The organism is Arthrobacter sp. TmT3-37, assembly GCF_054510835.1.
Genome location: NZ_JBTNDU010000004.1, coordinates 1 through 54,034, shown reverse-complemented (window position 1 = coordinate 54,034; position 54,034 = coordinate 1). Strand labels below are relative to the sequence as shown.

Below are 54,034 nucleotides of genomic sequence, written 5' to 3'. Positions count from 1 at the left end.
GGATGCGACGCCTGGTACTCGGTCATCGGCGGGACCCTGCCGGTCATCGCCCGGACGATCACCCGGGCAGCCCAGGAGGGCCGGATGTCCGATGCCGCCACCGAATCCCGGCGGCTCACGCCCTTGTGGGATCTGTTCGCCGAGTGCGGGGGAAGCATCAGGGTCGTCGCCGCTATCGCTGAGCAGCTCGGGCTAGCGCCCGCCGCAAGCCTGCCGTTGCCTCTTCAGGGCCTGACCAAGGAGCAGCGTCACCGGGTCACCGAGGTCATCGATGAGCTCGGCCTCGACGAGTAGACACCCAGAAGTGCCACGCCGGGTACCGCGCGGGACAGGCCGACGACACCGTGCGCTGATTCGGTACGTGGTCGCCGCGACGCTGGTGCGCAGCGCCGACGGCGGCGCCGTCGTCGCCATCGTGCTCCTGGCGCATGATCTCGGGATGCCCGGCTGGATCGCGGGGCTCCTCGGGGCGTCGATCACCGCGCCTCACCTCCTCGGACCTTTCATTGCCCGCCGCCTGGACACCGCCCGTGACGGGCGTGCGGTGATCGCGGTGTCCGCGGTCCTCCACGGCGTACTGCTGGGCGCCGCTGCGCTGCTCATGCCGGTCACCTGGGCACTCTGGCCCGCTGTCCTGCTCCTCGTCTCCGGGATGTTCGGGCCGATGCTCACCGGTGGCATCAGTAGCCGCCTGCCGTCCATCGCCGGGGCTGACCAGCACGCCCAGCGCAGGGCGCAAAGCTGGGATGTGGCGACCTATGGTTTCAGCGGCACACTCGGACCGGCCGCAGTGGCGTGGATCGCGGCGGCATCGCACCCCCTGACGGCAACCCTGGTCCTCGCCGCAGCAGCCGTCCTCGGCGCAGGAGCAGTGCTGGCGCTTCCCCGGCAGACCCCGCCGGACCCGGCGGTCGATGTCCCCTCACCTCTACGGACCCTGGCGGGTATCGTGCGATACGGTCCGCTCCGGCGCACCCTGGGCCTGACCGCCACCGTCGCTTTCTCGGTCGCAGCACTTCCGATCCACGCTGTCGCGATCGCCCCGGGGATGGGCGGCGCATCCACGGCCGGTGGACTGGTCGCCGGATACGGCGTGGGAAACCTGCTCGGATCAATAGGCCTGATGCTCCGACCGCTGCGCGGGGACGCCGACCGGCTGATGACCCTGCTGTCCGTCCTCGTCGCCGTCACCTTGGTACTCGTCGCTCTCGGGCAGGACCTCCCGACGTCACTTCTCGCTTTCGGTCTGGCCGGGATCGCCAACGCGCTGTTCTTCGCGGCGACACTCGCCGCGCGCAGCGAATATGCGCCCCGCGCGGCACGCGGGCAGGTTTTTGTCTGGGTCGGCGCCCTCAAGATCGCGGCAGGATCCGCCGGCACGGCCGCCGCCGGTACGATCACAGGTTCCGCCGGCTGGGCACCGCTCGTCCTGGCGGCAGCGCTTACCCTCCTGGCCGCCGGGTTCAGCACGCGAGGACGAACGCGGGCACTCCCCCGATGATCCGGTTGGTTCGTCCCCGTACCGTCGCGGCACGAGCAGTCTTGATCACACTCGAGGAAGGCACCGGCGGGAGCTCCCTCCACCCCTGCCCCACGACGACCCATCGGCGCATCCGTGTAGCCGATCAGCCATCGCCAGCACCGAGCAGGTGGTCCATCCGCCCCAGGACCGGGCGGGTGGAGATCAGCTACTTCTCGGCCCGCAGTTCGTCCTTCTCGATGCCGAGGAGGAGTAGCTTCCCGCTTCGGCGATCGGCCAGGTAGTCGCGCATCTCCCGCTTGATGACGGGGAGCAGGAAGTACACGCCGAGCAGGTTCACGAAGGCGCAGACGAACAGCGCGGCGTCGGCGAAGCTGATGACCTGGCTGAAGGTCAGCACGCACCCGGCCACCGTGAAGAACAGGAAGATGACCTTGTAGGTCAGCTCCGCCACCTTGCCACGACCGAAGAGGTACTCCCAGGCCTTGAGTCCGTAGTAGGACCACGTGATGAGAGTCGAGTAGGCGAACAGGACGACGGCGACGGCCAGGACGATGGGGAACCATGGCAGGACCGTCGCGAATGCGTCCGACGTGAGGATGACGCCATCGGGCGTGTCCCCGCCACCCTGGACCTGATCGATGCCCGCCTGCAGGCTCGGGGCACCGGCGATCACGATCGCGAGGGCGGTCATGGTGCAGATCAGCACGGTGTCCACGAGCGGCTCGTAGAGGGCCACGAAGCCCTCGCTGACCGGACGGCGGGTCTTGACCGCGGAGTGGGCGATGGCTGCCGAGCCGACGCCGGCCTCGTTGGAGAAGGACGCACGCTGGAAGCCGACGATCAGGACGCCGAGGATGCCGCCCGCGATGCCCTGCGGGTTGAATGCGCCGCCGATGATGGCACCGAACGCAGCGGGCACCTGCTCGATGTTCACGATGATGACGAAGAGGCAGGCCAGGACGTAGATGCCACCCATGGCCGGGACGAGCCGGGACGTCGTGGCGCCGATCGACTTGATGCCGCCGAGGATGACGATCGCCACGAAGAACGCGAGCACGACACCGAAGATGAGGGCGGCACCGGCGCTCCCGAGGAACCCGTCCTCGCCACCGGTGACGTTCTGCACCTGGGCGAAGGTCTGGTTGGCCTGGAACATGTTGCCGCCTGCCAGACCGAAGATGAGGATGGCGACGGCGAAGACGCCGGTCAGGATCTTCGCCGGGATGCGGCCCAGCTTCCGGAACGCGATGGGCAGGTACTTGAAGGGACCACCGCTGACGCTGCCGTCCTCGTGGACCTCCCGGTACTTCACGCCGAGCGTGCACTCGGCGAACTTCGTGGCCATGCCGATCAGCCCCGCGCAGATCATCCAGAACGTGGCTCCCGGGCCGCCGAGGGCCATCGCTGCGCCGACACCTGCGATATTGCCGAGGCCGACGGTTCCGGAGAGTGCCGAGGTGAGCGCCTGGAAGTGCGGGACCTCGCCCGGATCGTCCTTGGAGGAGTAGCGTCCGCGAACCACTTCGTAGCCGACCTTCAGGCCGCGGAACTGGGGGACCCCGAAATAGATGGTGCAGACGATGCCGGCAAGGATGAGCCAGGCGACGACGGCGGGGAAGCTGACATCCCCGATGGAGATCGGGAAGAACACGATGCCCGAGAAGATCTCGGTGGGCTTCGCGAAGGCGTTGTTGATCGCCTCGTCGACGGCCGCCAGCCATCCGACGTCTTCGGTCACTGCCCTGGGAAACCCTGCATCGAATGTCATCCGTCAACGAAACCCTGCCTGAAGCGGGAGCGCAATGACAATCGGTCCTGAACCGGAAAATATTCCGATCGTGACGTCCGTGAGTGCGATGAGGCGGAGGAAACCGATTCTCCTCCTCACCCCGGCAGGTGGCCGGCCGCCCGCGCACAGCCCGCACCTGTCCCGACGACGAGCCCCTTTACAGGTAACCGAGAACTTACCTATTATGCTCGCGTGACGGAGATCTATCGGGCGCTGGCCGACGAGACGCGGCGGGCGCTCCTGGATGAACTCCTGGGCCGGGAGAAGCAGACCCTGTTCGAGCTGTGTTCGAAGCTCGCCATGAACCACGGCATCACCCCGTCACGCCAGGCGGTGGCACAACACCTCGACATCCTGGAGGCGGCCGGGCTCGTGCACTCCGAACGCAGTGGCCGCTACCGGTTCCACACCATCGACACCTCGCCACTGGCCGGGATCCTCGACCGCTGGCCGCCCCGGAAGGCAGAATCATGAAACTCGAAGCAGTGAGCATCTTCGTCGACGACCAGCAGCGGGCCCTCGACTTCTACACCCAGCACCTCGGCTTCGCCGTGTCCGCGGACATCCCCATGGGCGAGCACCGCTGGCTCACCGTGATCGATCCCGATCGCCCCGACGGCACGCAGATCTCCCTCGAGCCCAAAGGCCACCCTGCCGCAGGGCCTTTCACCGACGCGCTGGCCGCCGACGGCATCCCGTTCTGCGTCCTCGGGGTCGCGGACGTGCACGCCGAGTACGACAGGCTGACGGCCCTCGGTGTCACCTTCACGCAGCCGCCGACCGTGATGGGCCCTGTCATCGTGGCAGTCCTCGACGACACCGTCGGCAACCTGCTGCAGCTCGCACAACCCACCGGCTGACACGGCAGCCAGGAAGGGCGAGGCACGTGCGCCGCTACTGCTTCCCGTACTTCCGGTGCACGGCCTGCTTGCTCACCCCGAGGCACTGCGCGATCGCCTCCCAGGACAAGCCGGCCTGACGTGCACCACGCACGAGCCCGGCCTCGGCCCGGCCCACCTCGCGGTGCAGTTCGGCAATCGCCTGCAGGGATTCTGCCGGCCCTTTCCCATCCATCGAGCCAACGAGTGTCTTCATCCGCTCCACCTCCATGCGTCAACATTAGTTGACGCATGGAGCTCACTGCAAGAGCTCTCCGATCTGCAGCGCCGGGCGCTACCAGGAATGCGGCGCAGGCCTGCGGGTGCTCGGGAGCGCGTTGTTGAGTCGCCATTCGTGGATCCACTCGGGCAGCACCAGGTCCTCGGGCGGCGCACCGAACGCGGTGACGATCTCCTCGTTGCTCACCGGCCCGGACCCGGAGACCAGGCGTGTGGCGATGAAGGCCCGGGCGTAGATCTCGCCGTCGGCCACTGCCCGCTGCTCGAAGTAGATGGCTCGCTCATCGAGTCCGATGATGCGCGTCTCGATCGCGTAGCGCTGGCCGAGCTGAAGGGACTTACGGAAGCTGATGGTCTCGCCGGCGGCAACCGGGCTCCACCTCCTGCGGCGCATCTGCGCCCACACGCCGCTGCGCACCATGAGATCGAAGCGCCCGAGGTCGAAGACGGAGAAGTACATGCCGTTGTTCATGTGCATCGCGATGTCGATGTCCGTCGGAAGTACGCGCAGGGTCACGCTGCTGGAATCCCAGATGCCGAGGGCAGGCCGCCTGCGCGACAGGAGCAGTTGCAGCATCGTGCGGAAGATCAGGTGCATGACAGCAATATTACTCACCAGTAACATGGGCGACCTCCAGTCGCTCCCCCCTAGACTCGGTGGATGGAGCAGCCCTCACCGCACGCCCTTCCGTTCGGCCGGTACAGGGAACTGCTGGACCAGGAGTACCGCACCCTCTCGAACCTCGTCGGGCCCGCGCTCGACCGCCCGGTGCCGGCCTGCCCAGGCTGGACGGGCGAGGACCTGGTACGCCACACCGCGATCGTCTTCCTGCAGAAGGCGGAGACGATCCGGACGGGCGTGAGGCCGAGCCACGGCTGGCCACCCGTCAGTGTGGGTAGCTTCCCTCCGCAGGCACTCCTCGCCCACTGCTACGCCAGCCTGATCGAGCAGTTCGATGCGCATGAGCCCGGCGACCGCGCCGAGACCTGGGTCCCGGAGGACCAGACGGTCGGCTTCTGGATCCGGCGCCTCACCCATGAGACCGCGATCCACCGCTTCGACCTCGAGGACACGGTCGCGGGCGGCACCACGCCCCTGGACGCCGAGCTGGTACTGGACGGCATCGACGAGGTCCTGACGGTCATGCTGGGGCGCGGACACCCCGATCCGTCGGCCTCGGGGGCGGTGGTACGACTCGAGGCGGGAGGCCACTCCTGGGACATCCGACTCGACCGGCGGCGGGCCGTCGTCGAGCGTGACATCGCCGCGGACGGCCAGGCGACCCTCCGGAGTACGGCGGAACCGCTCCTCCTCTGGCTGTGGGGACGTGCACCCGGGCCAGGACCCGCAGCCATCGAGGGACCCGCGGCCGAACTTCGGGCCCGACTGGCCGCCGCCCTGTAACCGCAATAATTCCTCCGGATAATCGCTTGTCGCCTGCAGGAAGCAACCAGCACAAGGAGCACCATGGCCATCAGCACACAGATCCAGCTCGTCCGGCGCCCGGTCGGCAGTCCTACCGAGGAGGACTTCGCCACCGTGACGGCGGAACTGCCCGCACTCGGCGCGGGTGAGGTCCGGGTCCGCAACGACTACGTGTCCGTCGATCCCTACATGCGCGGGCGCATGAACGACTCCCGGTCGTATGTCCCGCCCTTCGGACTCGGCGAGACGATGACCGGTGGCGCGGTGGGCAGGGTGGTCGAATCCGACTCCGACGCGATGCCCGTGGGCACCGCCGTGCTCCACAGCTACGGCTGGCGCGACCTCGCACAGGGCCCCGCGGCCCACTTCTCGCCCCTGCCGGAGACGGACCTGCCCCTGTCGGTCTTCCTCGGTGCGGCCGGCATGACGGGTCTCACCGCCTACGCCGGACTCAAGCGCGTCGCAGGGCTCGGGGAGGGCGACGTCGTCTTCATCTCCGGAGCGGCCGGCGCCGTCGGCTCGATCGCAGGGCAGGTGGCACGGAAGCTCGGCGCATCGCGCGTCATCGGCTCGGCGGGGTCCGCCGAGAAGGTGGCCCTGCTCAAGAGCCGGTACGGATATGACGAGGCATTCAACTACAAGGACGCGCCGGTGCGGCAGCAGCTGCGCCAGGTCACACCCGACGGCATCGACGTGTACTTCGACAACGTCGGCGGCGACCACCTCGAGGCGGCGCTGGACCGCCTGAACACCGGTGGGCGCGCCGCGCTGTGCGGCGCGATCTCGCAGTACAACGCCACGGAGCGGACGCCGGGACCGGACAACATGGCGAACCTCGTCACGCGGTCCCTCAAGCTCGAGGGCTTCATCGTCGGCCGCCACCAGGACCTGCAGGCCGAGTTCGTCCAGCAGATGACCGGATGGCTGTCGGACGGCAGCGTGGTCTTCGACGAGACCGTGGTGGACGGCATCGGGAACTCCGTGCAGGCTTTTCTCGACATGATGAACGGCGCCAACACCGGCAAGATGCTCGTCCGCGTCTGACAGCACGGGCCTCGCAGCACTCGGACGGCGGGACGGCGGTGGGACGGACCAGGTGACTGCGGCTCGGTCGGCGCGATGGTGGAGCGCGTACTGCTCCGCCCATCCGCGCGGTACCCCGTCGCAGCCCACGGCCGCTTCCCGCCGGTCGAGCCGGCAACGTGCGGGCTAGGCGGTGCCGCCGTCCCGCAGGCTCGCTTCGAGCCTGCGGCGCTGGTCCGCGGGCAGCAGCGCCCGGTACTGGGGGAACTCGGTGAGGAACGCGCGGACCCGCGGGCAGTAGGGGACGACGGCGATGCGCCGCTTGTGCGCGTTCAGCAGGACCTCCCGGACGAGTGCCGGCTCCACGTCGACGGCGTCGAAACGCGGGTCGACGACGGCCTGGATCAGCACCGCGTGTGAGCCCTTCATCTCGTACTTCACGTGGCCCACCATGGTCCCGTCGCTGAAGAGCTCGAACCGCGAGAACAGCGCGTTGTCACGGAAGCCGCTGCGCGCCCTGACCGGGGCGGTGCGGGCCTCGGCCTGCACCTCCCGCCGCTCGATCTCCTCGACCAGCAGCTCGTACCGGTGCAGGGCTTCCATGGGCGGGAAATCGCGGTCGAGCAGGCGGTAGGCCTGGTTGCACAGGACCCGCAGCTGCCGGGTGGACACGACCGTGAGATCGTCGGGAAACTCCGACTCCTCGACCCGGGGAGTCGGACTGGGGGAAATCCTCGGGAACGCACCCCACGCGGACTGCTCCGGCTCGGCAGCCTGGACGGACTGCGGATGGGGATCGACAAAAAGGGAAGTTTCCATGATCAGCTCCACGATGGTGGTTCGATGGCCCGCTGCTAGGCCCTGCCAGAGACTATAGGCCCATTCTTTCGGGATGTGAAATTAAGTACCCTTACTACTTCTCCCCGGAACAGGTCGCCGCCGCACGGCCGGCCTTGAACCGATCTTGAGGATTCCTCCGGCCTACCTTGATCCTTTCGAGACCGAAACGAAATCGTCCCCCTGCCCTCCGAGGTCGGGGACCGCGTGTTGACGACGCCGAGGCCGTCGGTGGAGGCTGGACCGACACCACCCCTCGAGCAGGAGCTCCACCATGGCACTCGCCCCCACCGTCCAGCTGCGCGGCGGCGCGCACCTCCCCCTCCTCGGACTCGGCACCTGGCCGCTCGACGACGACGAGGCGGCGGAGACCGTCAGCCTCGCGATCGACACCGGATACCGGCTCATCGACACGGCGGAGAACTACCGCAACGAGAAGGGCGTGGGTGAGGGCATCCGCCGCTCGGGCGTCGCCCGCGACGAGCTGTTCATCACCACCAAGTTCAACCGCGAGCACCACAGCAAGGACGGCGTCCGACGGGCGCTCGAGGCGAGCGCGGCACTGCTGGGCCTCGACTACGTGGACCTGCTGCTCGTCCACTGGCCCAACCCCGACCAGGGTCGCCATGTCGAGGCAGTGCAGGGCATCGCGGCGCTGATGGAGCAGGGACTCGTACGGGCCGTCGGGACGTCCAACTACAAGCCGGCACACCTGCAGCAGGTTCTCGACGCCGGGATCGTGCCCGACGTGAACCAGATCCAGCTCGACCCCCAGCGGCCCCGCATCGAGGAACGCGCGTTCCACAACGAGCACGGCATCGTGACGGAGTCCTGGAGCCCGCTCGGCCCGGGCAGCGGACTGCTGGACGACGCCGGCGTCGTCGCGATCGCGGAGGCGCACGGCAGGACCCCCGCACAGGTGGTGCTGCGCTGGCACGTCCAGCAGGGCATGGTCGCCATCCCGAAATCGTCCAACCCGGAACGGCTCGCGCAGAACCTCGCCGTCTTCGACTTCGAACTGTCGGGAGAGGAATTGGCCCGCATCTACAGGCTCGACACCGGCGAGGCCGAGATCGTCGATTCGGACACCTTCGGCCACTGAGCCGGGGTCGCCCGTTCTCCTTGACACCGGCCCCGGTCGCCGGGAAAGTGATAAGCACGCTTAGTTCTTCGTGCCGACCGGACCTGCCGATCTGCGCGGGAGCATCGACCGGAAGGAAGATCAGCATGGCGGACGAACCCGGGAATCAGACCCCGAACACCCCCGAGGTCAGTGAGACCGAACTACGCGGGATGACGGTGGACGAGCTCCGCAAGGAGGCCAGGGAGGAGGGACTGCCGGGCACCTCGGGGATGCGGAAGGACGAACTCGTCGATGCGGTGGCCTCGGCCCGGCAGGACTCCACGGACGGCCCGTCCGGGGCCGGCGGCGACCGGTCCCGTTCCGAGGAGGAGGACACCTCCGCGGAGGTGGGTGCCGGCCCGGACGGCGGCCGGATCCGCACAGGATCCGAGACCTCGAAATCGCTGAAGTACTCGCAGGAGATCACCTCGCCCGACGAGGACCCCGAGCGGGAGGGCCGCAGCCTGGCGACGACACACCACGAGGTCATCAAGCAGTGGGCCGAGTCGCGGGACGCCCGTCCAGCGACCGTCGACGGGACGGAACACGGTGACCACCTCGGCGTCCTCCGCTTCGATTTCAACGAGGACACCGACAAGCTGCGCCACGTGAGCTGGGAGGAGTGGTTCCGGACATTCGACGAGCGCCGGCTGAACTTCATCTACCAGGAGCAGCGCAAGGACGGGAAGCAGTCGAACTTCTTCATCCTCGAGAGTCCCGACCGCGAGGACGCCTGACGCACCATCCGGTCCGGGTCGGTCCGCAGGGAAGGGTGACCAGGCATATCCTTGGCCTGGTCACCCTTCCCGCCGCGCATCCCGATGCCCTGAATCGGCGGACACCTCCCACCACCGAGAGGACCCCGCTTGCTCGAGATCGCCGTGATCCTGGCCGCCGGCTTCTGGGCCGGAATGATCAACGTCGTCGTCGGCTCCGGCACCCTGGTCACCTTTCCCACCCTCCTGCTCTTCGGCTACCCGCCGATCGTCGCGAACATCTCCAACAACATCGGCCTGGTGGGCGGCGGTCTGTCCGGATCGTGGGGCTACCGCCGCGAGATCGCCGCGAACAAGCGCCTGCTCCTGCGGCTCCTGCCCCTCTCGGTCCTCGGCGGGCTCGGCGGGGCGCTCCTGCTGCTCGTCCTGCCGGCACAGGCCTTCCAGGCGATCGTGCCCGCCCTCATCATCATCGGACTGGTCATGGTGGCGCTGGCCCCCCGGGTGCAGCGCGCCGCCGCGGCCAAGGCCGCCGAGAGTGCGCCGGACGCGGCGCCGTCCCGCCGTCGTTCCCTGCTCCTCCTCGCGGGGATCGGTGTCCTCGGCCTGTACGGCGGCTATTTCGGTGCGGCGCAGGGCATCCTGATCGTCGGCCTGATGAGCATGGTGACCATCGAGAGCCTGCAGCGCATCAACGCCATCAAGAACGTCCTGACCACCGCCGTCAACAGCGTGGCCGCCGTGACGTTCATGGCCTTCGCCTGGGAGTCGATCAACTGTTCGCTGGTGCTCCTCATCGCCGTCGGCGCCACCCTCGGCGGCTTCCTCGGCGCCCGCGTGGGCCGCAGGCTCTCCCCGCTCGCACTGCGGGCGACCATCCTCGTTCTCGGGACCGCCGCCCTGATCCGCATCGTCTTCTTCGGCTGACACGCCATCGCCCACGAATCCCAGGACCCTCCATGCAACGTTTCGCCTGTGCCGTCTGCTCGGCGCCCCTCTTCTTCGAGAACTCCCGCTGCCTCGCCTGCCGCACGCAGCTCGGCTTCCACCGCGGCGAGCGGGCCATCGCACCGCTCGACGACGACGGCGCCTACCGCGACCTCGAGGGCCAGGTACTCCGTCGCTGCGTCAACCTGAAGCTGTCGGGGTGCACCTGGCTGGTGCGGGAGGAGGGCGACGAATGCTTCAGCTGCAACCTCACGCGGACGCGCCCCGACGACCACGACACCACCGGACTGGCGCAGTTCCTCGACGCCGAGCGGTCCAAGCGCCACCTCATCTACGAGCTCGACGGGCTCGGCCTGCCGATCCGGGACCGGACCGAGGACCCGGACCGCGGCCTCGCCTTCGACCTGCTCTCGAGCGTCGAGGAGAAGGTGGTCATCGGACACCAGAACGGCCTGATCACCATCGACCTCGCGGAGACCGTCGACTCCCACCGCGAGAAGATGCGGGCCAGGCTCGAGGAGCCCTACCGCACCATGCTCGGGCACTTCCGGCACGAGACCGGACACTACTTCGAGGGCACGCTCGTGTTCTCGGATGCCGAGCTGACGGGGAGGGCGCGCGACCTGTTCGGTGACGACCGTGCGAGCTACCAGGACGCCATCAAGCGCCACTACGACGAAGGCGCACCCGAGGGCTGGGAGAACGACCACATCTCGATGTACGCGACCATGCACCCGTACGAGGACTTCGCCGAGACGTTCGCCCACTACCTGCACATCTGCGACACGGTGGACACGGCCCGCAACCATGGACTCGCCTCGGGCCCGGGACCGGACACGACCGAGGACTTCGGGACGGTGGTCCGCGAGACCTGGATCCCGCTCGCCGTGGCCCTCAACCAGGTCAACCGCAGCATGGGCGCCAATGACCTGTACCCGTTCGTCCTACCGCCCGCCGTCGTCGACAAGCTCGACTTCGTGCACAAGCTCCGCGTGCGGGTCGGAGGGACCCCGGTCGGATCGGGGACCGTCCCCGCATAGACGCAGTCGTGCCGGGGGTGGCCGTCGTCCGGAGACGGACTACGGCCAGAGCATGGTCCTGCGCCAGCCCTCCCCGAAGCGGGTGTAGAGCAGCCGCGTATGCCTGCGCTCCTGGTCGGCCTGCCAGAACTCGACGGCGTCGGCGGCGACCGTGTAGACGGTCCAGGTGGTCGAGGCCAGGCCGCCGGCGGCGTCGATCTTCCGCACCTGGTCCTCCACCGCCGCGTCCAGGTCCTCGCGGCCGCCCATCACCGCGCTCTGGCTCCCCGCCAAGACGAGCGCACGCGCCACCGGGTGGCGGCGCTGGAAGTCGGCGTCGTTCTCGTCCGTGCTGCCGACGGAGACGGAACCGCGGATCCTCACCTGCCGCCCGGCGGCCGGCCAGAAGAAGGTCAGCGCCGCCGCGGGATGCGCCGCCAGCTGCCGACCCTTGGGACTGTCGCTGCTGGATGCGACCTGCCAGCCGGCAGCCGTCACGTCCTTCACGATCACGACGCGGGCATCCGGGGTGCCGTCCTCGCCCACCGTCGACAGGGTGACCGCGTGCGGCGCGGCGATACCGTCCTGCACCGCGCGCTCCAGCCACTCCACGAAGAGGTCCACGGGCGAGGAGGGCGCCGCCGAGGGGTCGAAGGGCGGCATCACGTCGGGGAACACGGGTACGCCGCGGACTACGTCGCGGATCCTTCCGGGGTCGGTCATGGCGCCAGCCTAGTTGCACAGCGCCCGCAAGCGCAGGAACACAGCAGGCCGGGGGCAGGACCGCCAGTGCCGGCGGCGGAACCCACGGGGAATGCCGGGCACGGCACGACCGGCATAGAGTCGGAGGATGCCCTCCCACCAGGACCAGTACGTAGGACCCCGCGATCTCACGCGATGGACGACCCCGGTCGGCCGCCTGCTCGTGCGGTGCGTCCGGCCCCTCGCCCGGTGGCTGGGACCGCATGCGGCACTGCTGCTCATCATCGCGATCGGGGGCGGTGTCGCCGCGGCCCTCACCGCGGCATCGGCCGAGGTGTACGAGTCGGTGGTGGAGGCCGACGGCGTCGCAGCCCTCGACCAACCCGCCCTCGACCTCGCCGTGTCGCTGCGGCAGGACTGGCTCAACGCCGCCATCACGGGCTACACGCACATCGGCGGCCCCATCGGCATGCCCATTCTGGCGGTCGCGATCCTGGTGCTGCTCGCCGTGCGCCGCAGGTCCTGGACGCCGATGATCCTGCTACCGGCCGCGGCCTTCGGCTCGCTGCTGATGACCGTCGCCGGCAAGGACGCGATCGGCCGCCTGCGCCCGCCGATCGAACTCGCCGTCCCACCCTACGAGACCTCGCCGTCGTTCCCCAGTGGGCACTCGCTGAACGCCCTGGTGATCGCGGGCATCGTGGCCTACCTGCTCGTCCTGCGGCAGCACCGCAAGCGCACCAGGGCACTGACCATCACCCTCGCCGTCGTGTTCGCTGCGACCATGGGACTCAGCCGCGTGTTCCTCGGCCATCACTGGCTCACCGATGTCCTCGTGGCATGGACCCTCGGCATCGCCTGGCTCGCCGTCGTCATCACTGCGCACCGGCTCCTCCTCACGTTCCGGCTCCACCGGGCGGCGGCGCGTGGCACACCCGCCTGAACCACCCGAGGCGGTTTCCGCCGTCGTCCGGCCCCTTCGGCGGGACGCGCAACGCAACCGCGAAGTGGTCCTCGCGGCGGCGCGACGGATGTTCGCCGAGCACGGGGCCGAGTGCGCATTCGAGGACATCGCCCGGGAGGCCGGGGTGGGAGTGGGCACGGTCTACCGCCGCTTCCCGGACCGCCGGACGCTCATCGAGGCGATCCTCGAACAGCGTGTGGCCGACGTCGCCTCGGTCGGCGCGGATGCCCTCGCCACGGCCGAGCCCTGGGCCGCGGCACGGCTGTTCATCGGATCCACCGCACGCATGCAGCTCGAGGACCGGGGCCTGCGGGAACTGCTGCAGGACTCCGGCTTCGTGTCCGCGGGCCTCGCGATGCTCCGCGAGCGCATCGCACCCGTCGCGGCGGAGCTTGCCCGACGGCTCCGGGACGGCGGCGGCGCCCGACAGGACGTCACGGGACAGGACCTGCTGGTCATGATCCGCATGCTCGCCTCCCTCACCCCCGAGGCGGCAGGCCGGCCCGCAACTGCAGCTACCGGCGTCGAGCGGTACCTCGACCTCGTCCTCGGCGGACTCCACCCGCCGCCGGAAGAAACACGTAAGGAGGAATGAACCTTTCCGTTCAGGTACGCCCACTTCCGCTGATGGGTCGCCCGCCCCATACTTGGCTGGTGCGGAAATGCCACCCCTCCTAGGAACGGACGATGATGTCGAACAGCTCAGGCGTACAGGGCACGCAGTCGATCCTGCGGCGTAAACCCATCGACAACGTCGAGGACGAGACGGGCCGCACCGGCCTCTTCAAGAGCCTCGGCCTGTGGCAGCTGACGGCCATCGGCGTCGGCGGCATCATCGGCGTGGGCATCTTCACGCTGGCAGGGCTCGTCGCCAACGGTGGCGAGGACGGCGCGCCGGTGGGGCCGGCCGTCCTGATCTCCTTCCTGATCGCAGGGCTGGCCAGTGCGGCGGCCGCGCTGTCCTACGCCGAATTCGCCGGCATGATCCCCAGGGCCGGTTCCGCCTACACCTACGGGTACGTCGCCCTCGGTGAGATCATCGGCTGGTTCATCGGGTGGGATCTCCTGCTCGAATACATCGCGATCGTGGCCGTGGTCGCCATCGGCATCTCCGGCTACTTCACCGAGTTCATGTCCGGGATCGGGGTCACCGTGCCCACCTGGATGCAGGGGACGCCGGACACCATCGAGGGTGGCGTGGTCAACGTGCCCGCGATCGTGGTGTGCCTGCTCATCACCTTCATCCTGAGCCGCGGCACCAAGACGTTCGGCCGGTTCGAGCTCATCGCCGTCGGGCTCAAGATCCTGCTCATCCTCGGCATCGTGGGCCTCGGCTTCTTCTACGTGAACGCCGACAACTACTCTCCGTTCCTTCCCTCCGGCTTCGGCGCCGTCTTCACCGGGGCCGCCACCGTCTTCTTCGCGGTCTTCGGGTACGACGCCATGAGCACCGCGGCGGAGGAGGCCACCGACGGCAAGAAGCACATGCCGAAGGCCATCCTGCTGTCGCTCCTGATCGCGATGGTGCTGTACGTCCTCGCGACCCTCGTCCTCACCGGCATGCAGAACTACACGGACATCAGCCCGACGGCGGGCTTCGCCTCCGCCTTCCAGTCCGTGGGCCTGCCGGTCGTCGCGACGATCATCTCGGCCTTCGCCGTGATCTCCATCCTCACCGTCATGCTCACATTCCTGCTCGGCGTCACCCGCGTGTGGTTCTCGATGAGCCGCGACGGCCTCCTCCCCGCCTGGTTCTCGACGACGGACCGGAACGGCACGCCGCAGCGCGTCACCTGGATCGCCGGCACCGCCGCGGCGCTCCTCGCCGGGGTCTTCCCCATCCGCGCCGTCGCCGACCTCACCAACATCGGCATCCTCGCCGCGTTCATCGTGGTGTGCATCGCCGTGATCGTGCTGCGCCGCACGCGCCCCGAGGTACCCCGCACCTTCCGGTTGCCGCTGATGCCGATCGTGCCCGCCTTCGGCGTCCTCGCGTCGCTGTTCCTGATCCTGCAGCTCCACTGGGAGACCTGGCTGCGCTTCGGCGTGTGGCTCCTGATCGGGCTGGCCCTCTACTTCCTCTACGGCAGGAAGCATTCGCTCATGAACCCGGACAGTCCCCGCCACGCCCTCCTCAAGCGCGACGCATAGCCTCTTCCGGCACCGGAGGGAACGGGCCCGCCGCATCGTCACCAAGATGCGGCGGGCCCGTTCGTTTCCTATCCTCGACAAGGGCCTGCCGCGTTCCCGCGGCCGGCCTCCACACCGAACAGATGAAGGATCAGCACACCCATGGACCTCTTCCGGACCAAGTCCATCGAGCAGTCGATCAGGGACTCCGACGAAAAGGGACACGGCCTCAAGCGGTCCCTCAACACCTGGGACCTCATGATCATGGGCGTCGCGGTCGCCGTCGGCGCCGGCATCTTCTCGGTGGGTGCGCAGGCGGCGGCGTTCAACGCCGGTCCGGCCGTGACCATCTCCTTCGTGCTGGCGGCGATCACATGCGCCCTCGCGATCATGTGCTACGCCGAGTTCGCGACGGCGCTGCCCGTCGCGGGCAGCGCCTACGTCTTCACCTACGCGACGATGGGCGAGCTGCTGGCCTGGATCATCGGCTGGAACCTGATCCTCGAACTGCTCATGGCAGCGGCCGTGATCGCCAAGTTCTGGGGGGTCTACCTCTCGGATCTCTTCAGCGTCCTCGACCTCGACATCCCCGCGGAGATCAGCCTCCTGGGGCTCGACCTCACCTGGGGGCCGCTGCTGATCGTGGCGATCTTCACGGCCGTGCTCATCTACGGGACCAAGCTCTCCGCCCGGGTCAACAGCGTGTTCACCGTCATCAAGATCGGCATCGTGCTGTTCGTGATCGTCGTCGGCTTCTTCTACGTCAGCCCCGAGAACTACGCGCCGTTCGTGCCCGCCTCCGAGCCTGCCGCCGAGACCGGTTCCGACTGGGCGAACCAGCCCTTCCTCTCCTTCCTGAGCGGCGCCTCCCCGGCGGCCTTCGGTTTCACGGGCATCATCTCGGGTGCCGCCCTCGTCTTCTTCGCCTTCATCGGGTTCGACGTCGTCGCCACATCGGCGGAGGAAGTGAAGAACCCCAGCCGCACGCTGCCGCGCGGCATCTTCGCGGGCCTCGCGGTGGTCAGCGTCCTCTACATCCTGGTGACCCTCGTGGTCACCGGCATGGTCTCCTACAAGGAGCTCGGCGCCTCGGGTGCGCCGTCGCTCGCCACCGCCTTCCAGCTCGTGGGCGCCGACTGGGCCGCGGGCATCATCTCGCTCGGCAGCCTGATCGGTCTGACCACCGTGATCATGGTGCTGCTCATGGGACTCGCCCGCGTGATCTTCGCGCTCAGCCGCGACGGCCTCCTGCCGCGCGGGCTCAGCCGCACCTCCGACAAGCACGCGACGCCGGCACGCACCCAGATCCTGTGCGGCGTCGTCGTCGCCCTGCTCGCCGGGTTCACGCAGGTGGAGGTGCTGGCGGAGATGATCAACATCGGCACGCTGTCCGCCTTCATCACGGTCAGCCTGGGGATCATCGTGCTGCGCCGGAAGCGCCCCGACCTCCGGCCCGCGTTCCGGGTCCCGTTCGGCAAGGTCATCCCGATCGCCTCGGCCGCCCTGTGCCTGTACCTCATGTTCAACCTGGCCACCATCACCTGGCTGTTCTTCGCCGGCTGGCTCGTGGTCGGCTTCGTCATCTACTTCGCCTACGGCAACCGCCACTCCCGTCTGCGGTCCGCGCAGCGCGTGGACGCCTAGCAGCAGGGGTCCGGGCCCGGGCCCGGTCCCGGGAACCCGGCGGTGCGGGGTATGCGCCGGCGGGTCGGACGCGACATGATGGTGCCCCGGCAGCAACAGCTCCGGGGCACCCGCGCACCAGCAGAGCAGAGGAACCCGCCATGTCCCAGGACCCCTACCCCAGCGAGCTCCCCTACTCAGGCCGCCATTCGAGCCCGTACGACGGCGGTGCGTACGGCAGCCAGGGCGGCGCTCCCTACCCGCCCACCCAGCCCTACCAGGGGGGCTACCAGCCGGGACCGTACCAGTCGTCCTACCAGTCGATCGAGGGCGAGAAGGCGGCACAGCTCTCCCTGATCCTCGGCATCGTGGGCCTGTTCGTGGCCGGGATCGTCCTGGGGCCGCTGGCCATCTGGCAGGCGAGGAAGGCCGAACGCCTCGGCGTGCCCGCGACGGCGGGGAAGGTGCTCGGCTGGATCAACGTCGTGCTCTACGGCCTCGCCATCCTGTTCGGGATCCTCCTGGTGGTCCTCATGTTCGCCGGATTCGCGGCCACCTCCAGCTACAGCACCTGAGCCGCTAGAGCGTCGGGAAGCGGCGGGTGGACTGCTCGCCGGCCTCGACCAGGTGCGAGTTCGGCCCGGTCCCCACGATCAGGGGATCCGGTGTGCCGACAACGTCGACATCCTTCTCGTCGTAGTCGAGGACCGACAGGACGTAGCGGAGTGCCTCGATCCTCGCCCGCTTCTTGTCGTTGCTCTTGATGACGGTCCACGGCGCGTCCGCGGTGTTCGTGTAGAAGAACATCGCCTCCTTCGCCTCGGTGTAGTCGTCCCACTTGTCGAGCGACTGCAGGTCCATGGGGCTCAGCTTCCAGCGGCGCACCGGGTCCGAGTGGCGCTGGGCGAAACGCCGCCGCTGTTCCTCTCGGGACACGGAGAACCAGAACTTGATGAGGAACGTGTCGCTGCGCACGAGCATGCGTTCCACCTCCGGGGCCTGCCGCATGAACTCGAGGTACTCGGTCGGCGTGCAGAACCCCATGACCCGCTCCACACCGGCGCGGTTGTACCAGGACCTGTCGAACAGGACGATCTCGCCGCCCGAGGGCAGCACGGAGACGTAGCGCTGGAAGTACCACTGCGTCTGTTCCTTCTCGCTGGGCTTGTCCAGCGCCACCACGCGCGCCCCGCGGGGATTGAGATTCTCCGTGAACCGTTTGATCGTGCCGCCCTTGCCGGCGGCGTCGCGCCCTTCGAACAGGATCGCGACCTTGGCCCGGTTCGCCCTGACCCACCCCTGCATCTTGAGCAGTTCGATCTGCAGCGCCCGCTTGGTCTTCTGGTACTCGCGCTCCGTCATCCGGGTGTCGTACGGGTAGTCCTCGCGCCAGGTGGGCAGGTCCGGATGCGGCAGGAGCACGTGGTCGTCGCCGTCGCCGTTCCCGCCGGGAGTCGGCACGGGGACGGGCGGCGGCTCGTCGGCGCCCTCGCTCCCGGCGGAGACCGCAGCGCGGTCGGCGGGAGCATCGGTCGGCTCGTCGGTCAGTTCGTCCGTGGGTTCGTCCGTGGGTTCTTCCTCGGGCTCGTTCGCAGCCCCGGCCGCCGTTCCTGGTCCATCGGTCATTCTCTTCTCTCCTGCCCGTCGACGGTCCATCGTCGCAGACGGACCTGGGGACGGGACGGGAGGAGGCAGGACCGGAGGCCCGGTGGACGGATCGACGGCCTGCCGGTATGCGGCTCGCCCGCGGAGCGGGAATCCCGCTGGACGTGGACGCCGTGGGACATGGATACCGTGGACCGGGGACGCCGCGGACCGGGAATGCCGCGGGCACCGCCCGGGTTCTAGGCGGTGCGGACAGAGCAGTGCAGGAACACCCGAGCAGGAGGACAGGATGAGCACCACCACCCGGACGGCCGAGGAACGCTGGGCGCGTTTCCGGGAGGCGCGCAACGCGGCGCTCGCTGAGGAGCACGGCTGGCTCTCGCTGACGTCCTTCCAGTGGCTCGGCCCCGAACCCGCGGAAGTGGAGCAGGTCCCGGGGCTGTGGTCCGCGACGGATGACGGAGCAAGCCTCACGGCCTCCGCCGCCGACGGGCTGATCGGGCTGCCGGGCGGGCACCGGGTGGACGGCACGATCACCGCTGTCCTCGACGACGAGGAGTCACTCCTGTGGGTCTCGCACGGCGGGTCCACGGGACACCGGATCGTGGTGGAACTCGCCCGCCGTGCCGGCCGCTACGCCATCCGGACCAGGGATGCGGAATCACCGACGGCGACCGGCTTCGAGGAGGTCCCGGTGTTCGGCTACCGCCCGGACCTGGTGGTGGAGGCCCGCTTCGAGCCGTACGACGAGCCGCGCGAGGAACACATCAGGACCGCGCATGACGAGGTCCCCGGCGCCACCACGCTCGTGGGCGACGTCGTGTTCTCGCTGCCGGGTGACGCCCGGGAGTTCCGGCTCGGCGCCTCCCAGGAGGAGGCCGGGGGCCTCTCCATCACGTTCCACGACAGCACCAACGGATCGGCGACGGCCGACTGGCGGAAGGTCGCGACGCGCCGCCCGCGCCCGGACGGCACGGTGATCGTCGATTTCAACAGGGCGATCAACTATCCCAGTGCCTTCACGCCCTACGGCACCTGCCCCATGCCCGTCGATGCCAACAGGCTGGAGGCGGCCATCGAGGCGGGGGAGAAGAACCCGCTCTCCTGAGGAGCAGGACGCCGCCGGCGCCGGCACGGCGTAGAGGACCGTCCGGGAGCCAGGGGCCCGCACACCGCACGTGCGGACCGGCATCTGTAAGGTGGCGGCATGGTGATCGAGATCCGGCCGGCGACGGTGTTCGAGGACATCTCCACGATGGTCGGTCCCAAGCGGCCCGACGCCACTGTGTGCTGGTGCCTGAGCTACCGGATCCCGTCGACGCTGAATCTTGCACTCCGCGGCCCCGAACGCGGAGCTCTCGTCAGGGAACTCGCAGCACAGGACCCTGCACCGGGAGTGCTCGCATACGACGGTGACGACGTCGTGGGATGGGCAGCCGTGCACCCCCGTGCCGCCACGAGCTTCGCCCGGAACCGCAGGATCCCTCGCGTGGACGACAGTGATGTGTGGTCGATCTGGTGCATCAGGGTCCGCCCGGGACACCGCGGACAAGGCATCTCGCACCACCTGCTCAGCGGCGCCGTACAGTTCGCCCTCGATCACGGAGCCCCAGCGATCGAGGGATACCCGGTCGACAACCAGGGCCGGAAAGTAGACCTCACGATGGCCTACGTAGGAACCCGCGCACTGTTCGAACGAGCCGGCTTCACCGAGTCCGCCGTCACGAGCTCGGTCATCAACGGGTTTCCGCGCCTCCTCATGCGATACGAGCCGGATCAAGCCGGCGAACACTGAGCGCTCGACCTGGACTACCGGACCTGGACCGGGACCTCGACCTCGACCCGCCGGCATCCCGGACAGGGAGTCCTTCGGAGCCGTCGGTCGTACGGCCGCGGCCCGTGGCCTCGTGCGAACCTCGTCACTGCCGAGGGCAGCTTGTCTTCAAGTACTTGAAGTTCCTATCGTTGATGGAGTGAGCGCACCGACGGTCCGAAAGACGTACACGATCAAGGAGACGGCGGCCCTGACGGGGCTGCCGGCGAGCACGCTGCGCTATTACGAGTCCATCGGCGTGATCACTCCGATCTCCCGCGGCGCGAGCAGCAAGCACCGGATCTACACGCCGGAGGACCTCGATCTTCTGACCTGGGTCTCCTGCCTGAGCGCAACGGGGATGTCCGTCAGCGACATGCGCCGCTACATCGGGAACGGAGCACTCGGGGCTGCTGCTGCCCCGGAGCAGATCGAGTTGTTGAAGGCCCAGCAGGAACACCTGGCCGTCGAAGCGAGATCCATCGCCCTGCGCGAACGCTACGTCGCACTGAAGATCGACTACTGGCAGGCCGTCCAGGACGGGGACGATTCCAGGGCCGCGCACCTGGCGGACGAAGCCCGCTCCCTGGCCGACGATCTCAAGAAGACCAGGAAGCAGTAGGCACGGCGCCACCGCCGAAGGGCTTCACGGCCACAACGCCCTTATGCAAGCGGACGAACACGGCCGGCCAGCCGCAACCAGCAACCGAACACCCCACAAGGAGAAACCCATGCCCACCACAGTTCACGCCTACGCCTCGCCCTCCGCTGACGGCGACCTCGCCCCTACCACCATCGAACGCCGCGACGTCGGTCCCCACGATGTCCTGATCGAGATCAAGTACGCCGGCATCTGCCACTCCGACATCCACACCGTGCAGGGCGACTGGGGTCCCCAGCCCTACCCTCTGGTACCCGGGCACGAGATCGCGGGCATCGTCGCCGAGGTCGGCTCCGAGGTGACCCGGCACGCCGTCGGCGATCGCGTCGGCGTCGGCTGCATGGTCAACTCCTGCGGGGAGTGCAAGAACTGCACGGCGGGCGACGAGCAGTACTGCGTCAACGGGATGGTCGGCACCTACGGTGCCACCGACCGCGACGGGACCGTCACCCAGGGTGGCTACTCCACCCACGTCGTCGTCACCGAGGACTTCGTGCTCAGGATCCCCGAGGGCATCGAGCTCGACGCCGCCGCCCCCCTGCTCTGCGCCGGCATCACCACCTACTCACCCCTGCACCGCTGGGGCGCCGGCCCGGGGAAGAACGTCGCCGTGATCGGCCTCGGCGGCCTCGGTCACATGGCCGTCAAGATCGCGCACGCCATGGGCGCCGAAGTCACCGTCCTCTCACAATCCCTCAAGAAGCAGGAAGACGGCCTCCGTCTGGGCGCCGACCACTACTACGCCACCAGCGACGAGACCACGTTCACCGATCTGGCCGGCTCGTTCGATCTCATCATCAACACCGTCAGCGCCAGCATCGACATCAGCGCCTTCCTGGGACTCCTGACGGTCGACGGCGCTCTGGTCAACGTCGGCGCGCCCGCCGAGCCGCTGCCGGTGAACGCCATGGCGCTCATCGGAGGTCGCCGTTCGTTCGCCGGCTCCATGATCGGCGGCATCGCCGAAACACAGGAGATGCTCGACTTCTGCGCCCGGAACGGCATCGGCGCCGAGATCGAGGTCATCCCCGCCGAGAAGATCAACGACGCCTACGAGCGTGTGCTCGCCTCGGACGTCCGCTACCGCTTCGTCATCGACGCCGCCACCTTCGCCTGACCACAACCCGCCCGCGCAGTCCAGGAGACCACCGGCACCGTCCAGCAGGCAGGTCGCCGGCCCACCATCCTCGATGGAGGACGCCGACAGTCGTCGGAACTCAGCAGCCCATTCCTGCTCAGGGAGTGGGCTGCTGTTCCGGGTTCCAGGGTGGTGCAGACGATCGGCTCGCGACCGGCACTTCAGGGACGCCTCCGCGTCGTCCGCCGGTGACCTTCCTGCGCTTCGTCCTCCGCCGTCCTTCCGGGTGAGCGCGGAAGTCGGCAGGGCGGCGGTTCCGCCGCACAATGGTGGTGTGACCGATCCGATGGACGCCCTGATCCCCCGGCCCCGGCAGGAGCCCGCTCCCGGGGCTGTGCACGTCCCCGGCTGGCTCGACCTCGATCGCCAGCGGGAACTCGTCGGGCTCTGCCGCACATGGGCCAGCGGACCGGTCCCGATGCGGAGGGTGACGATGCCCACCGGCGGGGTCATGTCCGTGCGGAGCGTGAGCCTGGGCTGGCACTGGCTGCCGTACCGCTACAGCCGCACCGCGGACGACGCCGGTGGCGGGGCCGTCGCGCCGTTTCCCGAGGTGCTGCGCACGCTGGGACGGGACGCCGTGGACGCCGCGTACGGCGACGGGTCCGGCGCGTCCTACGAACCGGATGCCGCGCTGGTCAACTACTACGACGACGCCGCGAAGATGGGCATGCACCAGGACCGCGAGGAGCGCGTGAACGCGCCCGTGGTGTCCCTCAGTCTGGGCACCACGTGCGTCTTCCGCTTCGGGAACACGGAGAACCGGAACCGTCCGTGGCAGGACGTGCACCTGGCGTCCGGAGATCTCTTCGTGTTCGGTGGCCCGTCACGGTTCGCCTACCACGGGGTCCTCAAGACGCTGCCCGGGAGCGCCCCTGCCGGCATCGGGTTCGAGGGCCGGCTCAACATCACGCTGCGGCAGACCGGGCTCGGCTAGCTCCCGGAGAGGATGATGCCCCGCGCATAGGCCGCCTGCCCCGCGTGCTGCACGGCATCGTCCACCACACTCACGAGCCGCACGAGCAGCGTGACCGGTGGGTCCCACTGCTCGTCGACGATCCTTCGCAGGTCCTCGTCGGTGAGGCCCGCGACGAGGCGCCGGGAGCGCTCGTGGACGGCATCGAAGTAGTCCAGCAGCTGTTGCGCCGACCCGACCCGCACGGCGTCGACCTGATCGGTGGAGTGACCGTAGCCGGTGTCCTCGCGATCGAGATGCAGTGCCCACCGATCGGCGTAGCCGTCGGACAGCCACGCCTGCTCGTGCCCGAAGGCCTCGGCGAAGTGACTGTCCTCGACGCGCGTGAGGTGCCAGACCAGCCAGGCGATCGAATTGGCCGAGCCGCCCGGGCGGAGGGACAGCTGCTCGGCGTCGAGGCCCTCCACAGCGCCGCGCACCAGGTCGGGCAAGCGCCCGAAAGCCTCCGAGAGGACCTCGACCGGCGTCACGGACGCTCCTGCCCGGCCACGGCGGCCCGCGATGCCAGCAGCAGCCTGAACCGTCGACGCTGCCTGGCCGGGATGAGGGAGAGGAACTGCGGGTGGGAGGCCAGGAACTCCTGCGCCTCCGGGCAATAGGGCATGACGGCCAGGCGGCGACGATGCGCGTTGAGCAGCACGGCCTGCATCAGCACCGGCTCGAGGCCCGTGCGGCGGAACCTGGGGTCCACCACGGAGTGCAGCAGCAGGACGTCCCCACCCCGCATCTCGTACTGCACGTAGCCGGCGAGAACGCCGTTGCGGTACAGCTCGAACCGGGAGAACAGCGCGTTGTCACGGAACTTCTCCCGGGAATCGTCCGCTGCCCCGTGCCGCTCGGCCTGGCGTTCACGCCGCTCCAGCTCCTCGACGAGGAGGTCGTAGCGTTCCCGCATCGGAAGGGACGGGTGGTCGGTGTCCAGGGCCTGGTACGTGCGGTTGCACAGCATGCGCAGCTGGCGCGTCGACACCTCGGCGAGGTCCTGCGGGAAGTCCGCGTCCGAGTCCTGCGGAACAGCGGTGAGATGCGCTCGCCGGAGGCCCCAGGACGGCGTCTTCCCGTCCTGTCGTGCGGTGGGATGCTCGAGTACGTGCGGAAGGTGTTCCATCGTCAGCTCCACGTCCGGTGGGTCCACGGCCTCCTGCTCGACCAGTTCCAGAATTCTAGGTGACCTGCGCCCTATTGCAAAGCACAGCAGACTGTCAATGGCCCTACCTCTCGCTGTGGATACCCGACTCCCGGTAGAAGCCTTCGATATGATCCTGCACCAGCTCCGCGGCGTGCTCCCCACGCCCCTCGAGCACCGCGTCGAGGATCGCCCGGTGCTCCCGGCGCAACCGCTGGGACGTCGCGCCCCACTCGGGCAGTCGCGCGGTCAGCCGCTGCGTGTAGTCCTCGATCGATCCCCGGAGGGATCCCATCATCGCGCCCACCAGGACGTTGCCGGCGGCCTCCGCGAGCGCCACGTGGAAGAGCGCGTCCCGCTGCAGGAAGCCGGCGGGACCGTCGTCGTAGCGGTCCATCTCGTCGAGCAGCCGTGCCGCGCGTTCGAGGGACGGTGATCCCGGCGACGCATGGGCCGCCGCCCAGGTCTCCAGCAGGAGCCGCGTCTCCACGATGTCCTTGACCGGCAGGTGGGCGCTCGCCACATGGAGCCGGAGGGCGGAATCGAGGGCGAGCGACGGGTTGCCCGTGATCACGGTGCCGGCCTGCGGCCCGGACCCCACTCCGGCGCGGACGACGCCGAGCGCCTCGAGGACGCGCGTCCCCTCTCGGACGGACGCACGGGAGATCCCCAGCCGCTCCGCCATGGTGCGCTCGCCGGGCAGCCGCGAGCCGATGGCCAGGCGGCCGGCCGCGAGTTCCTGCTCGAGCCATGCCGAGACCACCTGGTGCGTGCGCATGGCGCCAGCATAGCTTGTGTGGTCTGACCACAGCCCGTAGGATCTGCGATCAGACCGTCCGGCCCGACGACGAGCAGAGGCAGACCATGCAGACCCCTTCCCGCGCATCCGTCCCTCCCGCGCTCAGGCGCCGGATCCCCAGAGTCGCGGATCTCGCCCCACTGATGCAGTTCAAGAAGCCGGAGTTCGGCGCCGCGGCCCGACTCCAGCGGGCCAACACCGTCTGGGACCTCCGCGACATGGCCAAGCGCCGCACGCCGACGGCTCCCTTCGACTACACGGACGGTGCCGCCGAAGCCGAGATCTCCCTCGGCAGGGCCCGCGAGGCGTTCCTCGACCTGGAATTCCGTCCCGGCATCCTCCGTGACGTCCGGACCGTCAGCACCGTGACGCCGATCCTCGGCAAGGACTCGGCCCTGCCGTTCGGTATCGCCCCCACGGGCTTCACGCGCATGATGCAGTCGGAGGGCGAGTACGCCGGATCGCAGTCCGCAGAAGCCGCAGGCATCCCGTACACGCTCTCCACCATGGGAACGGCGTCCATCGAGGACGTCGCACAGGCAGCCCCGAACGGGCGCAACTGGTTCCAGCTCTACCTGTGGACGGACCGCGACCGCTCCATGGAACTCATCGCACGTGCGGCCGCCGCCGGGAACGACACCCTGATGGTCACGGTGGACACCGCCGTCGCCGGCGCCCGGCTCCGCGACGTCCGCAACGGCATGACCATCCCGCCGGCGCTGACGCTGAAGACCGTCGTCGACGCGTCGTACCGCCCCGCCTGGTGGTTCAACTTCCTGACGCACGAGCCGCTCTCGTTCGCCTCGCTCTCCCGCTATTCCGGCACCGTCGCCGACCTCATCAACTCGATGTTCGACCCCACCCTCACGTTCGAGGACCTCGACTGGCTGCGCAGCGTCTGGAAGGGCAACCTCGTGGTCAAGGGGATCCAGACCCTCGACGACGCCAGAAAGGCCGTCGACCACGGAGCGGACGGCATCATCCTGTCCAACCACGGCGGCCGGCAGCTCGACCGCGCGCCGGTCCCCCTGCACCTCCTGCCGCGCGTCGCCGCCGAGCTCAAGGGCAAGACGGAGATCATCCTCGACACCGGCATCATGAGCGGCGGTGACATCGTCGCGGCGCTGGCCCTCGGCGCCGACTTCACCCTGATCGGGCGGGCCTACCTCTACGGGCTCATGGCGGGCGGGCGCAAGGGCGTGGACCGCACCATCGAGATCCTCGGTACACAGACCGCCCGCACCATGCAGCTCCTCGGCGTCAACCGCATCGAGGACCTGACCCCCGACCACGTCCGGCTGCTCGGCGACGCGACGGCCGACGTGAAGCTGCCCGACGCCGCCATGACCCTCTGACGGCCGGACGGGTCCGTCACCGGGTGCCCCTTCCGCGGGCCTCCGCCTGCTGTTCCCGGCCGAGTTCCACGAGGCGGTCGTCGTCCGTCCGGTTGCCCTTCAACTCGATCGCGACACCCTCGACCTCCTCGGCGATGGCGCGGACGGCGTCCACCGGAGCCAGGGAGGAGTGCACCTCCGGCAACTCCGGCAGAACGGCGATGCCCGCGCCGCGAACACTCCCGCCGTCGGTCCCTGGCGCGTGTGCTGATCCAGCGAGTGGCCGCTCCGCCTCGAGGGTGCCGCTCGCGTGGCGCACGCAGAGATCCGCGACCTCCCTCGCATGCGCGTGCATGACGGAGTGCGCCGCACCTTCGATCTCCACGACCGGAGCCCCGCCGAAGGCCCGGCCCAGCCTCGTCACCCAGGCCGGCGGGCACACGGCGTCGTGCTGGCCGCGGATGATGAGCGTCGACGAGCGGACCCGGGTGGCCGTGGTCTCGATCGGGTACGACATCATGCGCGGGAGGATCTTGAAGAACCAGCCGAACCCGCACGTCAGGTAGGCGACGACGGCAAGCAGTTTCACGCGGGCCGGCTCATGGAGGCTCGCCCGCAGGAACCGGAAGGCCTGGACGGCCGTGGCGCGCGCCGCATCGTCCACGACGGGGCTGATGAGGACGAGGGTCGAGAGCCGGGGCCGGGACGCGGCGAGATGGGTGCAGATCTGCGTGCCCATGGAGTGACCGATGACGACGGGATCCTCCAGCCCGAGATCGTCGATGGCCTTGCCGACGAGCTCCGCGAACTGTCCGATCGACATGGCCCTGCGTGCATGCGGGACGCCGCCGAAACCGGGCAGATCGAGGGCGAAGACAGGCCCGAACTGCATCAGGTGCGGCGCGAGCTGCTCGAAGTAGTGCGATGACACACCGAGGCCGGAGACCAGCACGAAGGCGCGCTCACCGGCCTCACCGACGGAGCTGACGCGGGCCCACACGCCGCTCCCCTGGATCCTCCGGACCGTGATGTCCGGGCCCTGCTCCGTTCCTCGTGAAATCGCCACGCCTCATTCTGTTGTCGGAGGCGGGGAAAGCCTCGGTCGCGGTCTATTATTCATCCTGTGGTCCTGCCTGGGGCGGGTCCGGAAAACATAAGTCTGGGGAGACGAATATGAAGCGTGGGCGGATGCACTATCCGTTGCGTTACAGGCGCGCGCGGTCACTGCTCTACGCGATCGGCCTGTTCTGGCTGTGGCTCTGGTTCGGCAGCGCTGCATCGCTGGAGGTGCTCTACGGTTCGCCCGTGCATGCGGCCCTCGCGATGTACGGTCTCGCCGTCGTCATCCTGGTGTCGATTCCCGCCGCCCTGCTCGCGGTCATCCGGATGGTCCTGACGCGTCCCCGCCGGGACGCCGTCGTCGTCGAGCTCCCTGTCGCGTCGCGGTCGCGCCGACCGCTCGAAGCCACGCACTGGTGGTACGACGAGAAGGCTTCCTGAGCATCCCCCAACTCCGTTCCGCATGACGGCGCCTCCCGCGGGAAACGCCGCCGTCGTCCCGGGGCCGCGGGTCAGCCCTCGCAGTCGCTGCAGTACTGCCGGCCGTCCTTCTCGAGGGCGATCTGGCTGCGGTGCCGGACGAGGAAGCAGGACGCACAGGTGAACTCGTCCTCCTGCGGCGGGATCACCTGAATGAGGAGTTCCTCACCGGAGAGGTCGGCGCCCGGCAGGTCGATGCCCTCGGCGGTGTCGCCGTCCTCGATGTCGACCGACGACGACTGGGTGTTGCTTCCCCGATTCGCCTGGAGCGCCTCGAGCGACTCCGCTTCCTTGTCCTCGTCGTTGTTGCGGGGTGCGTCGTAGTCCGTTGCCATGCCGATGCCGTTCTTCGTGGGGTTCGTTGTGCCGCGGGGCGCGTGCAGCAATCGAGTCTAGTGGGAAATATCGGGCGTACTGCCGGTTCCGGGCCTCCTCACCGTGATGCTTGTCATAGCGTCGGGATCATGCCGTCGCCCCTGGTCCCGCCTCGTGCTGGAGGGGTACAGACCGCGCCCGCGCCGCCCGCCGCGGGGACGCGAAAGTGCTGGACGCGTCCGGGGCGGCGCTGGCACGCTGGGAGCTGTCCGCTTCCCCCGACGACGGGTGCCGCCATCGCTTCGTCCGCCATCCCGCCCGTCCCCGCCGCACGGGACGCCGAGGGCCTCCAGCGCCGGAACGTCCTGGTGGGCGTCCTGTTCGGCTGCGGCCTCATCGCCTTCGTCGACGAGGCCGTCTTCCATCAGCTCCTGCACTGGCACCACTTCTACGACCGGTCCACGCCGGCGGCCGGCCTCGTCTCCGACGGCGTGTTCCACGCGTTCAGCTGGTTCGCGACCGTGGCCTCCCTGTTCCTCTTCGCCGACCTCAGGCGCCGCGGAGCCCTGCGGGCCCGGCGCTGGGTGGGCGGTGTCCTCGTGGGCATCGGCGCGTTCCAGCTGTTCGACGGCCTGGTGCAGCACAAGCTGCTCGACCTGCACGAGGTGCGGTACGGGGTCGACCTGCTCCCCTACGACCTCCTGTGGAACGGTGTAGCCCTCGCCTTTTTGGCCGCCGGGATCCTGGTGCTCCTCGGCACCCGCCGCCGGACGGGCCCGGACGCCGTTCCCCGCCATGGGTGACGATCCGCACCACCTCGGCGAGGCCGTGTCCGGGCACCTTCCGGGAGGGCTCGTCGGGCTGGTCCTCGGCACCGCCGTCGTGCTCGTATGGCTCGGGGCGGCCGCGGCGTACCTGCTCGCCGGCCGCGCCGCCGTCCTGCGCGGACGGACCGGATGGCCTCCCCGCCGGTCCATGGCCTGGCTGGCCGGCACGGTGCTGGGGCTGGCCGTCACGGTGGGCCCGCTGGCGCAGGCCGCCGGCCGCAGCTTCACGGCGCACACGGCAGTCCATCTGGCCCTCGGCATGCTCGTCCCCCTGCTGCTCGTCCTCGGCGCTCCGGTGAGCCTGTTCCTCCGCGCCGTCCCCGTGTCCGTCGGGCGGCGCTTCAGCCGTCTCGCCGCCTCGGTTCCCGTGCGGCTGGGCACCCATCCGGCGGTCGGCACCCTCCTCGCCACCGTCCCGATGGCACTCCTGTATCGGGACGGGGGCGCCCTCGACCTGCTCCACCACCCGGTGCTCGGGCCGCTGCTGCACGTCCATTTCGTGATCGCCGGGTGCATCTTCACCTACGCCGTCGTCGGAACGGACCCGAACCCGCACCGGGCGCCGGCGTGGCAGCGCGGCGCGGCGATCGTCACGGCGATCGCGGTCCATGGCATGGTGGCGAAGCACCTGTACGCCGTCGGCGGCGAGGCCGGCCCGCCGGAGGTGGAGCAGGCGGCCCAGCTCATGTACTACGGCGGCGATGCCGTCCACGCGCTCCTCCTCGTGGTCTTCTGCGCACAGGTCTACCGGGCCGGCGGACGGCGCCTGGACCGGCGCACGGCTTCCCCGGCATCCCCGGCATCCTGTGTAGCCTTGCCGGAGCGGGCGGGTAGCCCGGCGCCCACCGAAGGATGACCATGCAACGCTTTCCACCCCTCGCGGGACTGTCCCTGGCCGCCCTGCTCGCGGTGGCCGGCTGTTCGTCACCCTCACCGTCACCGTCGCCATCACCGTCCGCGGAGGCGGACGGGACGACGACGGACGGGACGACAACGGCGGACGACGGATCCCGCACGTACTCCTCGGAGGAACTCGCGGCGATCCTGGACACGGTCACCGAGGCGGACGGCGCCGCCCTGCAGGTCCTCCCTACGAACCAGATCGACCAGGGCATGGACCAGGCGCGCCGGTTCCTCGAGTCGGTCGTGATCACGCCGGAGGAGTGCGCGGTGTTCGCGTTCAACACCCTCGAGGTGCCCGAGGACGCCGGCTACGCCACGGGGGTCTCCGGCGCCGGTGGCGACGCCGTCCAGACCATCGTCTCGGCGTCGTCGTCCGCGGATGCCGCGTTCTTCCCCGGTCGCATCGACGCATCGTCCGCCGCACTGCGGGCATGCTCGTCCTTCACCGTCGAGGCACAGGGCGTGGTGATCGACCAGACGGTCCAGGACGTCGACGCGGCGACGGACGCCGACCGGAGCTTCGGGAACCTGACGCTGCAGTCCTCACCGGACGGCGCCCGGCAGGAGACGATGACCGTCATCGGGACGCGGGGGAGCCTGGCCGTGACAGCTGTGCGCACCGCCAGAGACGCCCTACCCCAGGGAACGCAGGACGAACTCCAGGACCTGATCGACGAGACGCTCGCCGCCGCCGCCGCTGGGTAGCGTCGCCCGGTCCGGGACTCGGACTGCGCAGGGACCGGCAGCAGCACACCTCCGAAACGGACACCTCGCGGTGGTGTGGAGCAATCCGAAGTGGACAGGGCTATGTCAGTCCGCATATAACTAGTTTGTCGAACTAGTTGACAGTGGGGTTCGTATTCTTCATGAAAGGGCGAGCATGACGCAGACAATCAGTGACACCCTGGGCGCAGGAGACACCGCCGTCGGGGCACCCCTCCACTGCGGGGAGCCCATGACCCTGCGCGAGACCTCCTACACCGGCTCCTCCTACGGCATGATCCCGCAGGCTCCGGCCGGGTTCGACGTCGAACTCGTGTGGGCCTGCTCGTGCGGTTTCCAGCTCTCCCACGAGGAGCCGGCCGAGCTCGCACACCCGCTGCCTCCCGCCCTGCGCCGTGTCGCGGCGGCCGCCGCCGACCTCGAGTCGATGCAGTGGCAGCTCGACCAGCTCGCGGGGGAACTCGAGTGCGCCGTGCTGCAGGCCGCCGACGCGGGCGCACCCATCGTCGACATCGCCGACGCCGCGCACCTCGAGCCGGGCGAGGTGCAGCAGCTCGCCTCGGGCGGTCACCTCCTCGTGGACGCGAGCTAGCCGGCCTCCCCGGGCCGGCAGCCGCCCTGCTCCACCCGATCGCCGTACCGAAGGGCAGGACCGCATGAAGGAACCCGACTGGGTCCGGCACGTGATCTGGTGGCACGTGTACCCGCTCGGTTTCGTCGGTGCGGAGAAGACCGCGACGACCGATCCGGCAGCCGCCCATCGCCTGCTGGACCTGGTGCCCTGGCTCGACTACGCGCTGGAGCTCGGCGCGTCCGGGCTGGCGCTCGGGCCCGTGTTCGCCTCGGAGACCCACGGCTACGACACCACCGACTACTTCCGGATCGATCCGCGGCTCGGCACGTCGGAGGACTTCGACACCCTCGTCGCCGAAGCGCACCGCCGCGGTCTGCGGATCCTGCTCGACGGAGTCTTCAACCACACCGGGCGCTCCTTCGCCGCGTTTCAGGACGTCCTCGCCGACGGCCCGGGAGCAGCGACCGCCCCATGGTTCCTCCTCGACTGGCCCGACGGTGCCGGGGCCGGCACCGAGCCGGGGTACCGCGACTTCGAGGGCCACCACCACCTCGTGGCGCTGAACCACGACGAACCGACCGTGGTGGACTTCGTCGCCGGGGTCATGGAGTACTGGCTCGGTCGCGGGGCGGACGGCTGGCGGCTCGATGCCGCCTACGCCGTCCCGGCCCGGTTCTGGGCCGAGGTCACCACGCGCGTCCGGTCGTCCCACCCCGAGGCATGGTTCGTCGGTGAATACATCCACGGCGACTACGGGTCGGAGATCCGGGCCGGCGGGCTCGACTCCGCCACGCAGTACGAGCTGTGGAAAGCCGTCTGGAGCTCGCTCAACGACGCGAACCTCTTCGAACTCGCCGCGGCACTGGAGCGCCACAACGCGCTGCTCGGGAGTTTCGCCCCGCTCACCTTCATCGGGAACCACGACGTCACGCGGATCGCCAGCAAGCTCGTCGACCCCGCCCTGCTCCCCCACGCCGTCGTCGTCCTCCTCACGGCCGGCGGCACCCCGTCCATCTACTACGGGGACGAGCAGGGCTACCGTGGGATCAAGGAGGACAGGGCAGGGGGCGACGACGACATCCGGCCGCTCTTCCCACCCTCCCCGGGTGACCTCTCCCCCGTCGGCAGGCCCACCTACGAGGTCCACCAGGAGCTCATCGGCATCCGCCGCCGGCATCCGTGGCTCCACCGTGCGACGACGCAGGTGCTGCAGCTGTCCAACGAACTGCTGGTCTACCGCGTCGCGGCCGACGGCGACGCGCCACTCGTGGTCGCGCTCAACCTCGCGCCGGACACCCGGTCGGCAGAGACCGGCGGCGCCGTCGCCGTCCTCGCCGGACGGGCGACGGTCGAGTCCGGCACGCAGCGGATCCTCCTGCCGCCCCGCGCCTGGGCCGTCCTCGGCTGACCCGGTCCCTCGCAACGGGACGGCTGGTCCGCGGAGGGCGGCCAGGCCTGCCACGAGTGGATAATGGGACGACACATCCGCTGCAGAGGAGGTCGCATGGGTCCGGAGGACGCGCCGAGGGACATCGACACGACCGATTTCACCCCGTGGCCGCGACCGGTCCCGGCGCACGTCCTCAACGGCGTGAAGAAGCTGCTGCTCGTCGCCGCGATCCTCGTGGGCGTCCAGCAACTGCTGCCGTCCACGAGCATCGGATCCTCGCTGAGCAGCACCTTCACGCTGCTCGTGGTGATGTCGTGGCTGGGACCGCTCGCCCGGATCCTGGCGGCACGACCGTGGGCGCGGAAGGCTCCCGAGGAGTAGGTCACCGGAGCCGGCCATCTCCGCCACGACGAGAGAAGCGGGGCTCCCAGGAACAGAACCCCCGCTTCGTGTTCCGGACCGTGGAGCTTAGGGGAATCGAACCCCTGACCTTTTCATTGCGAACGAAACGCTCTACCAACTGAGCTAAAGCCCCGGACACCACTTCCGAACACCAACACTCTACCCAAGAGAAGGGCCGAGGCCCAAAGTCACGCCGGGACGGCCTCCGCTCCGGAGTGTCGGCACGCGGGCGTAGTCTTCTTCCCATGTCCAGCAACCCTCCGGCGGAGGCTCCTGCCCCGCTCCAGAACGACGACGTCAGGCCCTGGCCGGCCCTGTGGTCGCTCGTCATCGGCTTCTTCATGATCCTGGTCGATTCGACGATCGTCTCCGTCGCCACCCCCGCCATCATGGAGGGACTGGGAGCCGGCATCGACAGCGTCATCTGGGTGACGAGCGCCTACCTGCTGGCCTACGCCGTCCCGCTGCTCGTGACCGGCAGGCTCGGCGACCGGTTCGGGCCGAAACGCATCTACCTCGTGGGCCTCGTGGTCTTCACCCTCTCGAGTGCCTGGTGCGGTTTCTCCGGCACGGTCGAGGCGCTCATCATCGCGCGCGTCCTGCAGGGCCTCGGCGCCGCCCTGATGACCCCGCAGACCATGTCCGTGATCACGCGGATCTTCCCGCCGGAGCGCCGCGGTGCCGCCATGGGGCTCTGGGGATCCGTCGCCGGCATCGCCACGCTCGTCGGGCCCGTGCTGGGCGGCCTGCTCGTCGACTCCGCCGGCTGGGAGTGGATCTTCTTCATCAACGTCCCGGTGGGCGTCGTCGGCTTCATCCTCGCCGCCCGCCTCGTCCCGGTCCTGCCGACGACGTCCCACCGGTTCGACATGCTCGGGGTGTTCCTCAGCGCGGCCGGCCTGTTCTGCCTGGTCTTCGGGATCCAGGAGGGCGAGACCTACGACTGGGGCACCATCGCCGGCCCTCTCTCCGTCTGGTCCCTCATCATCACGGGCCTCGTGCTGCTCGTCGCCTTCGTGGCCTGGCAGCGCTTCAACCGCGGCGAACCCCTGGTCCCCCTCAAGCTGTTCCGCGACCGCAACTTCTCCCTCGCGAACACCTCCATCACGGCCATGGGCTTCTCGATCACCACCATGACGCTGCCCCTCATGCTCTACGCCCAGACGGTCCGCGGCCTCTCGCCCACGCAGGCGGCCCTGCTGCTGACCCCGATGGCCGTCATCTCCGGCGTCCTCGCCCCGTTCGTCGGCAAGTACGTGCAGCGCAGCAACCCCAAGTACATCGCCATCGCGGGCTTCGCCGGGATGTCCGCCGCGCTGTTCTGGCTGGGCTCCATCCTCACGGTGGACGTCCCGCTCTGGCAGCTGCTGCTGCCCATCTCGCTGCTCGGCCTCTCCAGTGCCGGCATCTGGGCGCCGGTGTCGCTGACGGCCACGCGCAATCTCGCTCCGTCGCTCGCGGGCGCCGGCTCCGGGGTCTACAACACCACGCGGCAGATGGGCGCCGTCCTCGGCAGCGCCGCGATCGCGGCCGTCATGCAGTCGCACCTCCTGGCCAACCTCGGTGGAGGCGGTATCAGCACCACTCCGGGGACGGCCCTCCCCGACGAGGCCAAGGCCGGCTATGCGCTGTCCATGGGGCAGTCGCTCTACCTGCCGGCGATCGTCATCATCCTCGGCTTCGCGGCGGCCCTGTTCTTCGCGAGACCGCAGCAGAACCGGGTCTGGGAGGGCGACGCCGGGGCCGCGGGTGGGAGCCCGTCCGCGGCGGACCGGCCTCGGGAAGCGACACCGGCCGACTCCTGAGCTGTTGCCTCGGGGAACTACCGGTAGTCTTCTGCCATGGCCGATGAGACGCAGGACACAGCGAAGGACACGGAGACCGCCGCGGCGAAGGAGGTGTCGGACGACTTCGCCGTCCGGGAGCACACCTCGCCGTCGGGTCTGAAGTACACGACGACGACGGGACGCCTCGTACTGCGGCGCGAGGAGACGAAGGACGGCAAGGCGGACGGCTTCAAGCCGAAGGCCGAGATCTTCCTCGTCGCGTACACGAAGCAGGACGCCGAACCGGACCGGCCCGTGACCTTCGCCTTCAACGGCGGACCGGGCTCGGCCTCCGTCTGGCTGCACCTGGGCCTGCTGGGTCCGCGTCTCGTGGAATCCGGTGACGTCGGGACCATGACGCCCGCCCCCTTCGGACTCGTCGACAACCCCGACAGCCTGCTCGAATCCAGCGACCTCGTGATGATCGACCCGGTCAACACCGGATTCTCCCGGGTGGTGGCGGGCGAGAAGGCCGACGAGTTCCACGCCTTCGTGCAGGACCGCGACCTCGTCGCGGAGGTCATCCGGCTGTGGACCACCCGCAACAACCGCTGGCTCTCCCCCAAGTACCTCGTCGGCGAGTCGTACGGCACCCTCCGCGCCGTCGCGGTGGCCGGACGGCTCTTCGACGCCTACGGCATGGCGGTCAACGGGCTCGGTCTCATCTCCACGGTGCTCAACATGTCCACGCTGCGGTTCTTCCCCGGCAGCGACCTGCCGTACGCCCTGCACCTGCCGACCTACGCCGCCATCGCGCACTACCACGGCCGGCACGGCGACCGGGAACTCGCCGACGTGGTCCGTGAGGCCGAGGAGTACGCGGCCAGGGACTTCGGCTACGCCCTGACGCAGGGCAGCCGGTTGACCCCGGAGGAACTCGACGAGGTGGTGCACCGGCTCCACACCATCACCACCCTCGACGAGGGCTTCATCCGCCGCACGAACCTCCGCTGGGCCTACCACGAGTTCGCCGCCGAGATCCTCCGCTCCGAGGGCCTCGCCGTCGGTCGCATCGACGGTCGCTTCGCCGCGAAGCCCGCGAACCTGCAGTCGTCGGACTCGTTCGACGACCCGAGCATCCGGGCCATCACGGGGCCGTACTCCGCAGCCATGAACCACTACGTCCGCGCCGAGCTCGGCTACGAGAACGACCTTCCCTACGAGATCCTGACGGCCCGTGTACAGCCCTGGAGCTACCGGACGTTCGAGGGCGCCCCCGTGGACGTCTCGGGCGTCCTCGAACGCCTCCTCGTCCACAACCCCGCCCTGCGCGTCCACGTGGACTACGGCTACCACGACGGCGCGACGCCCCACTTCGCCGCCGAGTACGTGTGGGCGCACATGAACCTCGACGACGCCACCCGTGCCCGGTTCACCCACCACTACCACGAGGCCGGTCACATGATGTACCTCAACCCGGTAGCACGCGACACGCAACTGCGCGCCCTCCGGGCCTTCGTCACGCAGGAGCGGACCGGCCGGGAATAGTAAGTAGGATGATGAAGACGGTCGCGGCGACAGCCGCGACGGCCCCTACCTTAAGGACTCGACCATGCTGAAAAGGATCCTCTGGGCCCTGGTGCCCATCATCGCCTCACGCGTGCTGAACAACCGCCGCGGCGGGCAGCCCCGGGCCAACAAGACGCGGTACAACGGCAAGTACGGCAGGTAGCAGCGCGCCGCGGGCGGGAGGACCGACGATCGCACTCCGTGACGAGGCCGGCTTCGCCGACATCCGTTCGTACGCCGCCATCGGTGACGGGCGGACGGTGGCGCTGGTCGCCCTCGACGGCTCGATCGACTGGTACCCCACGCCCGACCTCGACTCCACGCCGACGTTCGCCCGCCTGCTGGACGCCGACGAGGGTTTCATCTCCCTCGCCCCCACGGCGGAGTTCTCGGTGGAGCGCCGCTACGCGGACGGCTCCAACGTCCTCGAGACCACGTACACCACTGCCACGGGCACTGTCCGCGTCACCGATTCCCTGAACACCGGGGTCGCGGGCAGGTTGCCCTGGGGCGAGCTCGCCCGCCGCATCGACGGGCTGGACGGATCCGTGGACATGGCGTGGTCCGTCGCGCCGGGCACCTGTTTCGGCACGGCGTCGCCCTGGCTCGACGAAGGGCCGGAGCACCCGGTGCTGCGCATCGACGCGGTCGGGCTCGGAGTCCTCGGGATCGACCACGGACTGAAGACCCCCCAGGGCCGATCCGTCGAGGGAGCCTTCACCACCTCCGCGGGATCCCGCCATCTCGTGGCCGTCGTCTCGACGCACGGGGAGCCGCTGCCGCTCCCGGACCCCCAGAGCATCGACGACGGCGTGGACCGGACCATCCGCAACTGGCAGACGTGGTCCGACAACTTCGGGTACGACGGCGACTACCGGCACGCCGTGCTGCGCAGCGCCCTGGCCCTGAAGCTGCTGCTGCACAGTCCGTCCGGAGCCATCGCCGCTGCGGCCACGACGTCGCTCCCCGAGAGTGCGTCCGGCGGCAAGAACTGGGACTACCGCTACGCCTGGGTCCGGGACACCGCCTATACGCTGCACGCCCTCACCCGCGCGGGTCTTCGCGAGGAGGTCCACGGAGCCGTGTCCTGGATGCTCAAGAACCTGCGGTCCCAGGGATCGGACCTCGAGGTGTTCACGCGCCTGAACGGCGACACCCCCGACGGCACGCGACGCCCCGACCTCACCGGCTGGCGCGGCAACGGCCCGGTGGTCGACGGCAACCCGGCGGCAGGGCAACTGCAGCTGGGCGTCTTCGGCGACGTGTTCGACATCGTCTGGCAGTACGTCCAGGCGGGCCACGTCCTCGATCCTGCGACGATGCGACAGCTCGCCGACCTGGCCGACCTGACCTGCGATGTCTGGCAGCGACGCGACGCCGGGATGTGGGAACTGCCGGAGGAACGCCACTACGTCACCTCGAAGCTCGGATGCTGGAACGCGCTGCGGTGCGCCGTGCTGCTCGCCGAACGAGGCCAGCTCCAGGGCCCCGTGGAGCGGTGGACCGCCGAGCGCGACCGCATCCGCGACTGGGTCCACGAGCACGGCTGGTCCGAGGAGCGGCAGAGCTACATCTGGTATCCCGGATCCACGGAGCTTGACGCCTCGATCCTCCTGCACGCCATGAGCGGCTTCGACACGGGCCCGCGGATGTCGGCCACCATCGACGCCCTGCGCGAGGAACTCGGCGCAGGACCACTGCTCTACCGCTACAGCGGGATGCAGGAGGAGGAGTCGACCTTCGTGGCGTGCGCCTACTGGCTGGTGTCGGCGCTCGTCGCCGTGGGCCGCCGCGACGAGGCCGTGGACCTGATGGAGGAGCTCCTGCCGCTGGGGAACGACGTGGGCCTCATGTCCGAGATGATCGACCCTGCCGACAACTCCTTCATGGGGAATCTCCCGCAGGGGCTCAGCCATCTGGCCCTGATCGTCGCCGCCCTGTCCATCTCCGGCAAGTCCTGAGCCGTCAGGACGTGACGAAGTAGACCCAGACGCCGATCACCCAGGTGGTGCCGGCGAGGCAGGCGAGTCCCAGCTCCGCGAGGATGCCCAGCCCGGTCGCCTTCAGGGCGTGGAGGCTCGAGGCCAGTGCCGCACGTGCAGTGCGCTGGCGGGCGAACTCACTGGCGAACAGGCCGAGGGCGAAACCGACGAACAGGCCGACCACGGGGATCACGAACATGCCGGCGATCCCTGCCAACACCCCGAGGGTCACCGACCGGCCCGGTATCTGCCGCTGCCTGAGGGTCCGTCCCGTGAGCACCACACCGGCACCGAGACCGGCACCGGCCAGGACCGTGCCGATCGCGAAGACCACCCAGCCCTCGGTACTGGCCACGGTCAGCGCCCACATGAGCAGTGACACGATGATCAGGATGCTGCCCGGCAGGACCGGGACCACCACTCCCGCGATACCGACGGCGATGAGCGCACCGCAGACCACCGTCATGAACACCTGTAGATCCATGGCCCCAGTCTTGCATCGACGGGCGTGACGCGCGGCCAGGGACGGGCCCTGTGGCCCCGGTCATGGAATACTGGAGGGAATACTAAGCCGCCTTAGCGAGCCTGCGGGCCCTGAGATCAGGAGGATCAATGAGCACACCGGCAACAGGAAACAACGAGGGTGACCGCTCCCGGCACGCCGACGACTCCGACAACCCCACGGAACTGCTGGACACAGGACGGTCCGGGGCGGGCGCGAGCAGCGCCGGCGGCGCGGGTGCGGGCCGCACGGGAACGGACGACGGCGGGAGCGGCTACGTGCCCGGCGCATACTCGGCCGACGACGACTCCAGCGGCGAGTACGTCCCCGGCATGTACTCGGACGCACCGGACAGCACCCCGACCCGCGAGCACACCCAGGCGCCCATCTCCGCGTCGAGGGCTGTCCCGCGCGACGAGGACACGAAGATGCACACGCAGGTCGCCCCGGTGGTGGCGGCCCGGCAGGAGACCGACGCGCGCAGCGGTGATCGGAGCCGTGAGCGGCCCGCCCCGCGGAGCGCCGTTCCGGGATCGCGTGTTCCGGGCCTGGAGGAGCGCAAGCTGCTCCACCAGCGCGAGAAGGAGCACTTCGGCGGCATGAAGTTCGGCTCGGCCTTCTTCGGCTGGCTCACCGCCACCGGCATGTTCGTGCTGCTCTCGGCCCTCGTCGGCGCCCTTGCCGCGGTCTTCGGCGTCGGTTCGAACCTCTCTACCGCGGACCTGACGAGCGGTTCGGGCGAGGCACAGACCACGGGCATCACGGCCGCCGTCGTGCTGGGCGTCGTCCTGCTGCTCTCCTACTTCGCCGGTGGCTACGTGGCCGGCCGCATGGCCCGGTTCAGCGGGGTCAAGCAGGGGGTCGCGGTCTGGCTGTGGGCCGTCATCGTCGCGGTCGTACTCGCCGTCATCGGGTTCATCATCGGCAACCAGGCCAACGTCACCGAACGGTTCCAAGGCCTCGGCGTCCCATCCGCCGCCGATCTCACCGGCCCCGGACTCATCAGCCTGCTCGTGGTGGCCGCCGTCGCGCTCGTCGGGGCGATCCTGGGTGGCCTCGCCGGCATGCGGTACCACCGGAAGATCGACCGCGCGGACTTCGACGCCCTGGAGACCACGGAGTAGATACGGCACAGGCACCGGAGGTGCCGGCGACCGGACGGTCGGCAGACAGGACGACGACAGCCCCGGACTCGAATGAGTCCGGGGCTGTCGTCGTCCTGCGGGAAGCCTCAGGGCGAGGGCATCCCACCGTTGACGTTGAGGGTCTCACCGAGCACGTAGCTCGCCTCGGACGAGGCCAGGAAGACGTAGGCGGGAGCGAGTTCGGTCGGCTGTCCGGCGCGGCCGAGCGGGGTGTCCTTCCCGAATTCGGGCAGCGCCTCCGCGGGCTGTCCGCCCGAGGGCTGCAGCGGCGTCCAGATGGGACCGGGTGCCACGGCGTTGACGCGGATGCCCTTGGGCGCGAGCTGCTGCGCGAGTCCCTTGGTGAAGTTATTGATCGCGGCCTTGGTGCTCGCGTAGTCGACGAGTGTCGGTGACGGCTCGTAGGCCTGGATGGACGTGCTGTTGATGATCGCCGACCCGGGCTGGAGGTGCTTGAGCGCCTCCCTGGTCACACGGAAGAACGAGTAGATGTTCGTCTTGTACGTGTGGTCCAGCTGCTCGTCGCTCAGCTCCTCGAGGGAGTCGACCGCCACCTGCTTGCCGGCGTTGTTGACGAGGATGTCCAGTCCACCGAGCCCGTCCACCGCCTGCTGCACCAGGGCGGTGCAGTACTCGGGGTCCTTGAGGTCACCCGGGATGCAGACGGCCGTGCGGCCCTCCGCCTCGATGATGCCCTTGACGACCTGCGCGTCCTCTTCCTCCTCGGGAAGGTAGGACAGGGCGACGTCGGCGCCCTCACGCGCGTACGCGATGGCGACCGCCGCGCCGATCCCGGAGTCGGACCCCGTGATGAGGGCCTTCCGGCCCTGCAGCCGGCCCGTCCCGCGGTAGGAGGTCTCCCCCCGGTCCGCCTTGATCTCCAGATCGGATTCGAGCCCCGGCTCGGCCGTCTGCTTGGCCTGCGGGGTGATGCTCTCGAAACGGGTGACGGGGTTCTGGAAGGTGTACTGGTCGGTCGATCCTGTGGTGCTCTCGGAGGTCATAGGTGTTCTCCCTGTACAGAATGCGTGTGCCGCGCCATGTCGACGCCTGGCTGGATGACAGCTCGCCCTGAAGCTAAGCCTACTTATCACCCTAGGCGCGGGGGAAAGCCCGGACAAGCCCGCCGGACGCCACGCGGATCGCTGGCATGACGTGCCACCGGCGGCTACGACAGTGCGCGGTGCCGTCGCACGGGAGAAGGGTCAGAAGACGACCGAGAAGAAGCCGGCGCCGATGCCGAGCACGAGGGCGGCGACGACCAGCCAGACGATCGGGGTGCGGAGCCTGCGCATGTGATCCATAGTGCGTCCAGTCTAGTGGGCGCGCCATGGAGCGACCGGCGGTCGTAGAGTCGGTGCCATGGAGTTGTTGCTGATCCGTCATGGCCAGACACCGAACAATGTGGCCGGATCCCTGGATACGGCTTTCCCGGGTGCCGGACTGACCGCGCTCGGCGAGCACCAGGCCCGCGCCGTGCCTGCCGCCCTTGCGGGCGTCGCCCTCTCGGGCATCTACGCCTCGCCGCTCGTCCGGACGCAGCAGACCGCCGAACCGCTGGCCTCGACGCTCGATCTCGACACCGGTGTGGTCCCCGGGCTGGAGGAGATCAGTGCCGGCAGCCTGGAGATGCTGAGTGATCCCGTCTCCGCGGAGGCGTATGCGACGTGCCTGCTCGGATGGATGGAGGGCGATCTCGACCGACGCATGCCCGGCGGCACGACCGGGCATGCGTTCATCGAGCGGTACGACCGCGCCATCCGGCGGATCGTGCAGGACAGCACCCCGGAGCAGTCGGTCGCCGTCTTCTCGCACGGGGCCGCGATCAGGGTCTACACCGCCGTCGCCACCGGCCTGAGCCCCGCCCGCGCGCGGACCCTGACCATCGACAACACGGGTATGAGCGTCCTGAGCGGCGGACCGGGTCGGTGGCACCTCGCCTCGTGGCACCCGGAGCCCCTGGGAGGGCCGGCACTCGAAGGGTTCGCCGGGAACGACGTCACGGGTCAGTCCACCTGAGGTCCCGCGGTCGGGCCGCGGGACCCGGATCGGCCCCGCCCGGGCACCGCACCGTCGGCAGCGACGAGCCTCCTGTCCGACGGTGCCTCAGCGGTTCTTCGGCACCCGCCGGACCGAGCCCGTGGTGCTGAAGAGGAAGATCAGCACGGACGCCAGCAGAACCAGGAGCGCAGGTGTCCAGGATCCCGTGGTGTCGTGCACGAAGCCCAGCAGCGGAGGCGACGCTGCCGCCAGGCAGTAGCCCGATCCCTGCACGATCGCCGACATTCGACCGGCAGATGCCTGGTCGCGGGCCAGCCGAATGATGGCGATGAAGATCACCGTGATGCCCCCGCCCTGGGCGATGCCGCCACAGATGGACCAGAACCACCACAGCTGCGGCGCCAGGAGCAGTCCGGCCGGGACGGACGTCCACAGCACTCCGACGGTGACGGCCACCGCCGTCGTACTCAGGAACCGGGCGGCGAACGGCACTCCGAGGCCGCCCACGATGGCGAGGATCTGGAAGATCGACGATCCGGCACCGGCTTCGGAGACGGACATGCCGAGTTCGTCATGCAGGTAGCTCGGCAGCCAGGCCGTCAGTCCGTAGTAGGAGAAGGCCTGCATGGCGAAGCCTGCCGTCAACCCGGCAGTGATCCACCCGGAGCCACGTACGGGCGGCAGCGTCGTGTCGCCGCCGTCCTCGGCCGAGACCGAGAAGGCGGTCCTCGGCCCCACCGCCAGGGCCCAGACCGCCACCGCCGCGACGGCGAGGACCGCGACCGCGGCGAGCGCGACCCGCCATCCGGCCAGCCCGGCGAGCGGCGCTGTCACCACCGAGGTGAGGAAGGATCCGATGTTCAACGCGGCGGTGTAGATCCCCATCGCCGTCCCCTGCCGGGACGGCGGGAAGTCCCGCCGGACGATCAGCGGGACCGCGATGTTGCCCACCGTGATCGCAAGGCCGATCACCACGGTGCCGCACACCACCAGCACGGGGCCGCCGGCGGAACGCACCAGGACGCCCGCCAGCACGCCGAGGATGGTCAGCGTCACCGCGAACTCGGCACCCCATCTCCTGGCGGCCAGGGACGCGAGTGGTGCCGCGAGGGAGAAGCACAGGACCGGGATGCTGGTGAGCAGCCCCAGCAGGGCGGGCGAGAAGCCCAGATCCGCCTGGATCCGATCCACCACTGGAGCGACCGCCACGATGGGGCCCCGCAGGTTGAGTGCCACCAGGCCGATGCAGGCGAGCAGGATGTAGCTTCTGGGAATCCCGGCGGGGAACCGGCCCCTCATGGGGCAGGACGCGGGGCCGGCGACTGTTTCATTCCTCCCATTGCTACCACGCCCGGAGCGCCGGCGCCTCGAGCGGCTCCCGCTACACGCGGCCCGGCGACCGGGCACGGGCCAGGCGCTTCAGGCCGTCCGCGGGCCGCACGGGGTCCGGCCACCGCGGCTGCAGGTCGTCACCCAGGGTGACCTTCCGCAGGCGGCGACCGAACATCGGCACCACCCACTCCCCCAGCCAGGCGGTCTCACGGCGCAGTCCGGCCACGAGCCCCGCGTACTCCTTCCGGTCGGGGAGGCGCGGGGTCAGCGAATGGTCGATGCCGAGGGACCGCAGGACATGGGCGGCGAGGTTCCGGTGGCCGGCCGGCGACATGTGCAGGCGGTCCGCGTCCCACAGGCCCGGGTCCGAGTACTCCTCGAAGCACCAGTAGTCCACCAGCACGGCGTCGTAGGTGCGCGCGATGCGCCGCACGTGGTCGTTGTACAGCCAGTTGCGCCGCTTCATCGGCTCGAAGACGGGGCTCAGCGGGATGTCGAACCCGGTGAAGAGGAGCGGGCGTGCCCCGGCTCCGGCGATGCGCGCCACCATCGACTCGTACGACCGCATGAGGGCAGCCATGTCGATGCGGAGTTCGAGGATGTCGTTGCCACCGGCGTAGAGACTGACGAGCGTGGGCTTGAGCGCGAGGGCCCGGTCCACCTGCTCGTCGCGGACGTGGTGCAGGCGCTTGCTCCGGATCGCGAGGTTCGCGTACTCCCACTCCGGGTCCTGGCGTCCCAGCTGCTTGGCGACGCGGTCGGCCCACCCCCGGACACCGTTGGGGAAGGTCGCGTTCCAGTCGCCCACGCCCTCCGTGAAGGAATCACCGATCGCCACGAACCGTCCCGCCATTCGAGGGAGCCTAGCGGTGCCGGGCGACCCGGGAGCGACGACGGGGCGAACGTCCGGTGAAACCCCCACGCGGCAGGCCGGAAATAATCCACGGGCGATCGTGGCTGAGAGGAGCATGGAGCATCGCATCGCAGTCACAGGCTCGACCGGCACCGTGGGCGGCGGCGTCGCCCGGATGCTCGCCGCCGAACAGGTGCCGCTCGTCCTGCCCGTCCGGTCCCCGGACCGGGCACAGCACCTGCCCGAGTCCACCGTCCGACGAACGACCTATGCGGACTTCGACGCGTCGGTCGAGGCCCTCGCCGGGGTCGATGTCCTCTTCATGGTGTCCGCCGCCGAGGAACCGGACCGGGTGGGGACCCACCGCACCTTCGTCGATGCGGCGAAGGAGGCGGGGGTGCAGCACCTCGTCTACACCTCGTTCCTCGGTGCCGCCCCGGATGCCGTGTTCCTCCTCGGACGCGACCACTGGTACACGGAGGAGCACATCCGCAGTTCGGGCATGTCCTGGACCTTCCTCCGCGACAGCCTCTACCTCGACTTCGTCCCCTCCCTCGCGGAGGACGGCGTCATCCGCGGTCCGGCCGGCGACGGCCTGCTCGCCGCCGTCGCGCAGGCCGACGTCGCACGCTCCGCCGCCGCGGTCCTGCGTGCGCCCGGCGACCACGCGGGGAGGACGTACCACCTGACGGGGCCCGAGGCCTTCACCCTGGCGGACGCCGCGGCGACCATCACGGACTGCACGCCCGCGACCGTCCGCTTCGAGGACCAGACCCACGACGAGGCGATGGCGTCCCGCGCCCACCACGGGGCACCACGGTGGCAGGTCGAAGCCTGGGTCAGCACGTACACCGCGATCGCCCGCGGCGAACTGGCGGAGGTCACGCCCGACGTCGAGCGCCTCACCGGGCGCCGCCCCCTCGGCCTGCGCGAGCTCCTCGCGGCGAGGGGCTAGGGCCGTGCGCCGGGATATCGTACCCGACCCGCAGGCCGGCCGTGCCTTCTACCGGTTCCTGACCTCGGTGGTGGTCCCACGCCCCATCGCGTGGGTCTCCTCGACCTCGGTGGACGGCGTGGACAACCTCGCCCCGCATTCGTTCTTCACCATCGCCTCGGTGAACCCGCCGATCGTCCAGTTCACGTCCGTGGGCCGCAAGGACTCCGTGCGCAACATCGAGGCCACGGGTGAGTTCGTGGTCAGCCTCACCCCCGAGCACCTCTTCGAGGCCGTCAACGCGACCGGCACGGACTTCCCGCCCGACGTCAGCGAATTCGATGCCACCGGGCTCACCCGCGAGCCCAGTGCGAGGGTCGCACCGCCCCGCGTCCTCGAATCCCCCGCCGCCCTCGAGTGCCGGCTTCACCTTCTCCAGGACATGGGGGACTGCACGCTCGTCTTCGGCGAAGTGGTGCACGCGGTGGTCTCCGAGGACGTCCTCGACGGCACCCTTCCCGCGATCGATGCGCTGCGCCCGCTCTCGCGTCTCGGCAGGGACGAGTGGGGCACGGCCGGCAGGATCCGCTCGATCCCACGGATCCCCGTCGCGGATTGGCCCGGGCACTATGACGCCGGCACCGCAACTCCGTGACCTGGATCGACCCCATCTGCAGGCGCCGCCCAGGGTGCTGACATACAGTGGGGACATCTGCGGGTTTAGCACCCCACTCCCGGGCTGGGAAGCCATCCGTCAGCCCCAGGGACCCACATGAGCGTTACCGCCGCCCCGCGCACCGTCCGCATCTCCAGGCCGAACGACGTCGTCGCCTCCTACTCCGTCCTGCTCAAGCAGGTCCGCAAGGAAGGCCTCCTGAACCGCCGACGGCGTTTCTACGTCTCGGTGTTCGCGGTCCTCGCCCTCGCCATGGGCGCGGCGTGGACGGGGTTCGCGCTCCTGGGCGATACCTGGTTCCAGCTCCTCGTGGCAGCCGTGCTCGGAGTCGTCCTCACGCAGGTCGCGTTCCTGGCGCACGAAGCCTCGCACCGCCAGATCTTCAAGACCCGCGGCGCGAACGACTGGTCCGGCCGCATCCTGGCCGCCGGGGTCGTCGGCATCAGCTACGCGTGGTGGATGGACAAGCACACCCGCCACCACAACGATCCGAACACCCGCGGCAAGGACCCGGACATCGAGGTGGACACCATCTCGTTCCTCGAGGAGGACGCCGCCAAGGCCCGTGGCATCCAGGCCTGGGTCACGCGCCGCCAGGGCTACCTGTTCTTCCCGCTGCTCACCATGGAGGGCATCAACCTCCACACCCGCTCGATCAGCACCCTGTTCGCCCGCCGTGCCATCAAGGGCCGCTGGGTCGAGCTCGCACTCCTCGGCGCCCGCTTCGGGGCGTACCTGGGCGTCCTGTTCTGGTTCCTGCCGGTCGGCATGGCCTTCGCATTCCTCGGCGTCCAGCTCGCCGTGTTCGGCATCTACATGGGGGCCAGCTTCGCCCCCAACCACAAGGGCATGCCCGTGGTACCGAAGGACAGCAAGCTGGACTTCTTCCAGAAGCAGGTCCTCACCTCACGCAACATCCGCGGTGGCTCCTTCGTCAACAACGCCTTCGGCGGCCTCAACTTCCAAATCGAGCACCACCTCTTCCCGGACATGCCGCGCCCGCACCTGCGCCGCGCCGCCGTGATCGTGAAGGAGCATTGCGAGCGGCTACGCGTGCCGTACACCGAGGTCGGCGTGGCCGCGTCCTACGGGGCCGTCGTGTCCTACCTGAACCGCGTGGGACTCGCCGCCCGGGATCCGTTCGACTGCCCCATGGTCAACCGCTTCCGCAGGCCCTAGCGTCCGGCCGCCTGCGTCACAGCGCGGCGGCCGGAGTGCGCAGGACATGCGTCAGGACCGGGCGCGTGGCCCGCAGGCCGAGCGCCACCAGTCCGACACCGCCCGCGAGGCAGGCGATGATCACGGCGACGGACAGCGGCGCGAAGATCAGCGCGAGCCCGGCGAGCGGGAGCACGACGACGACCGCCGTCAGTGCGCTGCCCACCGATACGACCATCAGCGGGAACAGGACCGCCCGCGTGCGGGCGGCGTCCATCGTCGGAACCGGCATGCCGAGCCGGTCCAGGCTCACGTAGAGGTCCCGCCGGTCGAGCAGCAGTGAGGACTGGTTGACGCCCACGGAGCACGCCACCATGAGGAACGACGCGACGATGGTGATGAGCACGCCCGTGCGCACGTCGTCCCCCAGGAAGCGTTCGCTGCCCTCGAGGGGGCCGGCCGAGTTCATCAGGGCCGCTCCCGCTCCTCCGACGACGGCCACGAAGCACGTCATGGCGACGCCGCTGACCTGCCGCCAGCCCCCCTTCGGGGAGTCGAGGATCTGGCGGGCGGCGAGGAGCCGTTCAGGAGTCCGCGCCGAGCGCACCTGACGGCGGGCCAGGACCCCGATGATCCATGGGCCCACCAGGTCGAGGACACCGAGCGCCCCGGCGAACCCCAGCCCCAGGACCACCACCACGGTGGCGAAGTCCTCGACTCCACCGAGAGTGCCGAGAACCGTCACCACGACGGCGATCAAGGACACGCCGATGACGGCGCGCAGCCAGTGGATCCGCGGTGCGTGTCCCCGGGTGCGCACGCCGAGCGGGGAGACCACGATCGTCCGCAGGCCCAGCATCGCGCTCACCGCCGCCAGCAGCACCACGCCCAGGGCCACCAGCGCGATGGGACCGGGTCCCATCCACACCGATCCCCCCAGGGCCCGGCCCCGGAAGGGGATCAGCTGGACCATGGGGATCAGCAGCAGGTGGCCGATGATCCCGGCGAGGGCGCCGACGGCGGCCAGCAGGGCCGATTCCGCGACGGTCATGACGGCGACGGTCGAGGCGGGGGCGCCGAGGAGGCGCAGGGTCGCGAGCCGCTCGTCCCGGCGGCGGGCGGAGAGCCGTGCGGCCGATCCGCCGAGGGACACGAGCGGGACCACGAGGAGCGCCGTGGCGATCGCGGCGAGCGCCAGGTAGAGCTGGCCGGTCTCGTCCTGCCACTGGAAGAAGGAGAGCCCGCCGGCGACGACGGTCAGCAGGAGCGCGGTCACGAGCCCGAAGGCCGTCACCGGGAGGGCTGCGGCAGAGAGTCCGCCCGCCGAGGGTCGCGCGAGCAGCCAGGCGAGGCGGAGCGGCACCTTGAGGGGGATGTGCGGCGTGGTCGGCGCCACGGCGGACGGGACGGCGGGAGCGCCGGTGGCGCTCATGCTGCCGACTCCGCTTGCAGCGAGTCGCTGACGATGCCCCCGTCACGCAGCCGGACGGTGCGCGCGCACCGGCGGGCGATGTCGTCGTCGTGCGTGACGACGACGAGCGTCTTCCCCATGCCGGTGGTGGACCGGAGGAGCAGGTCCATGACGTCGGCCGACGTGCCGGAGTCGAGCGCCCCGGTGGGCTCGTCGGCGAAGATCACGCTCGCTCCGGACACCTGTGCCCGGGCGATGGCGACACGCTGGGCCTGGCCGCCGGACAGCTGACCGACGCGGCGGTCCTCCAGTCCCGCCAGGCCGAGTGCGGCGAGCCACCCCGCCGCCGAGTGCTCGGCACTCGAGCGGTCGACCCCGAGCAGCATCAGCGCGACGGCCACGTTCTCGAGTGCCGTGAGTTCGGGGATCAGCAGGCCCTGCTGGAACACGAAGCCGAAGGTGGAGCGGCGCAGCGCGGACCGGTCCCGGTCGGAGAGCCGCGCGACGTCGGTGGTGCCGCCGTCGTCGTGCCGGAGCAGTACCTGCCCGGTGTCCGGGGTGATGATGCCGGCGAGGCAGTGCAGGAGCGTCGTCTTCCCACCGCCCGAGGGACCCATGACGGCGACGGACTCACCGGCCCGGATGTCGAGGCTGAGGTCGGAGAGAGCGCGCGTCGCGTGGTACGCCTTCGTCAGGCCGCGTGCGCTGAGCACGGCGGCCCGGGCGGCCGGCTTCGAGCTGACGGGATACGGGGTGGCCGCATCCAGCGCGGCGGATGTCATGGCGGGTGTCGTGATGGGTGAGATGGACAGGGGTCTGCCGGGAAGTGGGAAGGTCATGTTTCCATGCTTCCGCTGCCGGCCCGCCCGCGCGTCGGGCTGGAGGCTGACCGGCTTCCGGCCTCCTCATACCGTGGCGGGAGGCGGGTCTACGCCCGGGACGCCGATCCGGGATCCGCCAGGAGCACCCTGAAGACCTCACCGAGCGGGCCTGTGAGATCGTCGGAGGTCGCCGATGCCGCGGGCTGCACACCGGTGGAGGTGCGGAGCATCACCAACCCGAGCATGGTGGCCATGGCGATCTGCGCCCGCACCAGCAGGTGCTCGGTACCAGGATCCCCTGTGCTCCATCCCGCCGCCCCGGCGAGCCTCCGGGTGAAGGACTCCAAAGTCCGTCGGCGGATGCGGTCCGCGTTCTCGTCCCCGGACGAGCGCAGCAGGAGGAGGAGTTGCAGGGGATCGTCGGCGTTCGGCGATTCCACCACGTGGGTGATCAGCCGGCCGATCACGTCGTCGATGCCCACCGCGGGAGCCCTGTTCGCTGTATCGAGCTCGTCGACGGTCCGGTTCATGCACGCTTCGAAGAGCCCCTCCTTCGAACCGAAATACCGGTTGATGAGCGCGACGTTGACCCCGACGTCGGACGCGATCTGCCGCACGGTCGTCGCGCGGTAGCCATCCGTGGCGAAGCGCCTGCGGGCTGCCCGCACGAGCGCGCGGCGCGTGACGGTGGCGTCCCGTCCCGACCGCACCTCGTCGGCCTGCTGTCCCCCTGTTCCAGGCGATTCTGAGGGCGCCTGCATCCCGTTGGCCATGATGTACCTCCGCATCCACTGTAGACCGCGGACACCGCATGTAAACGATTGTTGATTTCTGGGGATCAGCGATTATGCTGAAAAGTAATCACGCGTTTACTTCTCCGAGGAGCTCCATGTCCACCGTCACCCAGCGCCCCACCACGGGACCGGCCCCGAAGGATTCCGCCGGGCGCCCCCGCGGCACGGCGATCATCGCCTACCTGTCCCTCGGCGGACTGTCGTTCGCCGTCCTGCAGTCACTGGTCGCTCCGGCGCTCGGAACGATCGGACAGGACCTGGGCGTCTCCACCGCTTCGGCGAGCTGGGTACTGACGGCATACCTGCTGTCCGCCGCGGTGCTGACCCCGATCCTCGGTCGCCTGGGCGACATGGTCGGCAAGCGCAAGGTCCTCATCGTCGTCCTCGCACTGCTCCTGGTCGGCGCGGTCCTCGCCGCCCTCGCGACCAACCTGACGGTGCTGATCATCGCGCGCATCCTGCAGGGAGCCGCCGGCGCCGTCATGCCGCTCTCGATCGGCATCGTCCGCGACGAGCTGCCGAAGGAACGCGTGAGCGTGACGATCGGCCTCCTGTCGGCCATCTTCGGCATCGGCGCCGGCGTCGGGATCGTCGCTGCCGGCCCGATCGTCGAGTCGCTGTCCTGGCACTGGCTCTTCTGGATCCCCGCCGGCCTCGTGCTGATCGCGTTGCTCGGTGCCATCTTCGGTATGCCCGAATCACCCGTCCGCACACCCGGCCGCCTCGACACCCTCGGAGCGGGGATCCTGTCCCTCGGCCTCGTGGCGCTCCTGCTGGCCATCAGCGAGGGGCAGACGTGGGGGTGGGCCGACGGCAGGACGATCGGCCTGCTCGGCGGAGGAACCGTGCTGCTCGTCGTCTTCGTGCTCGTGGAACTGCGTGTCGCGGAGCCGCTGATCGACCTGCGGCTCTTCCGCCACCGCGGCGTGTGGACCGCACACGTCGTCGCCCTGGCCTTCGGCTTCGCGATGTTCGGGACCTTCATCCTCGTCCCGACGCTCCTGCAGCTGCCGACGGTCCTCGGCTACGGCTTCGGGAAGTCGGTGAGCGAGGCCGGCGTGTACCTGCTCCCCACGGTCGCGGCGATGGTCGTCTCCGGTGTGGTCGCCGGGGTCCTGATCGGCAGGATCGGCCCGAAGGTGCCGATGATCGTCGGCTCCGTCGCCGTCGTCGTCGCCTTCGCCCTCCCTGCCCTCGGCCATGCGGAGGAGTGGCAGATCCTCCTCTCGGGAGTCCTCACCGGGATCGGCATCGGGATGGCGCTCGCGGCGACCTCCAACGCCATCGTCGAGAGCGTGCCTGCGACCCAGACCGGAGAGGCGATCAGCGCGAACACCGTCCTGCGCACCATCGGCAGCAGCATCGGGACGGCCGTCATCGCCGCCCTCATCACGTCCAACACCACGGCCGTGGGCGCACCCGCCGATCACGCCTTCACCGCCGGGTTCTGGGTCTCCGCGGGCGTGGGTGTCCTGGCGTTGCTGGCAGCGCTCGCTGCCCCCTCGGTGCGGGGCCGTCGTCAGGCCACCACGACGGCGGGTATCGACGACTGAGGACAGCCACCCCACGTACCGCCCCACATACCGCCGGACACCGCAAGCGATCGGCGCGGCATGCAGGGGAAGAACGCTCCACCGGACCCTCCGGTTACGGTGGAGCATGTTCTTCCTCTTCGGCCTCACCACGCGTGAGCACCTCCGGTTCACCCGCTCGGCGACCTGCCGCTACTGCGGCCGGCATGCCCCGCAGCAGGTCCTCGAGCGCAGGACCAAGCTCTCGGTGTTCTTCATCCCGCTCATCACCCTGAAGAGGACGCGGCTGCAGGTCTGCACGAACTGCGGTGGGACGTCCAGGATCAGCGGCTCGGAACAGCGCGCCCTGGCCCACTAGCTGCTGATGCCCCCGATGGTGCCCCGGACCATGCTGACGCTGGAGTGGGAGGGGTCCCCGTCGAAGGGTTCGTCGGAGACGTCGACGATGGGGAACTGCGCCAGATCGATGTCGGCGGGCACGGCGAAGCTGCCGCGATCCCCGTCCATCAGGCCGATGCTGTACATCTGCCCGAGGTCGGGGGCGATCAGCCACACCTGCCGGTACCCCTCAGGCGCCGGGCCGGTCAGGTCGATGTCGAGGGTTCGGGTGCCGTCGCTCGCCCGTGAGACGGTGGCCTCGCCGGATCCTGAATAACCGGGCAGTGGCTCCAACGCGGCCTGCGCCTGCACGGCGGTTTCCCGGTCCGTAACCAGGGACTGGATCCCCCACAGGGCGCCTCCGCCCGCCACGATCCCGACTCCTGCCGCCACGGCGAGCCAGCGCGCCGAGAACCGACGCCCGGCACGGGCGGGCCGGTCCGGGATCGGCACGACGACCGATGACGCCTCCTGTCGGCGGACGGGCGGACCCGACGTGTCGGCATCCAGGTCCACGGACAGGCCGAGTTCGGTCCTGATGGCCTCCCAAACCGCCGGTCCCGGCGGCTCGAGCACAGTCGTCGACCCGTCGGCCTTCGCGACCATGACGACGCTCCGCAACTCCTCCACGTCGGTGGAGCAGGCACGGCACAGGCCGAGGTGCTCCCGCGACCATGGATCGAGGGGCTCGTCGAGCGCAGCGAGACCGACGAGGTCGGGGTCAAGATGCTGCATTCCATTCCCCCAATCGTTGCCGCAGGTGCACGAGGCTTCTCCGTATGTGGCTCTTGACGGTCCCCAGGGGGAGATTCAGGCGGGCCGAGATCTGCTGGTGCGTCAGGTCTTCGTAGAAGGCGAGCTTGAGGATCGAACTCTGCGGCTCGCCGAGCAGTTCGAGTTCGGACCCCAGGACCACCCGGTCAGTGATCGTATCAACCCCGTGATCCCGGGTGACGCCGGTTTCGGGGGTTGCCGCCGAGTGCATCACCAATCGCTGCTGCCTGCCCTTCGCCGACAGGGAGTCGAGGACGACGTTCCTGCAGATCCCCAGGATCCATCCCGGTACCGTGCCGGACTCCGGGTCGAAGCTGCTTCTGAAGCGCCAGGCCCTGACGAACACGTCCTGCGTGATGTCCGCAGCCGCCGCCCGGTCACCCGTCGACCTGAGCGCGATCGTGTGGACGAGGGGCGAGAAACTCCGGTAGGCAGCCGCCATGGCACCCTCGTCTCCTGCAGAGAACTCGAGGTCGAGCTCCCTCGTCCACTCAGGGCCCGGAGGTGCCACGGTCCACTCCTCAAGCGCGGGGGCTGCACCGGCGCGGCGTCCTGCGATCCTACGCCCTCACCGCGGCAAGTCAGAGGGGCAGGGCAGTGAGCACGACATTGTCCTCGTAGTCGCCTTCGTCCGGCAGCCATTCCCCTCCGCACGTGATGATCCTGAGCTGGTGGTCGCCGTCGCGGGCGAAGATCTCCGATCCGTCCAGCGTCGCCTTCGGGATGTTCCGCACGTCGGAGACCCGGTAACCGAGGGACCGCCCGTCGTCGAGGGTGATGGTGACGATGGTGCCGATGGGCACATCCTTCAACCGGGCGAAGGGCATGACCTCCGTGAGGCTGTCCACGTGGGCTGCCAGGACAGCGTTGCCGGCTTCAGCCCCGGGGGCGGGTCCGTACCGGTACCAGCCGGCCTCCCAGAAACTGTCGGGTATCTCCATGGCGTCGTTCTGATCGATCCCGACGTCGACGACCCTCACCGAGATGTCGGTGCCCGCGATGTCGAGTGCCACGGGAGCCGCATCCGCCGGCCTGAGCGCCGCATCTGCAGGCTGGACGGGAACGCCGGTGGCGCCCGTCGCCGGGGCCGCCGGGTCGGCCGCGGGCGCAACCGGTGCAACCGGTGCAACCGCCGAGGGTGACGAGATGGACGGCGCCGGCTCCGGGGGTGCCGAGGTGTCGCCCGGCGCGCACCCGGCGAGGACGACGGCGGCGAGCAGGGCTGCGGTGATTCCTCGCTGACTGGACTGCACTGTCTCGGATCTTCCTTTCGAGAACGGTTCCGGGGGGGGGGGGGGGGGGGGGGGGGGGAGGGGGTATGGGGGGGCGACACGCAGACGAGGCACGACAGCAAGCAAAGTACTAAATGCTAGACCGAAA

59 protein-coding genes and 1 tRNA gene (1 of these 60 cut by a window edge) are annotated in these 54,034 nt (G+C 69.5%); 38 read left to right on the top strand and 22 right to left on the bottom strand.

Annotation, left to right across the window (positions count from 1 at the left end):
• Positions 1-294: the end of a dihydrodipicolinate synthase family protein gene (locus tag ACX80U_RS07270; protein WP_459267935.1), read on the top strand. Its footprint begins 603 nt before the window's first position; only the last 294 of its 897 coding nucleotides appear in the window; its start codon lies beyond the left edge, outside the window; the stop codon is at positions 292-294.
• A 67-nt stretch (positions 295-361) separates the two neighbouring features.
• The gene (locus ACX80U_RS07265; RefSeq protein ID WP_459267934.1) at positions 362-1,501 is read left to right on the top strand and encodes an MFS transporter; all 1,140 of its coding nucleotides are present in this window, start codon (positions 362-364) and stop codon (positions 1,499-1,501) included.
• 187 nt (positions 1,502-1,688) lie between these two features.
• Here the strand turns inward: ACX80U_RS07265 and ACX80U_RS07260 are convergent, their stop codons facing one another.
• The gene (locus ACX80U_RS07260) at positions 1,689-3,251 is read right to left on the bottom strand and encodes an alanine/glycine:cation symporter family protein (RefSeq protein ID WP_208739077.1); all 1,563 of its coding nucleotides are present in this window, start codon (positions 3,249-3,251) and stop codon (positions 1,689-1,691) included.
• A 213-nt stretch (positions 3,252-3,464) separates the two neighbouring features.
• Here ACX80U_RS07260 and ACX80U_RS07255 point away from each other — a divergent pair, with 213 nt between their 5' ends.
• Positions 3,465-3,746: an ArsR/SmtB family transcription factor gene (locus tag ACX80U_RS07255; protein WP_459267933.1), complete on the top strand. Its 282-nt coding sequence runs from the start codon at positions 3,465-3,467 to the stop codon at positions 3,744-3,746.
• Entirely contained in the window at positions 3,743-4,132 is a 390-nt protein-coding gene (locus tag ACX80U_RS07250) for a VOC family protein (protein WP_459267932.1), read from the top strand. The genes ACX80U_RS07255 and ACX80U_RS07250 overlap by 4 nt, the downstream gene beginning before the upstream one ends.
• Before the next feature lie 34 nt (positions 4,133-4,166).
• Here the strand turns inward: ACX80U_RS07250 and ACX80U_RS07245 are convergent, their stop codons facing one another.
• Entirely contained in the window at positions 4,167-4,382 is a 216-nt protein-coding gene (locus ACX80U_RS07245; protein WP_133081428.1) for an AsnC family protein, read from the bottom strand.
• Between the two features lie 63 nt (positions 4,383-4,445).
• Positions 4,446-4,988, bottom strand: a complete 543-nt coding sequence (locus ACX80U_RS07240; RefSeq protein ID WP_459267931.1) for an acyl-CoA thioesterase — start codon at positions 4,986-4,988, stop codon at positions 4,446-4,448.
• Between the two features lie 63 nt (positions 4,989-5,051).
• Between ACX80U_RS07240 and ACX80U_RS07235 the strand changes: the two genes are divergently transcribed.
• Positions 5,052-5,795, top strand: a complete 744-nt coding sequence (locus tag ACX80U_RS07235; RefSeq protein WP_133081430.1) for a maleylpyruvate isomerase family mycothiol-dependent enzyme — start codon at positions 5,052-5,054, stop codon at positions 5,793-5,795.
• Between the two features lie 63 nt (positions 5,796-5,858).
• Positions 5,859-6,860, top strand: coding sequence for an NADP-dependent oxidoreductase (locus ACX80U_RS07230; protein ID WP_459267930.1), 1,002 nt, complete (start codon positions 5,859-5,861; stop codon positions 6,858-6,860).
• Positions 6,861-7,025: 165 nt separating this feature from the next.
• Here the strand turns inward: ACX80U_RS07230 and ACX80U_RS07225 are convergent, their stop codons facing one another.
• On the bottom strand, positions 7,026-7,658 hold the full coding sequence (locus ACX80U_RS07225; protein WP_459267929.1) for a GNAT family N-acetyltransferase: 633 nt from the start codon (positions 7,656-7,658) through the stop codon (positions 7,026-7,028).
• Positions 7,659-7,950: 292 nt separating this feature from the next.
• On the opposite strand from ACX80U_RS07225, the gene ACX80U_RS07220 reads away from it, so the two are divergent.
• The 4 genes from ACX80U_RS07220 to ACX80U_RS07205 all read left to right on the top strand — a co-directional run bounded on the left by ACX80U_RS07220 (position 7,951) and on the right by ACX80U_RS07205 (position 11,503).
• The gene (locus ACX80U_RS07220; protein ID WP_459267928.1) at positions 7,951-8,778 is read left to right on the top strand and encodes an aldo/keto reductase; all 828 of its coding nucleotides are present in this window, start codon (positions 7,951-7,953) and stop codon (positions 8,776-8,778) included.
• A 125-nt stretch (positions 8,779-8,903) separates the two neighbouring features.
• Positions 8,904-9,536, top strand: a complete 633-nt coding sequence (locus ACX80U_RS07215) for a Rho termination factor N-terminal domain-containing protein (RefSeq protein ID WP_459267927.1) — start codon at positions 8,904-8,906, stop codon at positions 9,534-9,536.
• A gap of 129 nt (positions 9,537-9,665) precedes the next feature.
• The gene (locus ACX80U_RS07210) at positions 9,666-10,442 is read left to right on the top strand and encodes a sulfite exporter TauE/SafE family protein (protein ID WP_459267926.1); all 777 of its coding nucleotides are present in this window, start codon (positions 9,666-9,668) and stop codon (positions 10,440-10,442) included.
• Positions 10,443-10,474: 32 nt separating this feature from the next.
• Positions 10,475-11,503, top strand: coding sequence for a zinc-binding metallopeptidase family protein (locus ACX80U_RS07205; protein ID WP_208739914.1), 1,029 nt, complete (start codon positions 10,475-10,477; stop codon positions 11,501-11,503).
• A gap of 39 nt (positions 11,504-11,542) precedes the next feature.
• Here the strand turns inward: ACX80U_RS07205 and ACX80U_RS07200 are convergent, their stop codons facing one another.
• Entirely contained in the window at positions 11,543-12,205 is a 663-nt protein-coding gene (locus ACX80U_RS07200; RefSeq protein WP_459267925.1) for a pyridoxine/pyridoxamine 5'-phosphate oxidase, read from the bottom strand.
• 127 nt (positions 12,206-12,332) lie between these two features.
• On the opposite strand from ACX80U_RS07200, the gene ACX80U_RS07195 reads away from it, so the two are divergent.
• From ACX80U_RS07195 to ACX80U_RS07175, 5 genes are all read left to right on the top strand, one after another.
• Entirely contained in the window at positions 12,333-13,127 is a 795-nt protein-coding gene (locus ACX80U_RS07195; protein WP_459267924.1) for a phosphatase PAP2 family protein, read from the top strand.
• Entirely contained in the window at positions 13,111-13,743 is a 633-nt protein-coding gene (locus ACX80U_RS07190; RefSeq protein ID WP_459267923.1) for a TetR/AcrR family transcriptional regulator, read from the top strand. The genes ACX80U_RS07195 and ACX80U_RS07190 overlap by 17 nt, the downstream gene beginning before the upstream one ends.
• Positions 13,744-13,838: 95 nt before the next feature.
• The gene (locus tag ACX80U_RS07185; protein ID WP_208739918.1) at positions 13,839-15,299 is read left to right on the top strand and encodes an amino acid permease; all 1,461 of its coding nucleotides are present in this window, start codon (positions 13,839-13,841) and stop codon (positions 15,297-15,299) included.
• Positions 15,300-15,440: 141 nt separating this feature from the next.
• A complete protein-coding gene (locus ACX80U_RS07180) occupies positions 15,441-16,922 on the top strand; it encodes an APC family permease (protein ID WP_459267922.1) in 1,482 nt (493 codons plus the stop codon).
• A 140-nt stretch (positions 16,923-17,062) separates the two neighbouring features.
• Positions 17,063-17,476, top strand: coding sequence for a DUF4190 domain-containing protein (locus tag ACX80U_RS07175; RefSeq protein WP_459267921.1), 414 nt, complete (start codon positions 17,063-17,065; stop codon positions 17,474-17,476).
• Positions 17,477-17,480: 4 nt separating this feature from the next.
• Here ACX80U_RS07175 and ppk2 read toward each other — a convergent pair whose 3' ends face one another.
• Positions 17,481-18,527, bottom strand: a complete 1,047-nt coding sequence (ppk2, locus tag ACX80U_RS07170; RefSeq protein ID WP_459267920.1) for a polyphosphate kinase 2 — start codon at positions 18,525-18,527, stop codon at positions 17,481-17,483.
• A 268-nt stretch (positions 18,528-18,795) separates the two neighbouring features.
• Here ppk2 and ACX80U_RS07165 point away from each other — a divergent pair, with 268 nt between their 5' ends.
• The 5 genes from ACX80U_RS07165 to ACX80U_RS07145 all read left to right on the top strand — a co-directional run bounded on the left by ACX80U_RS07165 (position 18,796) and on the right by ACX80U_RS07145 (position 23,055).
• Positions 18,796-19,614, top strand: a complete 819-nt coding sequence (locus ACX80U_RS07165; RefSeq protein WP_459267919.1) for a DUF1684 domain-containing protein — start codon at positions 18,796-18,798, stop codon at positions 19,612-19,614.
• 99 nt (positions 19,615-19,713) lie between these two features.
• The gene (locus tag ACX80U_RS07160; RefSeq protein WP_208739232.1) at positions 19,714-20,301 is read left to right on the top strand and encodes a GNAT family N-acetyltransferase; all 588 of its coding nucleotides are present in this window, start codon (positions 19,714-19,716) and stop codon (positions 20,299-20,301) included.
• Between the two features lie 178 nt (positions 20,302-20,479).
• A complete protein-coding gene (locus ACX80U_RS07155) occupies positions 20,480-20,941 on the top strand; it encodes a MerR family transcriptional regulator (protein WP_459267918.1) in 462 nt (153 codons plus the stop codon).
• A gap of 109 nt (positions 20,942-21,050) precedes the next feature.
• On the top strand, positions 21,051-22,097 hold the full coding sequence (locus tag ACX80U_RS07150; RefSeq protein ID WP_208739231.1) for an NAD(P)-dependent alcohol dehydrogenase: 1,047 nt from the start codon (positions 21,051-21,053) through the stop codon (positions 22,095-22,097).
• A gap of 307 nt (positions 22,098-22,404) precedes the next feature.
• On the top strand, positions 22,405-23,055 hold the full coding sequence (locus ACX80U_RS07145; RefSeq protein WP_133081602.1) for an alpha-ketoglutarate-dependent dioxygenase AlkB: 651 nt from the start codon (positions 22,405-22,407) through the stop codon (positions 23,053-23,055).
• Here ACX80U_RS07145 and ACX80U_RS07140 read toward each other — a convergent pair.
• From ACX80U_RS07140 to ACX80U_RS07130, 3 genes are all read right to left on the bottom strand, one after another.
• Positions 23,052-23,564 carry a mycothiol transferase gene (locus ACX80U_RS07140; RefSeq protein WP_459267917.1) on the bottom strand — a complete coding sequence of 171 codons (513 nt, stop codon included), beginning with the start codon at positions 23,562-23,564 and terminating at the stop codon, positions 23,052-23,054. The genes ACX80U_RS07145 and ACX80U_RS07140 overlap by 4 nt on opposite strands.
• Positions 23,561-24,229 carry a GNAT family N-acetyltransferase gene (locus ACX80U_RS07135; RefSeq protein ID WP_459267916.1) on the bottom strand — a complete coding sequence of 223 codons (669 nt, stop codon included), beginning with the start codon at positions 24,227-24,229 and terminating at the stop codon, positions 23,561-23,563. The genes ACX80U_RS07140 and ACX80U_RS07135 overlap by 4 nt, the downstream gene beginning before the upstream one ends.
• 76 nt (positions 24,230-24,305) lie before the next feature.
• Entirely contained in the window at positions 24,306-24,998 is a 693-nt protein-coding gene (locus ACX80U_RS07130) for a FadR/GntR family transcriptional regulator (RefSeq protein ID WP_459267915.1), read from the bottom strand.
• 86 nt (positions 24,999-25,084) lie between these two features.
• Between ACX80U_RS07130 and ACX80U_RS07125 the strand changes: the two genes are divergently transcribed.
• Complete coding sequence (locus ACX80U_RS07125) at positions 25,085-26,374, top strand: alpha-hydroxy acid oxidase (RefSeq protein ID WP_459267914.1); 1,290 nt, start codon at positions 25,085-25,087, stop codon at positions 26,372-26,374.
• Positions 26,375-26,390: 16 nt separating this feature from the next.
• On the opposite strand, the gene ACX80U_RS07120 is transcribed toward ACX80U_RS07125, so the two are convergent.
• Complete coding sequence (locus ACX80U_RS07120) at positions 26,391-27,419, bottom strand: alpha/beta fold hydrolase (protein ID WP_459267913.1); 1,029 nt, start codon at positions 27,417-27,419, stop codon at positions 26,391-26,393.
• A gap of 122 nt (positions 27,420-27,541) precedes the next feature.
• Between ACX80U_RS07120 and ACX80U_RS07115 the strand changes: the two genes are divergently transcribed.
• Complete coding sequence (locus tag ACX80U_RS07115) at positions 27,542-27,853, top strand: hypothetical protein (protein WP_208739042.1); 312 nt, start codon at positions 27,542-27,544, stop codon at positions 27,851-27,853.
• A gap of 71 nt (positions 27,854-27,924) precedes the next feature.
• Here ACX80U_RS07115 and ACX80U_RS07110 read toward each other — a convergent pair whose 3' ends face one another.
• A complete protein-coding gene (locus tag ACX80U_RS07110) occupies positions 27,925-28,227 on the bottom strand; it encodes a DUF4193 domain-containing protein (RefSeq protein WP_133081453.1) in 303 nt (100 codons plus the stop codon).
• A 129-nt stretch (positions 28,228-28,356) separates the two neighbouring features.
• Between ACX80U_RS07110 and ACX80U_RS07105 the strand changes: the two genes are divergently transcribed.
• The 6 genes from ACX80U_RS07105 to ACX80U_RS07080 all read left to right on the top strand — a co-directional run bounded on the left by ACX80U_RS07105 (position 28,357) and on the right by ACX80U_RS07080 (position 33,005).
• Positions 28,357-29,010: a DUF2243 domain-containing protein gene (locus ACX80U_RS07105; protein ID WP_459267912.1), complete on the top strand. Its 654-nt coding sequence runs from the start codon at positions 28,357-28,359 to the stop codon at positions 29,008-29,010.
• On the top strand, positions 29,003-29,890 hold the full coding sequence (locus ACX80U_RS07100) for a cytochrome c oxidase assembly protein (protein ID WP_459267911.1): 888 nt from the start codon (positions 29,003-29,005) through the stop codon (positions 29,888-29,890). The genes ACX80U_RS07105 and ACX80U_RS07100 overlap by 8 nt, the downstream gene beginning before the upstream one ends.
• A gap of 2 nt (positions 29,891-29,892) precedes the next feature.
• Positions 29,893-30,642 (top strand): hypothetical protein, encoded by a 750-nt coding sequence (locus ACX80U_RS07095; protein WP_459267910.1) that lies wholly within the window; start codon positions 29,893-29,895, stop codon positions 30,640-30,642.
• Positions 30,643-30,817: 175 nt separating this feature from the next.
• Positions 30,818-31,252, top strand: a complete 435-nt coding sequence (locus ACX80U_RS07090) for a hypothetical protein (RefSeq protein WP_459267909.1) — start codon at positions 30,818-30,820, stop codon at positions 31,250-31,252.
• Positions 31,253-31,316: 64 nt separating this feature from the next.
• Positions 31,317-32,642 carry an alpha-amylase family glycosyl hydrolase gene (locus ACX80U_RS07085; RefSeq protein ID WP_459267908.1) on the top strand — a complete coding sequence of 442 codons (1,326 nt, stop codon included), beginning with the start codon at positions 31,317-31,319 and terminating at the stop codon, positions 32,640-32,642.
• A 96-nt stretch (positions 32,643-32,738) separates the two neighbouring features.
• Positions 32,739-33,005, top strand: a complete 267-nt coding sequence (locus tag ACX80U_RS07080) for a hypothetical protein (RefSeq protein ID WP_208739037.1) — start codon at positions 32,739-32,741, stop codon at positions 33,003-33,005.
• 81 nt (positions 33,006-33,086) lie between these two features.
• On the opposite strand, the gene ACX80U_RS07075 is transcribed toward ACX80U_RS07080, so the two are convergent.
• A tRNA-Ala gene (locus tag ACX80U_RS07075) sits at positions 33,087-33,159 on the bottom strand.
• 112 nt (positions 33,160-33,271) lie between these two features.
• Between ACX80U_RS07075 and ACX80U_RS07070 the strand changes: the two genes are divergently transcribed.
• The 3 genes from ACX80U_RS07070 (at position 33,272) to ACX80U_RS07060 (ending at position 38,322) form a co-directional block, all read left to right on the top strand.
• Positions 33,272-34,831 (top strand): DHA2 family efflux MFS transporter permease subunit, encoded by a 1,560-nt coding sequence (locus tag ACX80U_RS07070; RefSeq protein WP_459267907.1) that lies wholly within the window; start codon positions 33,272-33,274, stop codon positions 34,829-34,831.
• Positions 34,832-34,867: 36 nt separating this feature from the next.
• Entirely contained in the window at positions 34,868-36,340 is a 1,473-nt protein-coding gene (locus ACX80U_RS07065) for a S10 family peptidase (RefSeq protein ID WP_459267906.1), read from the top strand.
• 212 nt (positions 36,341-36,552) lie between these two features.
• On the top strand, positions 36,553-38,322 hold the full coding sequence (locus ACX80U_RS07060) for a glycoside hydrolase family 15 protein (protein ID WP_459268097.1): 1,770 nt from the start codon (positions 36,553-36,555) through the stop codon (positions 38,320-38,322).
• 4 nt (positions 38,323-38,326) lie between these two features.
• Here the strand turns inward: ACX80U_RS07060 and ACX80U_RS07055 are convergent, their stop codons facing one another.
• A complete protein-coding gene (locus tag ACX80U_RS07055) occupies positions 38,327-38,827 on the bottom strand; it encodes a DUF456 domain-containing protein (RefSeq protein ID WP_459267905.1) in 501 nt (166 codons plus the stop codon).
• Between the two features lie 128 nt (positions 38,828-38,955).
• On the opposite strand from ACX80U_RS07055, the gene ACX80U_RS07050 reads away from it, so the two are divergent.
• Entirely contained in the window at positions 38,956-39,969 is a 1,014-nt protein-coding gene (locus tag ACX80U_RS07050; RefSeq protein ID WP_459267904.1) for a hypothetical protein, read from the top strand.
• A 107-nt stretch (positions 39,970-40,076) separates the two neighbouring features.
• Here the strand turns inward: ACX80U_RS07050 and ACX80U_RS07045 are convergent, their stop codons facing one another.
• Entirely contained in the window at positions 40,077-40,994 is a 918-nt protein-coding gene (locus ACX80U_RS07045) for an SDR family oxidoreductase (protein ID WP_459267903.1), read from the bottom strand.
• Between the two features lie 358 nt (positions 40,995-41,352).
• Between ACX80U_RS07045 and ACX80U_RS07040 the strand changes: the two genes are divergently transcribed.
• A complete protein-coding gene (locus ACX80U_RS07040) occupies positions 41,353-42,009 on the top strand; it encodes a histidine phosphatase family protein (RefSeq protein ID WP_459267902.1) in 657 nt (218 codons plus the stop codon).
• A gap of 87 nt (positions 42,010-42,096) precedes the next feature.
• Here the strand turns inward: ACX80U_RS07040 and ACX80U_RS07035 are convergent, their stop codons facing one another.
• Together ACX80U_RS07035 and ACX80U_RS07030 are read right to left on the bottom strand one after the other, a co-directional pair.
• The gene (locus ACX80U_RS07035; RefSeq protein WP_459267901.1) at positions 42,097-43,290 is read right to left on the bottom strand and encodes an MFS transporter; all 1,194 of its coding nucleotides are present in this window, start codon (positions 43,288-43,290) and stop codon (positions 42,097-42,099) included.
• 82 nt (positions 43,291-43,372) lie between these two features.
• A complete protein-coding gene (locus ACX80U_RS07030; protein ID WP_459267900.1) occupies positions 43,373-44,176 on the bottom strand; it encodes an SGNH/GDSL hydrolase family protein in 804 nt (267 codons plus the stop codon).
• Positions 44,177-44,291: 115 nt separating this feature from the next.
• Here ACX80U_RS07030 and ACX80U_RS07025 point away from each other — a divergent pair, with 115 nt between their 5' ends.
• The 3 genes from ACX80U_RS07025 to ACX80U_RS07015 all read left to right on the top strand — a co-directional run bounded on the left by ACX80U_RS07025 (position 44,292) and on the right by ACX80U_RS07015 (position 46,965).
• Positions 44,292-45,131, top strand: a complete 840-nt coding sequence (locus tag ACX80U_RS07025; protein ID WP_459267899.1) for an SDR family oxidoreductase — start codon at positions 44,292-44,294, stop codon at positions 45,129-45,131.
• Positions 45,132-45,135: 4 nt separating this feature from the next.
• Positions 45,136-45,765, top strand: a complete 630-nt coding sequence (locus ACX80U_RS07020; protein WP_459267898.1) for a flavin reductase family protein — start codon at positions 45,136-45,138, stop codon at positions 45,763-45,765.
• A gap of 117 nt (positions 45,766-45,882) precedes the next feature.
• Positions 45,883-46,965 carry a fatty acid desaturase family protein gene (locus ACX80U_RS07015; RefSeq protein ID WP_459267897.1) on the top strand — a complete coding sequence of 361 codons (1,083 nt, stop codon included), beginning with the start codon at positions 45,883-45,885 and terminating at the stop codon, positions 46,963-46,965.
• Positions 46,966-46,981: 16 nt separating this feature from the next.
• Here the strand turns inward: ACX80U_RS07015 and ACX80U_RS07010 are convergent, their stop codons facing one another.
• From ACX80U_RS07010 to ACX80U_RS07000, 3 genes are all read right to left on the bottom strand, one after another.
• On the bottom strand, positions 46,982-48,376 hold the full coding sequence (locus tag ACX80U_RS07010) for an FtsX-like permease family protein (protein ID WP_459267896.1): 1,395 nt from the start codon (positions 48,374-48,376) through the stop codon (positions 46,982-46,984).
• On the bottom strand, positions 48,373-49,194 hold the full coding sequence (locus tag ACX80U_RS07005; protein ID WP_459267895.1) for an ABC transporter ATP-binding protein: 822 nt from the start codon (positions 49,192-49,194) through the stop codon (positions 48,373-48,375). Before ACX80U_RS07005 ends, ACX80U_RS07010 begins: the two co-directional genes overlap by 4 nt.
• An 89-nt stretch (positions 49,195-49,283) precedes the next feature.
• Complete coding sequence (locus ACX80U_RS07000) at positions 49,284-49,949, bottom strand: TetR/AcrR family transcriptional regulator (RefSeq protein ID WP_459267894.1); 666 nt, start codon at positions 49,947-49,949, stop codon at positions 49,284-49,286.
• 116 nt (positions 49,950-50,065) lie between these two features.
• Between ACX80U_RS07000 and ACX80U_RS06995 the strand changes: the two genes are divergently transcribed.
• Both ACX80U_RS06995 and ACX80U_RS06990 read left to right on the top strand, forming a co-directional pair.
• On the top strand, positions 50,066-51,523 hold the full coding sequence (locus tag ACX80U_RS06995; RefSeq protein ID WP_459267893.1) for an MFS transporter: 1,458 nt from the start codon (positions 50,066-50,068) through the stop codon (positions 51,521-51,523).
• Positions 51,524-51,629: 106 nt separating this feature from the next.
• Complete coding sequence (locus tag ACX80U_RS06990) at positions 51,630-51,860, top strand: zinc-ribbon domain-containing protein (RefSeq protein WP_459267892.1); 231 nt, start codon at positions 51,630-51,632, stop codon at positions 51,858-51,860.
• Here the strand turns inward: ACX80U_RS06990 and ACX80U_RS06985 are convergent.
• The 3 genes from ACX80U_RS06985 to ACX80U_RS06975 form a co-directional block, all read right to left on the bottom strand.
• A complete protein-coding gene (locus ACX80U_RS06985; RefSeq protein ID WP_459267891.1) occupies positions 51,857-52,615 on the bottom strand; it encodes an anti-sigma factor domain-containing protein in 759 nt (252 codons plus the stop codon). The two genes, ACX80U_RS06990 and ACX80U_RS06985, sit on opposite strands and share 4 nt — an antisense overlap.
• Positions 52,602-53,165, bottom strand: coding sequence for an RNA polymerase sigma factor (locus tag ACX80U_RS06980; RefSeq protein ID WP_244186255.1), 564 nt, complete (start codon positions 53,163-53,165; stop codon positions 52,602-52,604). Before ACX80U_RS06980 ends, ACX80U_RS06985 begins: the two co-directional genes overlap by 14 nt.
• 70 nt (positions 53,166-53,235) lie before the next feature.
• The gene (locus ACX80U_RS06975; RefSeq protein WP_459267890.1) at positions 53,236-53,907 is read right to left on the bottom strand and encodes a class F sortase; all 672 of its coding nucleotides are present in this window, start codon (positions 53,905-53,907) and stop codon (positions 53,236-53,238) included.
• Positions 53,908-54,034: the final 127 nt, after the last annotated feature.

Coding starts and splice junctions, on each gene's coding strand:
- ACX80U_RS07260 (WP_208739077.1), bottom strand. CDS start 3,251: ATGACATTCGATGCAGGGTTTCCCAGGGCAGTGACCGAAGACGTCGGA.
- ACX80U_RS07250 (WP_459267932.1), top strand. CDS start 3,743: ATGAAACTCGAAGCAGTGAGCATCTTCGTCGACGACCAGCAGCGGGCC.
- ACX80U_RS07245 (WP_133081428.1), bottom strand. CDS start 4,382: ATGGAGGTGGAGCGGATGAAGACACTCGTTGGCTCGATGGATGGGAAA.
- ACX80U_RS07240 (WP_459267931.1), bottom strand. CDS start 4,988: ATGCACCTGATCTTCCGCACGATGCTGCAACTGCTCCTGTCGCGCAGG.
- ACX80U_RS07235 (WP_133081430.1), top strand. CDS start 5,052: ATGGAGCAGCCCTCACCGCACGCCCTTCCGTTCGGCCGGTACAGGGAA.
- ACX80U_RS07230 (WP_459267930.1), top strand. CDS start 5,859: ATGGCCATCAGCACACAGATCCAGCTCGTCCGGCGCCCGGTCGGCAGT.
- ACX80U_RS07225 (WP_459267929.1), bottom strand. CDS start 7,658: ATGGAAACTTCCCTTTTTGTCGATCCCCATCCGCAGTCCGTCCAGGCT.
- ACX80U_RS07220 (WP_459267928.1), top strand. CDS start 7,951: ATGGCACTCGCCCCCACCGTCCAGCTGCGCGGCGGCGCGCACCTCCCC.
- ACX80U_RS07215 (WP_459267927.1), top strand. CDS start 8,904: ATGGCGGACGAACCCGGGAATCAGACCCCGAACACCCCCGAGGTCAGT.
- ACX80U_RS07205 (WP_208739914.1), top strand. CDS start 10,475: ATGCAACGTTTCGCCTGTGCCGTCTGCTCGGCGCCCCTCTTCTTCGAG.
- ACX80U_RS07200 (WP_459267925.1), bottom strand. CDS start 12,205: ATGACCGACCCCGGAAGGATCCGCGACGTAGTCCGCGGCGTACCCGTG.
- ACX80U_RS07195 (WP_459267924.1), top strand. CDS start 12,333: ATGCCCTCCCACCAGGACCAGTACGTAGGACCCCGCGATCTCACGCGA.
- ACX80U_RS07185 (WP_208739918.1), top strand. CDS start 13,839: ATGTCGAACAGCTCAGGCGTACAGGGCACGCAGTCGATCCTGCGGCGT.
- ACX80U_RS07180 (WP_459267922.1), top strand. CDS start 15,441: ATGGACCTCTTCCGGACCAAGTCCATCGAGCAGTCGATCAGGGACTCC.
- ACX80U_RS07175 (WP_459267921.1), top strand. CDS start 17,063: ATGTCCCAGGACCCCTACCCCAGCGAGCTCCCCTACTCAGGCCGCCAT.
- ppk2 (WP_459267920.1), bottom strand. CDS start 18,527: ATGACCGATGGACCAGGAACGGCGGCCGGGGCTGCGAACGAGCCCGAG.
- ACX80U_RS07165 (WP_459267919.1), top strand. CDS start 18,796: ATGAGCACCACCACCCGGACGGCCGAGGAACGCTGGGCGCGTTTCCGG.
- ACX80U_RS07160 (WP_208739232.1), top strand. CDS start 19,714: ATGGTGATCGAGATCCGGCCGGCGACGGTGTTCGAGGACATCTCCACG.
- ACX80U_RS07150 (WP_208739231.1), top strand. CDS start 21,051: ATGCCCACCACAGTTCACGCCTACGCCTCGCCCTCCGCTGACGGCGAC.
- ACX80U_RS07145 (WP_133081602.1), top strand. CDS start 22,405: ATGGACGCCCTGATCCCCCGGCCCCGGCAGGAGCCCGCTCCCGGGGCT.
- ACX80U_RS07130 (WP_459267915.1), bottom strand. CDS start 24,998: ATGCGCACGCACCAGGTGGTCTCGGCATGGCTCGAGCAGGAACTCGCG.
- ACX80U_RS07125 (WP_459267914.1), top strand. CDS start 25,085: ATGCAGACCCCTTCCCGCGCATCCGTCCCTCCCGCGCTCAGGCGCCGG.
- ACX80U_RS07115 (WP_208739042.1), top strand. CDS start 27,542: ATGCACTATCCGTTGCGTTACAGGCGCGCGCGGTCACTGCTCTACGCG.
- ACX80U_RS07110 (WP_133081453.1), bottom strand. CDS start 28,227: ATGGCAACGGACTACGACGCACCCCGCAACAACGACGAGGACAAGGAA.
- ACX80U_RS07105 (WP_459267912.1), top strand. CDS start 28,357: ATGCCGTCGCCCCTGGTCCCGCCTCGTGCTGGAGGGGTACAGACCGCG.
- ACX80U_RS07100 (WP_459267911.1), top strand. CDS start 29,003: ATGGGTGACGATCCGCACCACCTCGGCGAGGCCGTGTCCGGGCACCTT.
- ACX80U_RS07095 (WP_459267910.1), top strand. CDS start 29,893: ATGCAACGCTTTCCACCCCTCGCGGGACTGTCCCTGGCCGCCCTGCTC.
- ACX80U_RS07090 (WP_459267909.1), top strand. CDS start 30,818: ATGACGCAGACAATCAGTGACACCCTGGGCGCAGGAGACACCGCCGTC.
- ACX80U_RS07085 (WP_459267908.1), top strand. CDS start 31,317: ATGAAGGAACCCGACTGGGTCCGGCACGTGATCTGGTGGCACGTGTAC.
- ACX80U_RS07080 (WP_208739037.1), top strand. CDS start 32,739: ATGGGTCCGGAGGACGCGCCGAGGGACATCGACACGACCGATTTCACC.
- ACX80U_RS07070 (WP_459267907.1), top strand. CDS start 33,272: ATGTCCAGCAACCCTCCGGCGGAGGCTCCTGCCCCGCTCCAGAACGAC.
- ACX80U_RS07065 (WP_459267906.1), top strand. CDS start 34,868: ATGGCCGATGAGACGCAGGACACAGCGAAGGACACGGAGACCGCCGCG.
- ACX80U_RS07055 (WP_459267905.1), bottom strand. CDS start 38,827: ATGGATCTACAGGTGTTCATGACGGTGGTCTGCGGTGCGCTCATCGCC.
- ACX80U_RS07050 (WP_459267904.1), top strand. CDS start 38,956: ATGAGCACACCGGCAACAGGAAACAACGAGGGTGACCGCTCCCGGCAC.
- ACX80U_RS07045 (WP_459267903.1), bottom strand. CDS start 40,994: ATGACCTCCGAGAGCACCACAGGATCGACCGACCAGTACACCTTCCAG.
- ACX80U_RS07040 (WP_459267902.1), top strand. CDS start 41,353: ATGGAGTTGTTGCTGATCCGTCATGGCCAGACACCGAACAATGTGGCC.
- ACX80U_RS07035 (WP_459267901.1), bottom strand. CDS start 43,290: ATGAGGGGCCGGTTCCCCGCCGGGATTCCCAGAAGCTACATCCTGCTC.
- ACX80U_RS07030 (WP_459267900.1), bottom strand. CDS start 44,176: ATGGCGGGACGGTTCGTGGCGATCGGTGATTCCTTCACGGAGGGCGTG.
- ACX80U_RS07025 (WP_459267899.1), top strand. CDS start 44,292: ATGGAGCATCGCATCGCAGTCACAGGCTCGACCGGCACCGTGGGCGGC.
- ACX80U_RS07015 (WP_459267897.1), top strand. CDS start 45,883: ATGAGCGTTACCGCCGCCCCGCGCACCGTCCGCATCTCCAGGCCGAAC.
- ACX80U_RS07010 (WP_459267896.1), bottom strand. CDS start 48,376: ATGAGCGCCACCGGCGCTCCCGCCGTCCCGTCCGCCGTGGCGCCGACC.
- ACX80U_RS07005 (WP_459267895.1), bottom strand. CDS start 49,194: ATGACCTTCCCACTTCCCGGCAGACCCCTGTCCATCTCACCCATCACG.
- ACX80U_RS07000 (WP_459267894.1), bottom strand. CDS start 49,949: ATGGCCAACGGGATGCAGGCGCCCTCAGAATCGCCTGGAACAGGGGGA.
- ACX80U_RS06995 (WP_459267893.1), top strand. CDS start 50,066: ATGTCCACCGTCACCCAGCGCCCCACCACGGGACCGGCCCCGAAGGAT.
- ACX80U_RS06990 (WP_459267892.1), top strand. CDS start 51,630: ATGTTCTTCCTCTTCGGCCTCACCACGCGTGAGCACCTCCGGTTCACC.
- ACX80U_RS06985 (WP_459267891.1), bottom strand. CDS start 52,615: ATGCAGCATCTTGACCCCGACCTCGTCGGTCTCGCTGCGCTCGACGAG.